Below are 57,671 nucleotides of genomic sequence, written 5' to 3'. Positions count from 1 at the left end.
TGCTTAGAGTTGTCATAATGTTTGCCCCTCCCTTATGCAGCACGCACTTTCAGCATGGGTTAAGTTGCGCTGAACGCAGCCACCCTATATATATTACTCATTAGAGGTGATTCATTTCGTGAGATTTTTAGCATTTATACCAGAATTTATAAAAAATTCGTAATTCTGACTAGCCAATTAGATTTACAACGAAATTCCGTAGCACCTCTAACGTTTGTGGATTTATTTCATGCCCCATGTCAAATTCGTGATATTCCACCGCCACTCCTAGAGACTCTACAGCTTCTCGTGCCTTCAAAGCAGCTTTTAGGGGTACAACTTCATCATATCTCCCGTGGCTGATTAAAATCGGTGAAATCCCACTTTTAGCTGCTGTTAGGGCATCAGGATGTAAATACCCACTCATGACAGCTAAACCTGCTAGGGGTAATTTTGATCCGACATCTAAAGTCATTGCCCCACCTTGAGAAAATCCACATAAAATGGTGCGTGATAAAGGTACACCAGTGGTACTTTCTAAAGATTCCAAAAAATCTGTTAGAAGTTGCCGACTTTCTGCCAATCCTTCATACATATTCTCCACCCGCAGGTCATACCATGCCCTCCCTACAGGGGAATAGGGATAAGGATAAGGTGCATTGGGTAATACAAACTGGTAATCAGGTAAGTTGAGCAAGGGTAACAATGATGCTACATCCTCAGCATTAGCTCCCCAACCATGCAAAGTAACAATTAAACCTGCGGGGGGTTGAGAAGTGGCTCTAGGAACGGTAAAAACTTGTAAAGACAGAGGTTTACTCCTAAAATTTTACTCTTTTAATAAATCCTATCTCTTCAAGCAGACTTAGTATTTAGCTAATTTCCTGCTTGCCAAAGGAGGAGAATAGAAATGTAATTCTTCTTTATACTTCTGTTTCCAGAGAATACCACGTTCTTTTACAGGTCGCCGACGACTGCCTGTAACTCCATCATAATGATGATCATAAAAATAAAATTATCCCGATCTTTGGGATTCTAGCAAGGTAGTGATAAAGTATTTTTTACTACCTACTAATTGTTGTAAATTTAATTAATAGTCAGTTTTCCTACTTGTAATTTTGAACTTTTTATGTCTAAACTGCCGCCACTCAATACAGAAACAATTTGGGCAATTCTTGAAGAGAAATTTGATGATGCCACAGTTAATCAGTTGCTATGGCATTATTTAGGCTATCGCTATGACTTTGCAACTGCACAATGGGACGCTAGCCAAGTTTCGCCAGAATGGCAGAATGAGTACCCACAACCACCAAATTTTATTGAATCTCGCCCCGCAACAGTTAAGTTGACTCGTTCCATTCCTGCTGAAAATAAACAAATGTTAAAACAAAAACTGGGCTTCAAAGGTTATAAGATTGGTGAATTTGGGCCTCGGCAAACTCGTAGAGCAACAGCGGCGAATTGGTTATTAAGTTATCTGCAACAAACTAACGGCGAAATTGAGTAATCTGACCAGCAGATATGTGGCAAAAAATATCCTATTTTTAATGACTATATCAATCCAATTTGATTGGGTGAAAAACTCCAAGTCTATTATGTAGGGTTAAGGCTTCTGTAACGTACCACCCGAAGTTTTGGTGCGTAGCCTACGGTATAACACAACGCCAGTTGCCACACAGATAGCACAGCTTTAGCGAGTAATGGAGCGTCGGTAACTTCCGCAAAATACTGGCTCCCATTTGTGTATTTAAAAAATCAAATATGAACCTTATATCTACCATATTAGAGTTTAATAAAAAACTATTTATTTAGTTACTTAACTTTTACAATTATATGTAACAGGTGTTTAAGAATACTAGTTTTATAGGCAAAATATAAAATACAATAAATCTGTATTTTAGTCAATCAAGAAGTGTTGCAAACAGCCAAAATCAAAAAAACATAGTTAACTTTTATAAAGATTTTATCAATTATTCCTGAAGATAGAAGCACTGCTGATCTAATTATTTCTCTAGAGCGATTTGCAAATTCAATTGAGCATCAGAGAATATTCCTATCAACCCTTGATATTACAAACACTTCTATGGCAAAGCCAATTGAATTTAATTTATTTGCACCTTATAACAAAGGAGCCTCATTAATTGGTTCTTTTTCTGATTGGCAAGAAATTCCAATGGAAAAAGGTGATGATGGTTATTTTCGTACAAGTGTTGAACTAGAAGATGGCGATTATAAATATAAATTTCGCGTTCAATCAAATTCATGGTTTTTTGAACCAGAACAATGGGTTGAGGTTACAGACCCTTATGCAACTGATATAGATGAACTGAGTGGGAAAGATGATGGTGTTATCCACATCAAAGATGGGCAAAGGATTACTGATACATACGTTTGGCAACATGATGATAAACCTTTACCTGCTGACCACGAATTAGTAATTTATGAATTGCATGTTGGTGACTTTTCTGGTGGTGAGGATGATCCTTATGCACGAGGTAAGTACAAACATGTCATTGAAAAGTTAGATTATTTGTGTGAACTGGGAATCAACGCTATTGAGTTGATGCCGCTTAAAGAATATCCTGGTGATTATAGCTGGGGTTATAATCCACGTCATTTCTTTGCAACAGAATCAAGTTATGGTTCTACTGCTGGGTTGAAAAAATTGATTGACGAGTGTCATGGAAGAGGCATTCGTGTAATTATTGACGGTATTTATAACCACTCAGAAGCATCTGCTCCCTTAACACAAATTGACCACGATTATTGGTATCATCATGAACCTCGTGATCCTGATAATAACTGGGGACCTGAGTTTAATTATGAACATTATGACGAAAAATTAGAGATTCATCCAGCGCGGGAATTTATTGGTAATACAATTCGTTTCTGGATTGAGGAATATCATCTTGATGGTATTCGCTATGATGCAGCGAGGCAAATTTCTAACTACGACTTCATGTACTGGATTGTTCAGGAAGCCAAAAAAACTGCTGGTGCAAAACCTTTTTATAATGTTGCTGAACACATTCCTGAAACTACCAGCATTACTAATGTAGATGGCCCAATGGATGGTTGCTGGCATGACAGTTTTTATCACTGCATTCTAGAACATATCTGCGGTGATACATTTGATTTAGAGCGTCTCAAAGATGTTATTGACTGCAAGCGCCAAGGCTTCTTGGGTGCTACCAATGTAGTAAATTACCTCACCAATCATGACCATAACCATGTGATGGTTGAATTAGGAAACCGTGAGATTTTTAACGAAGAAGCCTTTAGGCGGGCTAAATTAGGAGTAGCCATCCTCATGACTGCTGTTGGCGTACCTTTGATTTGGATGGGAGAAGAATTTGGCGAGTACAAACCTAAACAACCTGAATCATCAAAAATCGATTGGACACTGTTAGGTAATGACCTCAATCGTAGTTTATTTGAATCATACAAAGGCTTAACCAACCTTCGTAAAAGTAATCATGCACTTTACACAGAAAATATTGACTTTATCCACGAAAATGCCGATGCAAAAGTATTAGCTTATACTCGTTGGAATGATGAAGGTTCTCGTGTAGTTGTAATAGCAAATTTCTCAGAAAACTTCCTCGCTGGCTATCATGTTCCTAACTTTCCTAGTGCTGGTACATGGCATGAATGGACAGGCAATTATGATGTCGAATCTGGTGATGATGGAATCATAACTGACTTGGGGCCATACGAAGCTAAAGTATTTGTATGGCAGTAAAAATATACACTACAACTCAATCAGTAGTCCAATAGCAAATAAAAAAGGGGAAAATATTTCCCCTTTTTCATTTATTATCTTAATCGTCTACAGTCTAATTAGAAATTTGTCAAGCATAAAAAAGGCTATTTAAAAAAAACATGAGTTTGTGTTACAATTCTGATTTGAAGTGCGTATATAAAGTTGCAAAATCATCCCATGCACAACACATTATTTAATAGTAATATCGACAACGCGAACATTGAGAACGATCGCATTTTATTAACTCCCAATGAAGTCAAATCAAAATTCCCTTTAACCCAATTAGCAGAACAAAGAGTTTTAGCATATAGACAAGAAATAGAACATATCCTAGATTTTCAGGATCGCAGAAAATTTATAGTAGTTGGCCCATGCTCAATCCATGATCCAAAAGCAGCGCTCGAATATTCTGAGAGGTTGAAAATATTGTCCGAGCGAGTCCAGGATAATCTGCTACTAATTATGCGAGTCTATTTTGAAAAACCAAGAACAACCGTAGGCTGGAAAGGATTAATTAACGATCCAGATATGGATGATTCTTTCCATGTAGAGAATGGGTTATTAATTGCACGGGAGCTATTATTAAAAATTACAGAGTTGGGATTACCTGCTGGCACAGAAGCACTAGATCCGATCATCCCCCAATATATTAGTGAACTGATTACATGGTCTGCCATTGGAGCACGCACCACCGAATCACAAACTCACCGCGAAATGGCAAGTGGACTTTCGATGCCTGTGGGTTTTAAAAACGGTACTGACGGCAATATTCAAGTAGCTTTGAATGCTCTCCAATCAGCCGGAAATCCGCATAATTTTCTGGGAATTAATCAAAACGGACAGGTGAGCGTATTTCAAACTAAAGGTAATGGTTATGGTCACGTAATTTTAAGAGGTGGTAGTCAACCCAACTTTGATGCAGCAAATGTAAAAGTGGTAGAAGAGAAATTAAAACAGGCAAATTTACCACCGAGAATTGTTATTGACTGTAGCCACGGCAATACCAATAAAGATTACAAATTACAAGGTGCTGTCTTAGAAAATATTATTCAGCAAATAGTGGATGGTAATACATCAATAGTTGGCATGATGCTGGAATCACATTTATATGAAGGTAGTCAACCAATTACTGCTAGGGAAGAATTAAAATACGGTATTTCTGTAACTGATAAATGTATTGGCTGGGAAGAAACCGAAAAAATCATTTTGGCTGCTCACGAAAAACTTAAATAAACACCAAATGATGTTTTGCCCCGGAAGATACTCTCTGCTTGTGGCGACCCCTTAAAAAAGAAGGGCTATTTTATCCACAAGGGCAAAAAGTTTGTCAATCTGGAGTTTAGAGGTTGTTTGAAAAGTCTAAATTATTACTTGCCGGGGCTACACATACAAAACCCGCCTACGCGGGTTATAAAACAATACGGTTCATTTAAGGGCTAATTGTACAAAATTGTGGGTTTTTGAGACGCGATAAATCGCCGTCTCTACAAGTTTTTTGGTCTTATCTGAACTGTATTGGGTTATAAAACTCGATTTTCTGCTAGTCCACGCAGGTGGACTTAGCTTGTGTAGTAGCGAATTATATTCGCTCAAAACTTTTCAAACATCCTCTTAGACTAAAGGTAGGCGATCGCTAACAAAAAAATGTACGTCTAGTTATGATACATTCAATCCAAAGGAGAATCGCTATAGGTTAAGCAGTTACGCGATCGCACTTCCTTATGTAAATGCATTTTACCACTACAGGCGATATCTATTATTTTTACTTACTAACTTGTGAGTTAAATCACACAAGCCATCTAAGCACTGAAATAAAATTATATTTATGCATAAAATGTTACGGACAAAATGATGGAGTTACTTGAACTAATTTTGGTGCTAGCTACAGTAGTTGGTATTGCAGACGGGAACACAATTTTGGTTAAAGATAATACAGGACAAACAACCACAATAAAGCTAGCGTGCATTAATGCGCCAGAGGCAAATGGTCAGCCATCTGCTTTAGCAGCAACACAAAAACTAAAACAGCTACTACCACCTCAAACTCCTGTCGTAATTAGAAACACAGAACAACTCAAAAACGGTCACGCCGCAGGTGAAGTGTTTGTGAATAATCGGTCAGTAAATCTCCTTTTGGTAGAGTCAGGTAATGCTGTAGTTGACCGAGAATCTTTACAAAATTGCTACGAGAGCAAAACCCAATTTTTAATTGCAGAAGCTAATGCTCAAAATAAGCGCTTGGGATTGTGGCAGCAACCAAAAGTGCGGTTGAAGTTTAATACTAAGTAAGCACTTGTACTGTCAGTTATCACTAGTTGCATTTACTTAACTTAGTCCAGCTTTAAGATTCCTATACTTGTTTCACTATTTTCGATTTTTTATATTTATCGAACAGAATTCAGGAGTCAGGAGCGGAGCCGGAGACGCTCCGCCTCCGGTCAGAATTCTTCTTCAATTGTTCTCAATAGTTGCGTTTTTAATATCACCAATCAATTCATCAATCCTTGATTGAGTAGTGTTCCAAGAACACATAAAACGTACTCCTCCCACACCAATAAATGTATAAAACTGCCAGTTCTTGGCTTTCAAGCTGTGAATGACTTCTTCAGGTAATTTCACAAACACGGCGTTGGCTTCTCTAGGAAACATTAAATCCACGCCTTCTATGTTTAATAGTTGATTTTCTAAGTATTCAGCACATTGATTGGCGTGTCTGGCATTTTTTAGCCAAGCACCAGTTTCCAATAAACCCAACCAGGGGGCGGAAATAAACCGCATTTTTGAAGCTAGCTGGCCTGCTTGCTTGCATCGATAGTCAAAATCCTCTGCTAGCGCTTTGTTGAAGAAAAGAATGGCTTCACCTAATGCCATGCCATTCTTAGTACCACAAAAACACAATACATCGATTCCAGCTTTCCAAGTAATTTCAGCAGGGCTTTGATTCATGGCGGCAACTGCATTTGCAAAACGAGCGCCATCCATGTGAATCTTTAAATTATGCTTTTTTGCAACTTCTTTAATACTTAAAAGTTCTTCAATAGAATATAAAGTTCCTAATTCAGTTGATTGTGTAATACTAATAACTTTAGGTTTGGGATAATGAATATCAGTCCGCTTAGTAACAATTGACTCTATCGATTCTGATGTTAGTTTGCCATTTTTACCTTGAGCGAGTAACAGTTTAGAACCATTAGATGCAAATTCTGGTGCGCCACATTCATCTGTTTCTATGTGAGATGTTTCATGACAAATAACGCTGTGATATGACTGACAAAGAGCAGCTAAAGATAAAGAATTTGCTGCTGTACCGTTAAAGGTAAAAAATACCTCACAATCAATTTCAAAGAGTTCCCGAAAATAATCTGTGGCTTTTTGAGTCCATTCATCATTTCCATAAGCTGGAACACTACCATGATTTGCCCTAATCATATATTCCAGTGCTTCAGGACAAATACCAGAAGAATTATCACTTGCAAACTGTTCTAATTGGCTACTCATAATTTTTACTTTGATTTTTTAACAGTAATTTTTACAATACTAGTAAATATTTTTGGACTTTGCCAACTCCAAGATTGACAGATAACGCTATTAAACTCTCCAATCATCTATTGAAGAAGAATTCAGAAGTCAGAATGGGCTAAACGCCCCGCTATCGCTAACAGGAGTCAGAATAAATCAGTCGGGGATTCAGACCCGCGACTAATTGAATAACTTTGGATGGCAGTAAAATAAATTTTTCTATAGCTATACTTAATCATTCATGAAATAAGGTTTTGGACTTATATAAAAAGTTGAAAATCTGAAGATTTTTATTTTCACAAATTAAATTTGATTTTTATATCTGGTATAAACTTATTAATTAGATTTTTGTTGTCGGAGCTTTTCTCTTAGTAGTTATAACAAGGCTGAGTACATTTATACTAATAAGCAATTTTTCTGATGTCTACAGAAAATTAGAGTTTTAGTTTGCCATTACTGAGATGTTTAATTACTACGTGCCTTTGTCAGCCTTGCGTTGAGAGTATTTTGGGACGTGGAACATCGCAAATGACTAAATATTATGCTAAAAAAATAAAGTTTGCTAATCAGAATGCTAATCATATACTTATGATGTACTATACAATGCCCTACCAATAACTATGACATCACTATTGGGCATATTTGTCCTTTATTAGTTCTCGGTAGTCATTTGTTTATTTTCTACTGACCAATGACCAATGACCAATGACTAATAACTAATGACTGAACCATTGATTGAACTGAAAGGTGTTTCTAAGTCCTTTGGTAGCCATAAAGTTCTAGATAATGTAGACTTGACCATTTACCGGGGAGAAGCACTGGGGATTATTGGCCCATCGGGGACTGGTAAATCAACTATCTTACGAGTAATGGCGGGGTTACTTACTCCCGATGAAGGAGAAATTTATGTGCAAGGAGTGCGGCGAGACGGTTTGATTGAGGATGGTGGCCAGCAGGTTGGCATTGGTATGGTGTTTCAACAGGCGGCGCTATTTGATTCGCTGACAGTGGAAGAGAATGTAGGATTTTTACTTTATCAAAATTCAAAGCTGCCGCGATCGCGCATCCGAGATTTGGTAAAAGAAAAATTGGAGATGGTAGGTTTACCAGCAATAGGCCACCTCTACCCCGCCGAACTTTCCGGGGGAATGCGAAAACGGGTGAGTTTTGCCCGTGCGATTATGTCTAACCCCGATAATCCCAGCGAAGGCGCAGAAGTTCTACTATATGATGAACCAACAGCCGGACTTGATCCCATTGCCTCAACAGTAATCGAAGATTTAATCCGGTATTTGCAAAGTTCACAGGGAGTTTGTAGTACTTATGCTGTTGTTACCCACCAAGACAGCACTATCCGCCGTACAGCTGATAGACTTATATTTCTCTATGAAGGTAGAGTGCAGTGGCAGGGTACAGTTAGTGAAATATACAACACAGAAAATCCCTTGATCAGACAATTTATCAGTGGAAGTGTGAAAGGCCCGATTCAAGTCGCCGGCTAGAAACTCAAAAGTGAAGAGTGAGGAATGAGGAATTAAGAGTAAGAGTTAAAAATGAAAAGTTAGGAGTTAAATTCAACTATTAATTCCTAACTATTAATTCCTAACTATTAACTCCTAACTATTAACTCCTAACTCCTAATTGGTTGTTGATTGTTGGTGGAGGCAAAAAAATGCGAGGTCTTATGACAAGCCGCTTCGCGTCTGGGCGAACATTTAGAGAAGGTTCTGTGGGGTTATTACTCCTGCTAGGACTAGGGGTATTTGGATTACTCTTTCTTTGGTTAAATAGATTCAGTGCTGCTGGTCGTTCATACAAAGTTATTGTAGAATTTGCCAACGCTGGCGGAATGCAAAAGGGAGCAGCAGTTCGCTATCGTGGCTTTAAGGTAGGAACGATTTCCCAGGTTCAACCAAGGCCAAATGCTATTGATGTAGAGATTGAAATTGCCCAAACTGACCTAATTATGCCCCGAAATGTAGTAGTGGAAGCTAATCAAAGCGGGTTAATTAGCGAAAGTATTATCGACATCACACCAAGAACAGCCTTACCTGCTGGGGTTGTGATTGCTAAACCCTTAGATAAAAGTTGTGATACCAGTCTCATCGTCTGTAATGGCTCTCGGTTAAAAGGTCAGGTTGGTATCAGTGTTGATGCACTCATTCGCAGTTCAACTGAGTTAGCCGCTGTATACAATGACCCAAAATTTTATAGAAATGTCAATAGGGTTCTAGAAAGTACTACAGGCGCAGCATCCAGTTTTACTGAGCTAAGTCAGGATTTACAAGGTTTGACTAAAAGCTTACAACAACAACTTAATACCTTTTCAGCCACAGCTAATTCAGTGCAACGGGCGACAAACCAACTTAATACATCCGCGAATCAAACAGTAAATAAATTTGGTGCAACTGCAACTCAAGCAAACCGTTTGCTGAACAACCTGGATAATTTATTGACAACAAATCGTTCGGCGCTAGTTGGTGCGTTGAATAATATCACCGAAACCAGCAACCAATTGCGTGTTACAGTCAGTAGCTTATCACCATCTGTCAATCGATTGACTCAAGGTGAATTACTCAACAATTTAGAAGCTCTTTCAGCTAATGCAGCGCAAGCCTCAGCTAATTTACGCGATGCTTCTCAAACCTTAAATGATCCAAAGAATGCGGTGCTGCTGCAACAAACCTTAGATTCAGCACGAGTAACCTTTGAAAATACCCAAAAAATTACATCTGATTTAGATGAATTGACAGGTGATCCTAATTTTCGCCAAAATCTGCGGCAATTGGTGAATGGTTTAAGTGGTTTAGTCTCTTCTACACAACAGATGCAGCAACAAGTGCAAGTTGCTACCACTTTAGATTCGGTAAAAGCTGCTGTGAGCAAACCAAAGAATCTAATTCCTACCCCAGAACCAACCCAACAGGCGACGTTTAATGACAAGTCGCTACCCGTTTACGTGATTAATCCCTCACCTGCTAATTTTGGAAATATCGACACTAACCTTCAAGCAACCCCCAGTCCGTCTATTCCTAACTCGTCCCAAGAAAACCTATTGAAGCAGCTGCGGGAGTATGGCAAACAACGGGAGCAACTGGAGGCAGGGGAAGAGGCAATCCAAGTTGAACCTTCGGCTGCGCTCAGGATTAACAGTGAGCCAAGCCGAACTGTTGACAATTTTAAGTAAGATATTTTAGTGTAACGCAAGTGTGTTGCAGCTCATCGACACAACAGCACAATTGACTCAACAAGCATTACACGACCTGCAAGAGACACAATACAGTCTCGTGCAAAAAGAAAAAATGTCGGTACTGGGCAATCTTGTTACAGCCATTGCCCATGAGATTAAGGCACAGAATTAGCGATCGCCATTCCAGTAGGGAGTGCTGAGTTGGGAGTTAGGAGTTGGGAATAGGAAGGAATAACTAATGCCCATTCCCCATACCCCATTCCCCATCCCCCATTCCCCATTCCCCATCCCCCATAATTAATTCCAATCCTGTTCGTCTTTCTTACCACGACTTTTGTAAATTCCCCCCAAATCGTGAATTTGACGAGTTTTCTCAAAAAGCTCGGCTTCGCTCAAACCCCACTGCTGCAAGACTTTATCTAGGTCTTTCTGGATGTCTCTCGCCCCTGGAAACCCTTGATAACGCATTCGCAGTCTAGCCAATTCTGCTAAATTATAGTCTGTCGCCTCTTGAGCGAGTAAAATATCAATAAGGGGGCGATCTCGGTTATAAAGTGGATGTTGTTGATCTTTACCAGCCGTTGCTTCAGTCATTGTCAGTCCTGAGTGATAAGTTAGGAGTTAGGAGTTAGGAGTTAAAAGTTAGGAGTTAAAAGTTAAGAATGCTGAGTCTTGGTTTTTAAGTTTAGACGAGAGCAGAGGAGCAGAAAAGACAAAAGAAAATAATCTTCTGCACTTAGAATCTAGTTGTAAGATTGATAACTACTTACTTAGTCATTACTCCTAACTCCTAACTCATCACTCCTAACTCACATTAGACGGCAAGTACACCTGATGTCTTACGGCTCTCACCACTGCCACTTAACTTTAAATAAAGTTACATTAGTCCTTAAGAAAATACAAAAAACTTTAGATGAGGGTGAATTTTATATCACCCAAAGTCCAAGCAGCGAGGGAGCAATAACCCATTATGTTTGAACACTTCACTTCCGAAGCCATTAGAGTAATTATGTTAGCTCAGGAGGAAGCACGTCGCCTGGGACATAACTTCGTAGGAACTGAGCAAATTCTCCTGGGGTTGATGGGAGAAGGAACTGGGGTTGCTGCTAAAGTGCTGGCTGAATTAGGCGTTACCCTCAAAGATGCACGTCGCGAGGTAGAAAAAATTATTGGTAGGGGTTCTGGCTTTGTACCACCAGAAATTCCTTTTACTCCTAAAGTAAAAAGCCTCTTCGAGCAATCGTTTAAAGAAGCTCATAGTCTAGGACAGAATTACATCAACACTGAACACTTACTCTTAGGATTAACCGAGGCTGGTGAAGGTGTAGCCGCCAAAGTACTGCAAAATCTAGGGGTTGACTTCAAGAGTGTCCGCAGTGCTATAGTTCGCCGTTTGGGTGAAAATGCACCGGCTTTCGCTGGTAGTGGTAGTGGTAGTCAAAAGCGCACTCAACCGCTAACTATGGAAGAATTTGGCAGAAATTTGACCAAATTAGCCCAAGAAGGCAGACTCGACCCTGTAGTTGGTCGTGAGAAGGAAATTGAGCGGGCGATCCAAATTCTCGGTCGCCGCACCAAGAATAACCCAGTGTTGATTGGTGAACCAGGAGTTGGCAAAACTGCGATCGCAGAAGGTCTAGCTCAACGGATTGTCAACCAGGATGTTCCCGAAACCTTACAGGACAAGCAAGTTATCAGCCTCGATATGGGGTCATTGGTAGCTGGAACTCGTTTCCGTGGCGATTTTGAAGAACGCATCAAAAAAGTCGTAGAAGAAGTCCGCACTGTGGGCAATATCATCTTGGTGATTGACGAAATTCACACCTTGGTCGGCGCTGGTGGTACAGAAGGTGGCTTGGATGCAGCCAACATCCTTAAACCTGCCCTAGCACGGGGTGAACTCCAGTGCATCGGCGCAACTACCCTCGATGAGTATCGTAAACACATTGAGCGCGATGCCGCCCTAGAGCGTCGTTTCCAACCAATTAAGGTTGGGGAACCCTCAGTAGAGGAAACCGTACAAATTCTCTACGGCTTGCGCGGTGCTTATGAACAACACCACAAAGTCACAATTTTGGATGCGGCACTTGTTGCAGCAGCAGAATTATCAGATCGCTATATTAGCGATCGCTTCTTGCCCGACAAGGCAATAGACTTGATTGATGAAGCTGGTTCTCGCGTTCGTCTGCGGAACTCTCAAAGTTCTCCCAATAAAGAACTCAAGCGTGAACTCGCCGGCGTTACCAAAGAAAAAGAAGCAGCAGTCAGAGTCCAAGATTTTGACAAAGCGACACAACTGCGCGACCAAGAATTAAAACTCGCAGAACAACTGCAAGCAACCTTTACACCAACCGAGCAACCTGTCAACTCGACTGTAGTTGACGAAGAAGACATCGCCCAAATCGTTGCCTCTTGGACTGGTGTACCAGTCAACAAGCTAACTGAATCTGAGTCAGAGTTGCTCCTGCACCTAGAAGACACTCTGCATCAACGGCTCATCGGTCAAGAGCAAGCAGTCTCGGCTGTATCTCGTGGTATCCGTCGCGCCCGTGTCGGCTTGAAAAATCCCAATCGTCCCATTGCTAGCTTTATCTTCTCTGGCCCGACTGGAGTCGGTAAAACAGAATTGGCGAAGGCTCTAGCTTCCTACTTCTTCGGTGCGGAAGACTCGATGATTCGGCTAGATATGTCCGAATACATGGAAAGTCACACCGTCGCCAAGTTAATTGGTTCGCCTCCTGGTTATGTCGGATATGACGAAGGCGGACAACTTACAGAAGCCGTGCGCCGGAAACCATACTCAGTGCTGCTATTCGACGAAATCGAAAAAGCACACCCCGATGTATTCAATATGCTGCTGCAACTCTTGGATGACGGTCATCTTACCGATGCCAAAGGTCGGAAAGTGGACTTCAAGAACACGCTGATCATTTTGACTTCTAACATCGGTTCCAAGGTGATTGAAAAAGGTGGTAGTGGTTTAGGCTTTGACTTCGACACTCAAGCCGACGCTAGTTATAACCGCATCCGCACCTTGGTAAATGAAGAATTGAAAGCTTACTTCCGTCCAGAGTTCCTTAACCGTCTTGATGAAATTATCGTCTTCACCCAGCTTTCTAGGGATGAAGTGAAGCAAATCGCTGAGATTATGCTTAAAGAAGTTTCTAAGCGTTTGACAGAAAAGGGAATTATCTTAGAAGTTAGCGATCGCTTCAAAGAACTTGTAGTACAAGAAGGCTACAATCCCAGCTACGGTGCTAGGCCATTACGTCGGGCAATTATGCGCCTTTTAGAAGATTCTCTCGCTGAAGCAATGCTGTCTGGTGAAATTACAGATGGAGACACAGCGCTTGTCGATGTTGATGATGACTCTAAAGTGAGAGTGCAAAAATTAGAAAAACGAGAATTACTCTTAGCAAATGTTGGCTAATTTTATACCCGATCACTTTTTGTTGTAATATTTGAGAAATACTCTAGCCTCTCATCTAAGTAGAGGCACAAGCAGGGGCATCTCCGACAAACATAAAGTGAAATGGTATTATATCTTTCGCCCCTGGTAGAAATACCGGGGGCTTTTTTTATCAAGAAAGGCAGAGGGCAGGAGGCAGAAGGCAGAAAGGAATACTGCTTCCTGCTCACAAAGAGTGACCCAAGGAAACAAGGGTCTAAAACCCCGCCTCATTGTTCTTTCTGCCACCTGCCTTCTTCAAGCAATTTTTTTGGATACAACAACACACGGGGGCAATACAGTTAGTTCTCAAGACTCCTGTATTAACGTGCTATAAATTTAACCACCTATATACTTAGAATTACGCAAACAATAGCCAAAACCCTTATTTGACGGTAGGGGCAATTCATGAATTGCCCCTACCGCGTGTAGTTTTGCGTAAGTCCTAATACTGTCCGCCTAATTAGCTTAATGAAGTAATCTTTAGCCCTAATTTTAATCTCAAAAAATAAAATAATAGATTATTTAAACTTGCAATTGACCACTAATTTACAAAATATTTCCTTCTTTTCAAGATGTTAAAGTAAATATTTGTCGTTAAAACAAGATAGAAGTAAAGGATTCAAACCACCAGTAAATAGTCTTTTAGCGTCGTTTACCTATCTTTACTATACTTATGTTTATTCGTGCCCTCCTATTTATTTCGTGATAACTAGCTGCTTAAATGTCTTATCTGTCCTTGCATTTTCATCATAAATTTGAGAATATATTGAAGTTAAGCAAAATCCATCAACATCTATTGAGTAATAACTTCACCCACTTACCAGAGTTGACATAAATAAAGCCTAAACATAGATTTTTTGTTATTAAGTAAAATTTTTAACTAATAAAAATCCATGTGGTTTTTTGGGAAATAATTTTTACCATCTTGTCACCCTCTGTATGCATTGTCGTTTTACTTAATAGCTAAACACGCATTTAGTTTAGTCGATTTCTGCAAAATTTATTTGACTATTTTACTCTTTAAAAAGAAAAAAATGTGTTTAAAAACTAGTATAAAATGCTGCAAAAAATTTATTAAATAGTTCTGTTCTCTGTCTTTAGGCATAACTTTATATACCTATATTGACAGAAATAGCTTACTATACAAATATATGTAACATGGATGAAAATTTGATTGTGCTTACTAATCCATCGTTATAAATATCATCAGGTGTAGTCAGAAGTTTTTACAGATTAAGAAGTTTTTGAAACTTCGGAGTGAAAATTCTGGTACTTGGAGAAAAGTCAGCAGCTTTTCTTGCTTGCATAAGAGTGTTCGTGCAGCTATTAATGCAAAAGATCATTATTGTCTGATAGTGATCTTATTAAAAGCCCTACAGTTCTCATTATCAATCTTGGCTCTCGGCTAGTATTCAGTGGTGTATCGATCTCGGCTCTCGGCTAGTGTTCAGTGGTGTATCGATTTATAAGCTAACTGGAAAAACGTAATCATGTAAATTCGGATTGTGAAATGAATCAGGCGAATCAAATAACTGTGCGGTCATGATTTACTATTGTGGCTAAGTTGCCAACTAGTATATGTCCTACACAGAATATGCATCACCAAATAAGGTTGACGCACACTTTGTTTCCGAAAGAAATCAAAGGTTAAAAGACCTATTTACCTAAAGTCGAAATCATAACCTTTACCTTTACCTCATCCAAAATGGGAGTTCTGGTTAGTGAAACTTAACTTTAAGAAGGTGATAAGTAAAGGTGTGCGATCGCATCATATTTGAATTGTGGTCATTGTTGCTTCTAATTGTTAGCAGAAGCTACAACTGTCCATTTTTGTGATGCCGCATTATACCAAGTTGCCAAAGATATTTTTTTATAACTTCATTTACAACATTAAATGAAGGCAATGAAATCTCTGGTAAACATTAGGTGAGCCAGGAATATTATGTTGTCAACAAAATAATATCTCTGACAATTTCGTATTACCAAAAATACACAGCTATTAATGATTCACAAATGACATTGTGATTGTTCAAGCAATTCAAAGGATGTGATTTGCAGATGCCTAATCGTGTAGTTATGCAGTGTAAGTTTGATGATCTCTTCCAATATCTTCTCATCATTTCTTAATCGCCCCTCTCTCAAACTTGAGAGAGGGGGAAGTGATGAGAATTACAACAACTAACTTAGTTGTAAACAAGCCAAATACTTTTTTGAAACCCAAAAGCAAGGATTCATTTATGGCAATTAGAAATGGAACACCCGATTCCGATACCCTTCAAGGTACTAGTGCAGCTGACACGATTCGCGGCTTTGCTGGTGATGATCTGTTATTAGGATCAGGTGGTAATGACCTCATTCGAGGTGGGGAAGATAAAGATACTCTGTTTGGTGGAGCCGGTGCCGACAGACTATTTGGGGATGCTGGCGAGGACTCCCTCTTTGGTGAGGGCGGTAATGACACCCTCTATGGTGGGCAGAGTGAGGACGATATTCTTGATGAGAAAAACTTCCTCGATGGCGGCGCTGGTAATGACTTGCTCTTTGGTGGCTTCGAGGATACTCTGTTCGGCGGAGCTGGTAATGACACTCTGACAACTGCTAATAACAGTTTCGGTAAGAGCAATCTCAATGGTGGGGCAGGTGCAGACTCGCTGGTTGGCAGTGACAGCTTTATAGAGGGTGATACCCTTGATGGCGGCGCTGGCAATGATTTCCTCGATGGCTTAGGCGGTGATGATTTCCTGATCGGTGATGACACTTTGGGTGCGGCTGGCGCTGATACCCTTTTTGGTGGAGATGGTAACGACACTCTCCAAGGCGATGCTGATAGCTTAGGTGGTGGTGGCAATGACTACCTCGATGGCGGAACCGGCGATGACTTCCTCGATGGCTTAGGTGGTGATGACATCCTCTTAGGTGGGGATGGTTTTGACACCCTCGATGGTGGAGATGGCAATGACAGCCTCAATGGTGGTCTTGGTACTAGTACCCTTTTTGGGGGAGCTGGCAATGATACTCTCCAAGGCGGTGCTGAAGCTGACTTCTTAGAAGGTGGACCCGAAGAATTTGACGGCGACGACTCCCTTTTAGGTGGGGGTGGTTTTGACACCCTAGTGGGCGGTTCTGGCGATGATACCCTGTTGGGTCAAGGTGGTGATGACAATCTTGATGGTGGAACAGGAGTTGATAGCCTTGTAGGCGGTGCTGGCAATGACACCCTGTTCGGTGGACAAGACGCCGAGGAAGGTCAAACCGCACGCGACACCCTGACTGGCGGTGCGGGTACTGACATATTTGTGTTGGAAGAAGTAGGGTTTGAAGTACCAGATCCCGGCGAACCACCTGTACCTGCTCCTGTCGGCGACATTATCACTGACTTCCAGGATGGTATAGATTTCTTCCAGGTTGACTTACCGTTTGAGGAACTCACAATCAGCCGTGTTGTTATTAATGGTCAAGCTAGTAGTCGGATTTCCATTACTGAAACTGGCGAACTGTTAGCGACTGTAATTAACGTGGCTCCTGCACTGGTCACAGAATTCGATTTTCTATCGTAAGAAATGGGCAACCAGGCGGTGTACTTGGGTACCAGCCAAGTAGCACACACCTGATAGTACCCAGAAAATCAACAGAGCAGCCGCAGCGTCACGATAACGTACTGAGCCACTTTTGGCGTTGATTGTTTCAATTTTATCTCTCCTGCTGTCTTTATAGTTGAAGACGGCAGGAGACTAATAGTCTGCCAACCCAAAAATGCAGGGTGAAGATTGGGGAAAGGGATGAAACTAATTCGCAATTCGCAATTCGCAATGGGCTAACGCCCCGCTCCGCTAACGCAATTTGCAATAAAACACCTTTACCCGAATGGCACTAAGAAAAGCTAAAACCTCGTCAGGGCAGGGTGTGGGAAGTTAGGAAACTTTTTTTTATCTCCTCACTATCCCACACTCCTCACACTCAAAAAGCCAGTTATATCAGGGCTTTGTGATTAACTTAGTGCCATTTCACCTTTACCCGCCAAGTTCCCTTGGAGAACTACTAATAATCAAAGAGCAATGCGAATTTTATTTCTGCATCCAAATTTTCCTGCCCAATTTCGCCATGTAGCTGCTGCTTTAGCCAAAGACAAAGATAACCAAGTATTCTTTGGAACTACTCGTCAGGAAGATAATTTACCAGGCGTTAATAAGGTCATCTATAGCCCTACACGAGAAGCTCGTCCCGAAACTCATCACTATGTTAGACCTCTAGAAAATGCTGTCCTTCAGGGTCAAGGTGTTTATAGGCTGGCAGAAAAACTCAAAGCCCAAAGCTTTATTCCTGATGTAGTCTATGGTCATTCGGGTTGGGGGCCGACTTTATTCATCAAAGATATTTTTCCCGATGCCAAATTACTATGCTATTTCGAGTGGTTTTATCATGCTCATGGCTCTGATGCCGATTTCGATCGCAGCGAACCCTTAAGCGCTGACGATAAAGCCCGGATTCGGGTTAAAAATGCTCCGATTCTACAGGATTTATATAGTTGCGATCGCGGTCTTTCTCCCACTTATTGGCAGCGTCAGCAATTTCCCTCGGAATATCACAATAAAATCAATGTCCTTCATGATGGCATTGACACAGAATTCTTTTGCCCCAAACCGGGAGCAAAGTTAATTCTCCCACGCATCAATCTAGACCTTTCTCACGCCAAAGAAATCGTCACTTATGTAGCGCGGGGTATGGAGCCTTATCGAGGATTTCCTCAGTTTATCGAGGCGGTGGCTTTACTCCAACAACAACGTCCGCATTGCCATGTCGTAATTGTGGGAGAAAACCGTGTAGCTTACGGCAAACAACTACCTGATGGCAAAACCTACAAAGAGGTGATGCTGGAAAAATATGATCTTGATCTAAGCAGAGTTCACTTTACAGGTTGGCTACCTTATTCTGAATACCTGCAAGTTCTCCAAGCTTCTTCTGTCCATGTTTATCTCACCCGTCCCTTTGTCTTGTCTTGGTCAATGTTGGAGGCTTTATCTGTAGGTTGCTTGCTGGTAGCTGCCAAAACTGCTCCCGTAACTGAGGTGATCCAAGATGGTGTTAATGGTCTGTTGGTAGACTTTTTTTCACCCCAAGAAATTTGCGATCGCATTACAGAAGCACTCACCCATCCAGACAAAATGGCCTCAATTAGGGTCAAAGCCAGGGAAACAATCTTAGAGCGCTATAACTTGTCGCAGTTATTACCCCAACATCTGCAATGGATACAACAGCAAGAAAATCAGAGCAGTAATCTAATTTCTCTACATAAAAAAGCTCAGTTAGAACTGATTACCACGACTTTAGAGAATCACTCAAATTCATCAACAACACTCTTACAAGTGCATAACCAGACGGTAACAACTCAAGAGATTATCCCTCTCTTGAATCGATACCAATTACTTTCAAAGCTCCGGGAAGAACTTTTGATTGATGAAGCAATCACACCCTTTAGCTGCACACCAGAAGAAGAAGCCAAGTGTTACCAAGACTTGTGCAAACAGCATCAATTGACATTAGAAGCTCAACGTCAAAATTGGTTGCAGCAGCAGAACATAACTGAAACACAATTTTTAGATTTAGCAACCCGCAACCTGAGAATTGAAAAGTTTAAACAAGCCACTTGGGGTAGTAAATTAGACTCCCACTTTTACAAACTCAAGCCAAAGCTTGATCATGTTATCTACTCTTTAATTCGCCTTCGGGATGCGGCTGTTGCTCAAGAACTTTACTTCCGTCTTGTAGAAGGTGAACAGTCCTTTGCTGAAATTGCAAGGCAATACTCTCAAGGTGGAGAAGCTCAAGCTGGTGGCTTAGTGGGGCCAGTTGCATTGAGTACACCCCATCCCAAACTAGCCCGAATCCTCGCCATCAGCCAACCAGAGCAGGTATCGCTACCAACCCACATCGGAGATTGGTGGGTAATTGTGCGGCTGGAAAAGCTGATACCAGCCCAACTTAATGAACCTATGCAGCAACGGTTGCTCAACGAACTTTTCTCTTCCTGGTTACAAGAGCAACTGCAACAAGAGACTTCTCAACAACAAGTTGAAGTACAAAAACCAGCTTGATTCCTTAACTTTGAAACCGCTTATTTTTTTTTGAGGAGCATAATATGACAGCTTTCAACTTTAGTGAACAGAGCCTAGTCGGAAACAATTTTAACGGTCAAAACTTAAATGGCTCCAATTTTTTCAAAGCTACCCTCACAAATGTTCAATTCGTCAATACAGGGCTGCGAGGCACTAACTTTGAAGAAGCAAAGCTATTTAACGTAAATGCATCTGGTGCAATTTTTGCCCCTAATAACAGCTTTCCTCAACCAGCTAATTTGTTCAAGGCGACATTAGAAAATGTCAATTTCAGTGGAGCCAATTTGAGACAGGCTAATCTGTCGTTGATTAACACGAAATTCATCAATCTATCAAACGCAAACCTGACTAATGCTAATTTGCGGGAAGCTAATCTCAGTGGTGAACAATCTGAGCGCCCCAACCTGAGAGGTGCTAACTTCACGGGAGCCGATTTATTTAAGGCGAAGCTAAAAGCCGCTGACTTTACAGGTGCAACGCTCGTGAATGCCAGCTTTCTAGAGGCTGAGTTGGATAGTACTATTTTGGTCAACGTCGATGCAACGGGTGCTGACTTTCGTCTGACAAACTTGACCGATTTTACCTTACAAAACTCTATTTTTGATCTGGCTAATTTCAGTGATCTCTCCATCAGTGATGTAGAACTACTAAATCCAACACAGTCAGGTAATGTTAGTTTTCGTGGTGCGAATTTCAGCAACGTTTCCGCAGAAGATTTGATTTTAACTGGTGCTGATTTTAGTTCCTTTAGAGATGCCAATGGCAATGTTACAGTAACAAACTTGAGTGGGGCTGACTTTGCTGATACTGATTTGAGTGGAGCTAACTTTACCCAAGCCAACGCAGAAGGTCTTTTTTTTAATGGACTTGCCGTTGGTGCAAATTTCACGGATGCCAACTTGAGGAACGCTAATCTGTCTAAAGGGGACTTTACCGATGCCATTTTCGTGGGAGCGGATCTTACAGGTGCGATCGCAGATGATGCAATTGGTCTAGATATTGGAGATGAATTTAACAACACCCTCACCGGAACCAGCAGCAACGATAATCTCTTTGGCTTTGCTGGGAATGACACCTTAATTGGTAATGCAGGGAATGATTATCTAGACGGCGGTTTAGGCGCTGATTCTCTATTTGGTGGCGGTGGAAATGACACCTTGTTTGGTGGTGCTGGCGCTGACAATCTCACCGGTGGTGCAGGTAATGACTATCTCAATGGTGGCACTGGCAATGACACACTTACTGGAGGAAATGGCAGCGATACCATTCGCTATAACTTGGGTGATGGTCAAGACCGAATCAACGAATTTGTAACGGGAACAGGGGGAGATATCCTTTCTTTTGGTGGTATTGGTGCAATAGACGTGCGTATTGTCAACGGTAATAGTCAGTTCCTCTTAGGAGATGGCATCGCTAATAATGCAGGTTTTGGTACTGGACAGTTGTTATTGACCCTCTTTGGCACTACCTTTACCCAAGCTGACATTAGTACAAATATTGATCCAAACAACAGTTCTGTCTTCCAGTTATCGTAAGCTTATGGAAACCTGAGTCAATCTTTTATCGAACAGAATTCAGGAGTCAGGAGTCAAGATTGGAATCACCGTAGCTTTAAGCCCGGTGAGGATATCAAAGGACTTTAAATGAGTAATAAGTGGATGAGAAATGGGTATTTACTCATTACTCATTACTCATTACTCATTACTCATTACTCATTACTCATTACTCATTACTCCAGAATCACTCATGGCGAGATTGATTCTTCTGCCAACAATTCTGATGCTGCTTCACCATTAACAGCATTATCGGAATCACTAGATTTAGAAAACCCATCTGCTACATCTTTGATAAAACCAGCTACAGGAACCGCGATTAGCAAACCCAAGACTCCACCAACATTGGTTCCGATAAGCAAAGCAATTAACACCCATATTGGTCGAATACCAGTAATTTTACCTAAAAGACGTGGTGCGATCGCCTGATCAATTAACTGGTCAATGACAACAGCTACCGCAAAAACCTTTACTGCTAGCCAAAAGTTATGTGTGGCTATGATGAAAGTTATTACAACAAGACTGACGACATCACCAAAGGGAATTAAGCTCAAAAGCCCAACTCCCAAACCAAAGAGTAAAGCAAACTGGACTTGAAAAGCTAAAAATAATAATGTTATTGAAACACCCATCAGCAAAGCTAAAGTTCCCTGGCCAATCAAATAATTTTGGAAGTTTTGCTGAATAGACTGGCTTACCTGTTGAGCTATACTTCCAGGTAACTTCTTAAATATACCCTCCCAAATCCTTGGCCCATCTAACAATAGATAAAAAGTCAGAACTACAATGATTAACGCCTCAGAAATACTATCAATTGTATCTATGATAATGCTTAAAAGCTTGTCTGAAACAAACTCTAATTCATTGGGTAATTGCTCAGTAATTTTTGCTAATAACTGACTTAGATTCACATTTATTCTGTGTCTAAAAAACCATTCATTTACAATCTGAAGTTTTTCTTCGCTAGAATCAATCCATTGGGGAAAGACTTTAACCATCTCATTAAATTGCTCTAAAACAATGGGTAATAAAGTAATGCCCAGAGCAATGATAATTATCAATGCTGATATAAAAACTAACGCTACTGCATAGCCACGTTTAAGTCCTCGCTTTTGAATAATTGAAACAGGATAGTTTAAGACGAATGCCAGCAAGGTAGCCAAGACAAGAATTGTTACGACAGGTTGAAAATTTTTAACCAGTAAAAATACTAGCCAACCATTAAGAAAAGCTAGAGGAAATAGTAGCGTAAAAATTAACCATCTAAGTAGTTGATTCAGTGAAAAATTCATAGTTAATTTTAAAATCAAAATTATTCTAATTTCTACATTGAACTTGAGAATTAAATAGACTTAAGGGAAAATAGATAAGAAAAATATTTCCCCATTCCTTGCTCCCTACTATTCCAATTTTTAACTTTCAGCAAAAGCTAAAAATTGCTCCTCATTTATTCGCCCTGCTTGATACAAAGTATTAGTAATTTCTGAAATAGTTAAAACCGCATGACTACGATAGCCATTTTGTTGTAATCTATCTTTTACCCCTTGTTCATGGTCGATAAATACCACAATATCATTAACATTTAATCCTGCTGATTCTAACTTTCCTGCCCCTTCCATAACACTTTTACCACTGATGAGAATATCATCAACCACTACAACTGTTTCACCCGGATGAAAGTTACCCTCAATTACTCTCCGCGTTCCGTGTGCCTTAACCTCTTTACGAGGGAAAATCATTGGACAATGAAGGCGCAAAGCTAAACCAGTCGCAGTAGGTAAAGAACCATAGGGAATACCTGCTAACCTATCAAAATTCAGGTTTTTCAAAATGTCCTCATAAGCTGTGAGAACTTGATTAAAAACTTGAGGGTTGGAAATAATTTTGCGTAAGTCGATGTAATAAGGAAATATAGCTCCCGATGCTTGGACAAAGCTGCCAAACATAATGCAGTCAATATCATAAAGTTGTAAAATTAAATCCTGATGGGGATGCTGATTTAGCAAACAAACATCAGGAAACCACACAGAACACGTGGAATTTTCGTGAATAATTTCAGCTTTTATTTGATTAATTTCTGCGCGTAAAGACTGGATTTGCTCAGATAATTGTGTGTTTCCCAACATATCTTGAGGAACAGGAATCAGCAAACCATCACCGTTAGCATTCAAGCCTACTTCTAAAATTTGCTTCAGGTTTTGACCCTCCGCCCAGATGCTACGCGCCATAATAATTCGTTCCGGCGCGATCGCTCGGATCAGTGCTAAAACTTCAGGTTTTGTAGTTCCCACTTCCAAACCCAATTGTTCTGGAGTTCCCCAAGTTTTTGATTCTTTTACCACCTGTAAATAAAGAGGTGATTCGTTTGTAGGATATTGTTGTAAAGCTTCTGCACCTGGATTAGAAGTACAGCATAAAATAAACACCGCTTTACCCTGATAGACCAAAAAAGGTGCTACATGATCTTGTCCTGTATAGGGGCTAAGAGTGATTGCATCCACCTGCCATTCTGTAAACACAGTCCGGGCAAAAATAGTACTAGTATTTAAGTCACTGTGTTTGGCATCTAAAATAACTGGGATGTGGGCTGGAATAGCTGCTAAAGTTTTGTACAGCAGTTCTAAACCAGGAATACCTAACGCTTCGTAAAACCCAAGTGTTGGTTTATAAGCACAGACGAAATCAGCAGTTTCAGCAATAATGAATTGTAACCACTTCTCCAAACCAGTAATGAGTTCTTCAGATTCATAACGCACAGGCATCATCTCTGGATTTGGATCAAGTCCTACAAACAGTAAGCTTTGATTTTGCAAGATATTTCCATTCAATTTATCAAAAAAGTTCATATTTTTTAAAAAGAGTCATTTGTTATTTGTCATTTGTCATTGGTTATTAGTACCCGCGTTTATCTATCTCCATGACCAGAGTTTTTTTTACTAAAACATTGATTCTGTTAGTTGAGCGCCTCCAGCTTTCTGCCCTAATCGAGAGTGAATCACTGCAAATAAGATAACCAGCGGCACTGAGGCAAAGTGAACGATTCGCAATGCTTGCCAATTGCCAAAAAAATCCACTATCCAGGGAAACTGAGCAGGTTTATACATTCCTATTCCTGTAAATAATGCCAGCAACAAAATAGGAATAATTGCTGTATATGCAATCCGATGCCAAGCATAAATTAGACGCTTAGAATTTTGACTTTTTTGTAATGCTTTGAAGTCATTGACACCGACAAACCGATGTCGCCAACGCCGGGTAATTAAAATGTAAATTCCATACCATAAGAGATTTAGGGAGAATAGCCACATTGCTGCAAAATGCCAGTGTCTACCTCCTGCAAGCCAACCTCCTAAAGTAAATATCGGAGGAATGTGCAAACCTGCACGTCCACCAAAAACAGGGTTGGCGTTGTAAATTTGTAGTCCACTGGTGAGCATGATAAACAGACTAATGATGTTACACCAGTGGAAAATTTTGGCTCCTATTGCTTGGGTAGGTGGCTTTCGAGTTTGAGAAGGAATGGTCGAATTCATAAATTTTGATTGATAAAATTCGCTGTTTACCTGTCTTGGTTAAATAGCCTAGCCAGTTTGAGGATGGTTAACTTACCTTTATTTTCCCATCATTAGATCCAGTATTCTGACATTGATGCTCTACCATCTGCTGTTTTAACTGTCAGTTTAGGTATGACTAGGGTTGTTCTAAGCTAAATTTTCCCAATTGGGCGATGTCTTACAGCAGTCTGATCGTAATAACACGATAAATTGCATTCCATCACTTCGTCGCTCAAATGACTGCTGATGCTCGAATTTCAATTTCTGCCATACCCTGATCGCACGCTTGTTGAATGCTGCGATCGTTACCCGAAAAGCTTTTGGCTGAAATAAACTTTTGGCAAATTCCAATACGGCTTTGGCATACTCAGCACCCTTTCCTCGTCCGGTCAAGTCAGGGCGAATCCCCATACCAATATCCAACGCCTGCTCATTGTAATCACCACCAGTGACCTGTCCATCTTGTCCAAAAGAACAGTAAGCTACTAACTCGCTATTCTCATCCAGAATACTGTAAAAGGTGTTCTGGGGGTGCAGAATATGTTGTAGTAGATTAGCTTCTGGCTCTGAGTAGTTATATAAATCATAGGGTGGCTCATATCGCCAACTTAAGATAGCGCGTGCATTACTCTCATTAATTAGGTGAAACGTAAACATTACTTACTCTGCTGTTTGTACTACCCTAACCCTAACTTTGAGATGCGCTCAGTATAACTCGACGAAACGAATCCCCAATGGAAAAATGACATTATCTTTTCAGTTATTCAATGCTATTGAGGCTAACAAAAATATTTCTTTCCAAGAATATAGGAATCCGCTTTGATTTCTGAACTAATTTGCGTAGGCAGGCAATAGGCAATAGGCAATAGGCAATCTTGCTACAGTCAATAAGGCTTCTTAGTTGTACTGAGTTTTGTCAGAAATCAAATATGAGTCCTATATAAGAGATTGATAAGAACTAACTCAAAAATCTATCTTTGGAAAGATGTCGTTTGGATCTTTTGATTACAAAAGAGTATCTAAAGTAAGGTATATACCAATAAATAAACACATTAACTAAATTTAATGATATAAATTTCTTGTATAACATTTACAGCAATGTTTACAACAATAAAAAACAACAATAAATAATGAAATACAATGCCTAGACTCATAGGAAAACGCTCTAATTCTGGAGCAAATATAACTGTTTTAATCATCATTGTTGCCATATTTGGGGTATTACTCGAATACTTTGGCATGATTGATATCGTTCCCGGTTTTGGTAGAGAGGGACGATATTTTCAGCTTAAAGGTCAAGCAACTAACCAACAAGTAATTGAACAAGAAAATCAATATAGGAGGGATAGATAAATGCGTAAAGGTAGTGATGTTATAGATAAAGTTGTCGTCACCTACGACACAGGCGAGAAAGTTGTCCGAATTATAGATTTAATTTTTGACCAGAAACGCAATCAACTTTTGGGTTTTCTCGTTGCAGAAAAAGGACTGTTTCGAGACGCAAAAGTGATTCCTTTGGAAGAAGTGCAAGCGATTGGGTTGGATGCGATCGTAGTTAACTCGAAAGAATCTGTTGTTAAAGCACATCGTGTCCCTGCAATTAAAGAGATTCTGCACCAAAATATCGTGTTGAGAAAAAAGAGAATTCTGACTACTGAGGGACTTGACCTCGGTGGATTGGTCGATTTGTTCTTCGATGAGCATAGTGGACTGGTGGAAGGATACGAAGTTTCTGGCGGTGTATTTGCCGATGCTTATTCAGGGCGATCGTTCGTTCCTGCTCGTGAAGCCCTGAAAATTGGTTATGATGTTGCCTTTGTACCTCCAGAAACCTCTCAAATGATGGAAGAACAGGTGGGTGGTATCCGAGGAGTTGTTCAGGCAACTGGAGATAGATTACAAGAATCGGCTGAGACTACCAATCGCAGATTGCAAACAGCATCTCAAACCGTGAATGAGCAGATGCAAAGCTCAGTAGAGAGTATGAACCGTGTGCTACAGGAAGCAAGTCAGAATGCAGGTGAGCAATTGCAAGCTGTAACTGATGCTACTAGCAGCAAACTGCAAGACCTCAATCGAGATGCAACTGCTTCCCTAACAAACAATTTGGTTGATCCTGCCGAGCAAAAGGTATATGTGATTGGCAAGCATGTTGAGCGGGATGTGCTGACTCCAGACGGCAATGTACTGCTACTACAAGGGCAGGAAGTGACGCTAGTCGATGCAGAAGCAGCCGATCGCATGGGTATCCTTGATGAACTTTATCGAGCTACGGGTGGTAGCCTGACTGTCAATATCAGTCGCAATTTGCAAGCAGCAACAGAATCTACTAGCAATCGAATTGGGAGCCTAACTCACAGTAGCGCCGCTAATCTGCGTCACTCGGTTGATTCGCTGGTAGGACATGTGGCGATCCAGCAGGCAAAAGGGCGTAGAGTCGTACAAACAGTGCGTGCTAACGATGGCTTAATTATTGCGGCATCTGGGCAAATTGTGACGGAATCTCTTCTGGATCGGGCCCAGACTTACGGTAAAGAAGCAGAATTGCTGAACGCTGTCGGTCTAACTCTGGCAACCGCAGTCGGTTCTACCGCAAGTGACAGATGGTTAGAAAACAAAGTTCAACTGCGCGATGGGGCAAGTATTGCTCAAGAGAATCTCAACACTTTTTGGCAAGCCTTGAAAGTGAAGGCAGAAAACTTACAAGGACGCGGCACACGGGCAATGAAGAAGCAACGGATTGAACAAGCTCTGGGTCGTCCAGTTACCCGTGTCATTCTTGACCCAGAAGACAACGTGATTCTGAATGTAGGTGAATTGATTACACATCGCGCTGTTAGTCAAGCTGAAGAAAGTGGAGTTCTGAATATCTTACTGAGTTCGGTCTATACCAAGGAGCCAGAAATCTCTGATCAGGAGTTACGTGCTTCAGAATATGGAATGGCAGCCTTGGCGCATCATGGTAATGGGGTAAAATAAACAACCGATGCTGTTGGCAACACTTGTTTTTATGGATTTCTTGTTCTTGCTGGAGGCAGGAGGTAAAAGTATTACTATTCCTAGCCTTGGAGTTTTCAAAATGTCCTAACCTATGTGGCTACGGCTATAAATATTACCTAAAAGCTGGCGTGTTTTCTCATAGCGGCATAGTGTCTTGCTGTTGTATTCATTTCAATCACCAACTCTGTACCTTGACCTAATTGAGAATTACACTTCAGTTTACCTTGATGTTTTTCAACTATAATTTGCCGACTAATTGATAATCCTAATCCTTGACCTTTCCCTACTGGTTTGGTCGTAAAAAATGGTTCAAATATATGTCTCTGGATATGGGGAAGTATACCTTTGCCATTGTCAGAAATGCGAATTATAACTTTGTATTTTTTCCCTAGTTGTTTATCATTTGTCCAAGGTTCATTACTATTGACCAATGATAAATGACTGCTAACAACTTCTGTATTAATCAAAATTTTGGGACTAAAAGAATAATCATGTTTCATCCTCTCTTCTAAGGCATCAATAGCATTAGTTAAGATATTCATAAATACCTGATTTAATTCACCAGGATAACATTCGATTAAGGGTAATTCACCAAAGGTTTTAATTACTTCAATCCCGGCTCGATCAGATTTTTCTTTCAGACGATGCTGCAAAATTCTCAGAACACTATCAAGTCCTTTATGCAGGTCAACCTTTTTCATTTTACCTGCGTCGGAGCTTGAAAAATTCTGCAAGGCGAAAACGATTTCTTTGACGCGCTCAGAGCCGGCTCGCATTGACCACAACAATTTTAAAAAGTCTGTTTTCACAAAACTAAGGTCGAGACGTTGCAGATGTAAGGCAATGACTGGGCTGGGTGTGGGATAGTGATGTTGGTAAAGTTCTATGATTCTGATTAAGTCTTCAGCGTATTGACTGGCGGGATGGAGATTGCCGTAGATAAAGCTAACCGGGTTGTTAATTTCGTTAGCCATATCCGCCACCAGTTGGCCGAGATTAGCCATTTTCTGGTTTTGCAATAACTGCTTTTGGGTATATTTGAGTTCATCGACGGTAATTTCTAGCTGCTGTGATTTTTCCCGAATTTGGTCTTCGGTAGATTGGCGTTGGGCAATTTCTCTTTGGAGTTGTTCAAATTGTTGGTATTGTTGAGTAGCGTAGGCGCAGCCCGTCGTAGACATCGCCTTATCCTGAGTAATATCCTTGTGCGTCCCCGCCATCCGCACTGGTTTCCCGAATTTATCCCACTGAAATACTTTGCCACAAGTCAGAATCCACTTCCACTCTCCCGATTTGGTCAACATTCTCAATTCGACTTCAAACACTGGTGTGCATCCTTGGAGATAATCGTCCAATACCTGGCGAATTCTGGGTAAATCTTGTGGATGTGCAAGTTGCTCAAAGGATTTATAATCATTGTCGATTTCGTCTACTTCATATCCCAGAATGTGCTTCCACTGAGGATCATAATAGGTTTTGTCAGTTATGAGATTCCAATCCCACAACCCCAAGCCACTGGCGATTAATGCCATTTGTAAGGCGGCTTGTGAGTATTGACAAGCATCTAAATTTTCTTGAGATAAGTCTTCTGGTTCTGGCAAACTTGGGGAATCTTGTACTGAAAATGGAACTTCCGGTTCATGGGTAGTGGGTTCTTCGATATGCATAGCTGCTGGTACGATGAGGAAGATATCCTGTAGCTCTCTCTCTACGCTGTCTTAGCACCCTGACGATCCAGTTATGGACAAATCGTCTACTTGGTTTTATTGGGCTGTAACTTAGGTTCAGAGATATATCAGCCCATATCATCAACTGGGATGGAATTTAGAAAAAGGTAAACAGACGAATGTAACCTGTGTTGCGATCGCAATGGTAATTTTTTAGAAAAAAATAGCTACATTGTGTGCATCTACATTCTAAGATATGTCGAAAAAAAGTAGTTCAAATCACATAAAATTACCTAAAAACTCGGAAATTTTTGTAAAAAAAATTCTATGATTAAGTCACGTCAAATTTTTGAGGATACAAAAAATTGTCAGGGCTTATCTGTAGCTTTTTTGACCAAGACTGGCTGCTCTCTATACAAAGCAGGGTGCATTGAGTTGCAAAGTTTAATGGTGTGAGAAAATGTCATGCTGAATTAGAGTTAATGAGTAATGACTATAGATGAAATAGTATTGCTACTAAAAGCCAGTCAAGCAAACGGTTTAACGACACTCCAAGAGTTGATATTGCGTTCTTCGTGGGAAGGAAAAACCTATGCCAATATAGCGTGTGAAGCTGACTACGGCGAAGAACGGGTCAAGAAAGTTGCTGCTCATTTATGGCAATTATTAAGCTGTTTTTGCAAAGAACCGATAAATAAGTCCAATTTCCGCCAGACTCTAGAAAATCATCGTCTTAGCAAAGCGCATCAGCAGTTAGTTAAAGAATTCAACCGAGCAGCTACGGCGATATCCTTAGAATTTCCTAGTGGGCCAGTATCCCTTAATTCCAGATTTTACATCTCTCGCCCGCCAATTGAAGAAGTTGCTTACGCAGAAATGGCTGAAGCTGGGAGTGTCATTTGCATCAAAGCACCCAAGAAGATGGGGAAAAGCTCTCTGACTCTCCGGTTACTTGCACACGCTAAGAAACAAGGCTTTCACACCGTAACTTTGGACTTTCAACAAGCAGATAAAGCAGTTTTTGCCAGTTTGGATAAATTTTTGCGCTGGTTATGTGCAAACGTCAGTCGGGAGTTACAGCTAGAACCAAAACTCAATGATTATTGGCATGAAGATATGGGTAGCAAAGTCAGCTGCTCTATCTATTTCCAACAATATTTACTGCCTGCACTCTCAAGTCCCCTTGTTTTGGTATTAAATGAAGTGGATTGGGTGTTTGAGTATCAGGAAATTGCTGGAGAATTGCTACCATTAGTGCGATCGTGGCATGAACAAGCCAAAAGGGTAGAAATTTGGCAAAAGCTGCGTCTGGTTCTGGTTTATTCAGCGGAAATTCTGATTCCCATAAAACTGACTCAATCACCGTTTAATGTTGGTTTAACAATTAACTTACCTCCCTTTACGAAAGAGCAGGTGCAGGATTTAGCTCAACGTCACGGCTTGGATTGGAGAGATGGTAAAGATGCCGACAGTTTGATGGCAATGGTGGCAGGAAATCCTTATTTAGTGCGATTGGCATTATATCACTTTGTGGGTAAAGGTGGATTACAACGGGATTTAGGACAGCTATTGCAACAAGCAACCACAGAAGCCGGAATTTATCACGAGTATTTAAAGCAGTATGTGTTAGCACTACGAGATGAGCCAGAATTGGGAAATGCTTTTTATGAAGTGATTAATACTACAAGTAATGTGAAATTAGAGCCAGCATTGGCATATAAATTACAGAGTATAGGGTTAATTAATTTAGAAGGCGATTGCAGTACTCCTGCGTGTGAATTATATCGTTTATATTTCCGACAATATCTGAAAAAAAGTGAGCATTTCAACAATAGTCATATTGAACGGTTGAAACAAGAAAATCAACAGTTGCTTGTCCTCTCTAGCTTAGATGAACTAACTCAATTAGTTAATCGTCGCTACTTTCAAACCTACCTACAAATTGAGTGGCAAAGATCCGCTCGTCAAAGCACTCCCATATCACTGATTTTGTGCGATATTGACTATTTTAAAATTTATAATAAAACTTACGGTAATTCGGCAGGAGATGAGTGCTTACGGCAAATCGCTAATACTATCTGTAACTGCATCAAACACTCACCAAATAATAGTAGTTTTTCATACAGTAAGAGCATGATTTCTTCTACTGCTAGTGCTTTTGTGATTTCCCAGAGAGGAGATTTTAGAGAAGAAAGCAGTAGAGTATTAGTGGCTCGTTACGGTGGTGAAGAATTCGCCATTCTTGCTCAAGTAGAGATTACTGTTGCAATGGACATTGCCGAACATATTCGAGATCAAGTAAAAGCTTTGGGGATTAAGTGTGAGTATCCTAGCATTGGTGGTTTACCTGCTGCTGTTTTAACTGTGAGTTTAGGGGTGGCTAGTGTTATTCCGGCAATAGAAACTGAGCCTGCTACTTTGGTTAATGCTGCCGAGGAAGCACTCTATAAAGCAAAAAGAAAAGGACGCGATCGCGTTGTAGTTTAATGAAAGCGACGGGAAACTCCATCCCCTTATGGGTAGAGCAGGGATAGTTGCCCCGTCGCTTGGGGCATTGGGCATTGGGCATTTTTCAATTTAGTGGGGGTGCAAAAACGCCGATTATTCAGACGCGACTCGAAAATACTCACATCCCTACTCCCTACTCCCTACTCCCTCGTTAATGCTTGATAGCGACCTAAAGCTATTAAAGGAAAGTATTGTTGATACAGATGATACTTGAGATAAAAATGGCAAGGGAAGCCGGTACCTGTAAAGTCCGCCTCAAACCAAGTACCATCAGGCTTTTGAGTTGCCACCAGGTAGCTAATTCCCCGTTCAATCACCTCAAGAGCTAATTTTCCAGTAGCTTCACCTGCTGCGATCAACCCAATTAAGGCCCAAGCAGTTTGAGATGCAGTACTATTTCCTTTGCCTTTGAGACTGGGATCATCATAGCTACGACAAGTTTCACCCCAGCCACCGTCTGGGTTTTGACATCCAAGTAACCAAGTTGCTCCCCGTTCTATACTGAGTTTATGCCTTTGAGGATCAATTAAGGCTAAGGCTGACAAAACGCCACTAGTGCCGTAGATATAATTTACACCCCAACGACCAAACCAACAGCCTTCAGTTTCTTGTTCGCGCAGAAGATAAGTTAGCGATCGCTCTAAACTATCACTATCAATTGACAAATCACAAGCACCAAGCATTTCTAGTACTCTAGCCGTAACATCTGCGGTGTTTGGATCAATCATGGCTTTCAAGTCGCCATAAGGAATAGAGTTGAGCCAATCTTGATCGTTGTCCAAATCAAAAGCAGCCCACCCGCCTGGTTTACACTGCATAGATGCAATCCAGTTTAAAGCACGAGCGATCGCAGCCTGCTTGATTTTTTCATTGGGGAGTTTCGCTAAATGTAGCGCCATCACCACTACAGCCGAGTCGTCTACATCAGGATAAAAGCGATTGTCAAACTCAAAAGCCCAAGCCCCTGGTTTTCCCTGGCGATTTTTGACAGCCCAATCTCCGTAATCCAAAATTTGTTTTTGTAATAACCATTCTCCAGCCTTTACCACAGCCGGATGATCTGGTGCAAAGCCAGATTCTATCAAAGCACGCATCGCCCAAGCTGTATCCCAAACGGGTGAAACACAAGGCTGGACTCGATAGCTATCCTCTGTTTCAATAGCAAAGTTATCAATTGCTTGCAAACCTCGTTCCACAATAGGATCACTTCGGTCATAATCCAGACACCGCAAAGCTAGCATTGAATTCAGCATCGCTGGAATAATGCCGCCCCAGTCGCCTGTAGCTTCTTGGCGCTCTAAAATCCATTTTTCGGCGGCTTTGATGCCTTCTTGACGGAAGGGTACTAAATTCAGGCTTTCTGCCAACTTGAATCCCTGATCAAGGGTGAGGAATAAATCTGTCCAGTCGCCACTTTGGGGTAATTCCCACCGGACTCGATCAATACCTTCAACGTATAGCTCATCTAGGTTGATAGCTGAGTCAGAGAGAAAAACAGGTTTGCGATCGCATACAATCAGTAATGGTACTGTGCTGGAACGTGCCCAACTAGACATCTCGTAGATATTAACAGGGAAAGCTTCGGGCAACAGCATTATCCAAGGTGGTAGCGAGGGAATACCGCGCCAGTTATAGCAGCCAATCAAGGCTAAGTGCAACTTGGTAAAAATTCGAGTTTTGCTGATTCCACCGCGTTGGAGAATAAAACTTTTCGCCCGAATCATCGCCGGATCGCTTGCTGGTACACCTAGCAGCCGCAGTGCCATGTAGGCTTCAACGGAAGTGCTAAGTTCTCCGCCATCACCAAAAAAAAGTTCCCAGCCGCCATGCTCTCGTTGTTCTTGACGCAGATATGCTTCAACTTTGTGCAAAGGTCTGGCTTGGTCTGTTCCCCAAATCTTATGTAAAAGGACGACTTCAGCAGTGATGGTGACATTAGATTCCAACTCTGCCCACCAGTAACCTGCCGAATTTTGAATTGAAAGCAGATATTCTTGGCTAGCTGCGATCGCTTCTGCAATTTGGTTGACTTTTACCCTGTCTTGTGTTTGCATCAAATACTATTTAACCTCAACACCCAACACTAGTTTTGAATCCAGCAATCCGATAAAAAAAATTTTTCCTATATTCAGTAGACATAGTATTCTGTCTGAGTCGCTGAAAATTTGCAATAGGTCATGGATGTAATTGTATTAGGATTGATGCTCTTATCCTTGACAATTTGGTTAGGATTACTGTGTTTTTGGGGACAGTTTTGGCGAACAGACCAGCAATTAGAGATTGGAGAAACTCAGCTACAATCTTTACCTGTGGTTTGTGCGGTGGTTCCGGCGCGTAACGAAGCTGAATTGATACCAACTAGTTTGCGATCGCTCCTTCTCCAAGATTATCCTGGTTCTTTCAACGTGTTTTTGGTAGACGATCGCAGCACAGACCGGACAGCAAATTTTGCCGAAGGGGTGGCACACGCTGTAGGTAAACCTCAGCAATTGCATATTATCACTGGTGAATCACTGCCTCCTGGTTGGTCGGGTAAACTTTGGGCTGTTGAGCAAGGTATAAAGAGCGCTAGTAAATTTGCACCCGATTATTTTTTGCTAACTGACGCAGATATCGAACATGATCCTGGTAATCTTCGCCGACTGGTTGCTAAAGCTGTGCAAGAAGATTTAGACCTGGTTTCGGTAATGGTGCGACTCAGATGTGAGAGCTTTTGGGAAAAACTTTTGATTCCAGCTTTCGTCTTTTTCTTCCAGAAACTCTATCCTTTCCGCTGGGTAAATAATCCCAACAATCCCACAGCCGCCGCCGCCGGGGGATCTATTCTGATCGCCCGTGAAGCTTTAGAGCGAATCGGTGGTATTCAAGTGATTCGCCAAGCTCTAATTGATGATTGCGCCCTAGCTCAGGCTGTTAAGAGGAGTGGGGGAGTAGGGAGTAGGGAGTGGGGAGTGGGGGATAAGGGGACAAGCCCAATCTCCAGTCAAGGGCGTATCTGGTTAGGATTGAGTAGCTTGACTCGGAGTTTGCGTCCCTATGACTCGCTGGCGACGATTTGGGATATGGTTGCTCGTACTGCCTATACTCAACTGAATTATTCGCCATTACTACTATTGGGAACTTTAGTAGGAATGCTTCTGATTTATCTAGTTCCACCTGTGTGTTTAATTCTGGGTGCAGTTTGGGGCAATTGGGCGATGTCTGGCGACAAGACGCATTACGTCTACGCACTTACAGGTTTATTAGGATGGCTGTTAATGGCGTTGGCTTATTACCCAACGATCCGCTTTTATAAATGTTCTCCCTGGTTAGCTTTTAGCTTACCTGCGATCGCTTTTCTCTATACCCTGATGACTCTAGACTCAGCACTCCGTCACTGGCAAGGGCGCGGCGGCGCTTGGAAAGGAAGAGTTTATCCCAGTTCTGATAATTTATAATTTGGGCATTGCAGAATAGAAATATGAATTAGTGCGATCGTTATGGAATGTTCAAACAACACATTTTCTAGCTTTTGTCAATATTTCTGTTAATAAAGAAAAGATGTTTATAATGCATAGCTTATAAAGGAAAAAACTGGAATCAAAGTCCCCCAATTTATCAGGGCATTTAGGGGGAATGTAAAATTTTTGATACCGACAAGAGGACTTTTCAAACAACCTCTTAGAGTAAACTCAAGCATGTCAAATAATACTCAAGCCCTCAAGGGAAAAAACGAACTGAATAAGCAAATAAACCAAGTAGAAAAGGTTTTATGGGTAGGAATTGGCTGTAAACGGGGAACTTCATGGCAGTTGATTGATCGGGCAATTGAGGAAGTCTTTCGAGAAAATCAACTTTTTCCAAGTGCGATCGCAGGGATTGCTACCATTGACACAAAAGCCTCGGAAGTTGGCTTAGTAGAATTTTGCCATCTACGCAATCTGCCCCTAAAAACCTTTTCTGCGGAAATCCTTGGCTTTGTCTGTGTCCCTAACCCTGCCACAATTACCAACCTCAAAGTAGGTACACCTAGCGTAGCAGAGGCAGCTGCTATTCTTGCAGCCGCTCAACTCATATCGTTGACTATTTTTCCCTTCACAAAGATAGAGAAATTGTCGGTGAGATTCTTAGTTCCTAAACGAATTTTTCAGCAACAAGGGCAACCAGGAGCGATAACACTAGCTGTTGCCCAAGCTTTAAATATTTAGTAATACAGAATCCAATACTGCTCGGATAAGCATTTTGAACTCGGAATTGGGTTTGGGGAAAAGGTTAAAGGGTAAAAGTTAAAGGTTTTTTCTTTCCCCTTACCCCTTACCCTTTTCCCCAAAACCCGACAAGTATTGTTACAGAATCTCACTAATTTTCTAGGTAACAACTCTCAAAAAATAGTTAATTATGCTAGAAACAATTGCTAGCACAATTGAACCTAACAAAGCAGGTAAAAAGCCCTGAATCTCAAAACCAGTACCAGGAGTTAAGGCACTTGCCAGCCAAAGAGTTAAGGCGTTGATCACTAATGTAAATAAACCAAAGGTGAGTAAGGTAATTGGAAACGTCAAAATCCGCAAAATTGGTCTAATAAATGCATTAACCAGACCAATAATAAGGGCAGCGACCAAGGCAGTCACAAAATTCTTGATAAGGAATCCCGGAACGATATTAGCAGTAAGAAATAACGCCACCGCAGTACCGAGCCAAGTTAATAAAAAGTGTTGCATAAGTTTGTGTAGAGGAATTAGCAGTAAGTTTAATTAATTTCACTATTGCCAGTTGTGATCCATAACACTATCAGGTGTCGCTGTACTTGACTCCTAAAGTTGCCATTATTTTTTATCAGCCTAAAAGCAATTTGACTACTCCCCCGAATGAATTTGGGGGATTCTAAAAGGATGCTACGCGACGGGTTAAAACCACATCGCTCGGCTTCTTTTTAGCTGTCACCCAGATACAGATCCGGGTGGGGTGAGTCAAAGCACCCCTAGACACTCCACTTAAATCAAGTCCAAGTGTTGTGCTTACTTTGCGGATGATGTTGGCAGCACCATTACAATCTGCATTGATGTACCAGTTCATTGCTGTTCTAAACAGTCCACGCTTTATTCTGCGACCAGAAGATTTCCAGCTATCGGGTTTTTCACCGTGTTTTGGGAGTGTATCAGCATCTACAAACGATGCAGCAGAGGTGTTTGCTTCTTCTGTTTCTACAAACTCAATGCTGTACTGTTGGCATAGTTGCTCAATTCGCCCTTTGAGTCTAGCAGTTGGGATTTGAACAAATTGTTGATTGCGTTTCTTTCCTAAATTAATCTCTTGTTTGATACCTTGCCCCCATCCAAAAATAACTCTACCAATGCGATTATCTAGACAGTGGTTAATAACAATTCTTCCCACTTTATTGATAGCATCTCTGATTTGGCGGTTACGCTTCTCGGTGATGGTGGCAAGTTTATTAGACCAAAACCCTTGAGATTTATTTTCTTTAATCGTCGCTACTTGTTTGTTATACCAACGATTTAAGCTTTTAATGTGTTTGCCATCAACAATGAAACTTGTACCCACGTTAGAAAGGCAGGTTAACCAGTTGTTTAGTCCGTGGTCAATACCCAGTACATTGCTTTTATCCACATCTGGTTTTACCGTAGTAGTTTTGTAAACAAACTCCGCATAAAAACAACGGTTTTTAGGTAGAATTCTTACCTTTTTAATATCCTCAAATCTTAAATTTGACGGCATTGGTAGAGAGAAAGAATCTAGCTTAAACCAAGCTTTTACTTGAGAGCCGAGAGGTATTCTAACCTGTCCATCATTTAGCTTTAGTGCTTGTTTTGGATAACTAACTAGATTAAAACCATTCTTTCTGTACTTTGGTGGTCTAGGTTTATCTGCTAACTCACCACGATTGTACAAAGCATTAAGCTGTTTAAATGATGCAAAGGACTCATACACAGAATGACACAATTGTTGTGCTGCCTGAGAGTAGAGTGTTTGGAAATGACGATTTGATTTCATTTCGCTATCTAGCTCAAACTTGGTTATATAGCGTTTGGCCTTAAACCATATTTGACGAGCATAGTAGACGGCACAATTTGATAGTTTGTTTGCTTCAGAACAGATAAACTCTAAAATCGCTTTTAAGTCTTTATCCACATGAATCAAAACTTGTTGACAACCGTACAAATAAATCACCCCCTTAGTATTATTAATTATCTCATTGCTTGCACCTTTACAATGTTAAGATTACGTGGGAAATGCGGGATAAATCCCGCCGGGTCGCATTTCATCCCCGCATCTATTGCACGAAACACGCAACTGCGTTGCTGTTTCTCAGGGGCTTTCATGCTCTCGTTTAGTTTCTGGTAATTTTTCAGTGTTGCCAAGAGAGATACTTTTAATCAGTGTATCTTTATCGTATTGCAGGATGTACCGCAGTGAATTCATAAAAAATGGTGTGAATCCCAAAATCCCTACAGATGTTTCTCAGTTTAGAGAAACCTCTGTAGGGATTTCCAAAAAATAAATTATCCAGTTTTGTCCGATGGGCATCTTGCCCGTATCTTTAGTTACTAGTGAGTGAGATGCCAATACGGTTCGGTTAAGGCTTTTTGATGAAAATTTTAGATCACAAAAATTCGATAATTTATCACAAAGACGCGATAAATCGCCGTCTCTACAAAAGACCTATTATTGTAGAGACGGCGATTCATCGCGTCTTTTGCCTTAACCGAACCGTATTGAGTGAGATGCTACCTGTAGCAAGTAGGGATACGGTTAACGCCGCAAAAGAACCTCCCAGGTAGAGCCACCAACTACGCCGTCAGCTTCTAAACCATAGCGCTTTTGTGCAGCTTTTACAGCGGTTTCTGTTGTCACGCCAAAATCTCCATCGGCATCGCCTTTCAAGAAACCAAGCTTTTTCAGTTGTTGTTGCAACTTTACAACTTCAGAACCACGTAATCCTATACGCAAAATTGGCAATCCTTCGGAGGTGTATTGAATACCAGGGGTTCGCTTGGTAGTTGTGTTTGACTGAGTTCGAGTAGTTGATGTAGTACGATTTGGCGTTTTTTGTGTGCTTGAAGTTGTAGTTTTTCTTGGGGTGGCAGGTCTTGGTTCAGGGCTAGTTGTAGCTGGTCTTACAGCTTGTCTTGGGGTAGCAGGTCTTGGTTCAGGGCTAGTTGTAGCTGGTCTTACAGCTTGTCTTGGAGTCGCAGGTCTTGGTTCAGGGCTAGTCGCAACTTGTGTTACAGCTTGCCTAGGGGGATTGGGGTTAGGATTTGCAACATTGGTGAGGTTGCTAGCTTGGGTTGGGACAGGAAAATTTGTAGCTGAGTTAAATCTTGGCTGGGATGAAGGGACTGTTGATGTTACTACTGGTTCTCTAGGAAAAAGTCGTTGCCAAGTGCTGGCATCAACAATACCATCTGGATTCAAGCCCGCTGCTTGTTTAAACCGGGAAACAGCGCTGGCTGTATTCTCACTATATGTACCATCTACAGCACCAGAGTAAAAACCCAAAAGTTTTAGAGCTGCTTGAAGTTCAGCCACACGTTCGCCTTGACTGCCAACTTTGAGGCTAGGGCGGTTGATGCTATTTCCAGGATTTACTTGGGCAATTTTTTGTGGTGCTGCTATTGATACTAGAGTCGTTGAGGTAATAAGCAGAGGCGTAGCGGAGAACAAGAATATTTTAATGGCTGATAAAGATTTAGACCTCTTTGGCCACCAATCTTTTTGCCGTTTTTCCATTCTACAGCGGTTTACAGTTGGGTCTAGTAATTTTAAGTAACTCAAAATACTTGCTGTCAGGCTGCTTTGCATGGAATTTACTCCCAGAATATTCTCATGCTAATGGTACAGCCGCTTGGTCTAAAAAACAGCTGCTTCATTTTACAATGTCTCCGCTAGGCTACGCGCATAATCCCATAGGCTTGCTCTCTAACCTTTCTCAAAAAGCAGGGAATCAGAATTCAGGAGTCAGGAATCAGAATTCAGGAGTCAGAATTCAGAATTCAGAATTCAGTTGGGTATTCTGTACGAGTGGCAGATAGTGGCGGCGGCAAGTAAGTATTTTCAAGTCGCGTCTTTATTCTGACCGGAGCTAACGGAAACGTCTCCGGCTCCGCTCCTGAATTCTGACTCCTGAATTCTTCTTCAAGCGATCGCCTCATTAATTGCTTCTTCTTGACCAACTAAAGACAAGTAAGGCTCTTTTAAATATTTACAAGCTGCGGCGATCGCATCCTGGGCACTCACCGCCGCAATCAATTCTTGAAATCTGGTGTCAAAATCAATTCCTAATCCCAAAATTTCATACCAGCCGTATATTTGAGCAATTTGCCCGTTTGTTTGTTTCCCCAAGGCATATTGCCCCAGAATCTTATTTTTCGCAGCTTGCAGGGCACTTTCAGATATTTCATCGGTAGACAATAAATCTACTTCTGTACGTAGTCCCTCTAGGGCGATGCTGGTATTCTCTGGTGCTGTACCCATGTAAACTACAAATGAGGCTGGAAATAGCCTTGTGGAGTAAAAGGCGGATACTTCGTAAGCTAAACCGCGTTTTTCCCGTAATTCCACAAACAAGCGGCTAGAAAGCCCATTTCCCAAGTAGGTACACAGCAACTTCAGGGCGGCGTAGTCAACAGAATTCACCGATGTTCCCAAATAACCAAGCATCACGATTGATTGTTGTGTCTGTATTGGCTTTAGTTTTACCTGCGGTTCTATCTTAATCTCAGGTAAATTCAGTATTGGTAATGCCTGAGATGGGGATTGCCAATCACCAAAAACTTCTTCCACCAACGCTGTTGCATCTGTGGGTGTGACTCTACCAGCAATGCTAATTACTACATTATCTGGGCGGAAATAAGTTTGATGATACTCCACTAAATCTGCACGAGTTAAGCTACTCATGGTGGATTCATCTCCCAGTACCGACATAGAGTAGGGATGATTTTGGTACATTACATGCCGCATTTGTTCAAAGGCGACATTGAAGGGTTGCTCTTTTTGGGAACGAATATCTTGGAGTGCTAAACGCCGTTCTAGTTCCACTTGAGTTTCGGGAAAAGTTGGCGATCGCAAAATCCGCCCTGCCAATGCTAAAATTTCCGCAAAATCAGATGTTACGGTTTTGAAAGATAGCAAAAAATAATCAGTGCCAGCATCGGCACTCAAACTCGCCCCTACAGATTCCACTATTTCTGCAATTTCCAAGCTAGAAAGTCCATCGCATCCTTTTGTCATCACTGCCGATAACAAATGCGCCAACCCTGCTTGCTCCCGGTTTTCATTACAACTACCGGCACGCACAAAGATTCGCGCTGCAATAATGTCCGCAGCCGGATTTTCTGCCACCAGCACGACAATGCCATTGTTCAATACGGTGCGATGCATAGGCGATTTTTGCAGCAAGGTTGTCATTTATTATTTGTCCTTTGTCATTTGTCATTGGTCATTGGTCATTTGTCATTGGTCATTTGTCATTTGTCAAAAACTAATGCCCCATGCCCTATGCCCAATGCCCTATGCCCAATACTTAACACGGTTTAAGTACAGTAACCGCGAAATTCTCCGGCGAGAGATACTGTTTAGCTAATTTTTGCAGTTCTTTGGCATCAAAAGACTGAATCTGTTGGGGATATGTCACAGCTAATTCGGCTTGGGCGATGGTATTGTAATATCCATAAAGCCCTGTAAGTTGATTTGGCGTTTCGGTAGAAAAAGCATACTCGTTACATAGCAACCTGCGTGTGCGGGCAAGTTCTTGTTCGCTAATTCCTTTAGTCTGCAAATCATCCAAATGAGCGCAAATTAAAGACTCAACTTCCTCCAGATTTTCTGGTTCTAACCAGGCAGTAATTGTAAATAAACTTGATTCCCGTTGTAGAGAAAAACTACTGCAAATTCCCTGTACCAATTGCAAATCTTCGCGCAAATCGCGCACTAAACGCGAAGTCCGCCCTTCTGCCAATAATACCGACAACAAATCTAAACCATAGCCAGTACGTATATCTTCTACTCCTGGTACAAGCCACGCCATCAATAATCGCGCTTGCTCTATGCGTGGTAAACACAGTTCTTGACGGTGAATTCCTGTTATTACTGGCTTTGCCACTTTCTCAAACTGCGGACAATTTGAGCGTTCGGCAAAATCAGCAAATGAATGATTTACCATTTCCAAAGCTGGTTTTTGGGATATACCTCCAGCAATCACCACCGTCATGTTTTCAGGCTGATAGTGGGCGTGGTGAAAACAGCGCATTGCTTCTGGTGATTGCTGCATCAGTTCTTGCTCAGTACCCAGCACCGAACGTCCGTAAGGGTGATGGGGATAGATGCTTTGAATCAGCGCTTGAAATCCTATCCAGTCGGAATCGTCCTGACAAGAGCGAATTTCCTCTAGTACCACATCCCGTTCGCGGCTAAATTCATCTTCTGGAATTGCCGCATTCAGCAGGAGTTCTCCCAAGTAGGGCAGAGTATCTTTTAAATAAGGGGCGGCTGTGGTAAGTGAATAATGAGCATAATCATAGCTTGTTGCTGCATTACTCACGCCACCCCGGTTTTCCACTTTGGAATCAAACATCCCAGGGGGTAGTGTCGCCGTACCTTTAAAAATCATGTGTTCTAAAAAGTGCGCCATGCCAAACCACGGTTTTGGCTCTAGGCTGGCTCCAGCACGCACCCAAACATCTGCCACAACTACGGGAGTGGTGGGAATTTCTTGATGAATAAAAGTTAAACCACTCTCTAGTCGGAAGACTGAGGCTGGAAATACAGTATTAGTTAGTTGTTTTAACAATTTTTGTAGCTTTAACCACAATTCGACGCAATTGTGTCATCTTAACTCTGAACGATACCTAATTTAGAATCAAGTTATACAGATTTGGAAAATTATGCGATCGCTGTTCTCTGCACTACCGAAAAATTAGAAGTCTTATGCATTGAGACAAAAATCGCAAATTAGTTAAAATACTGGAATCTCAATGACAAATTCTGTTCCTTCACCAAGTACAGAATTGCAACTCAACCGCCCATTATGGGTTTCCTCGACAATCTGACGAGCGATCGCTAATCCTAATCCTGTTCCTTTCCCAACTTCTTTTGTTGTAAATAGGTGGTCAAATATCCGCGTTCTAACCTCTTCTGACATCCCCTGACCGTTATCTTTGATCCTAATTGCTACCATGTTTTGCTCACTGGATACTTCGGTCTGAATCAATATTTGGTGATGATTGTCTTGCGCTTGGGCAAAAGAAAGCCCTTCACAGGATGTATCTAAGGCATCAATGGCATTAGCGAGGATGTTCATAAATACTTGATTTAGCTGTCCTAAAAAGCACTTGACCAGTGGTAATTTTCCGTATTCGGTGATAACTTCAATTGCTGGACGTTTTTCGTTAGCTTTGAGGCGATACTTCAAAATTAACAGCGTACTCTCAATCCCTTCATGGAGGTTACAAGCAACTTTTTCGGTTGTATCGGCTCTGGAGAAGGTGCGGAGACTGATACTAATATCTTTGATCCTTTCTGAAGCCACCTTCATTGAGCCTACTAGCTTTGGTAAGTCTTCAGTCAAGAATTCTAGGTCAATTTCTTCGCCATGCTCAATGACTGCGATCGCCGGATTGGGATGATGTTGTTGGTAGGATTGGATATGAGCAAGCAAGTCTTGGATATAATCTTCGGCATTGTTGAGGCTGCCTTTGAGAAATCCAATCGGATTATTAATTTCATGTGCCACCCCAGCAACCAAATTACCCAAGGTTGCCATTTTTTCATTTTGCACCATTTGTAATTGGGCTTGTTGGAAATTTTGCAGCGCTTCTTCTAAATCCTGAGATTTTTGCCGTAAATCAGCTTCAGACTCTTTTAGTGCGACTTCAGCAAGTTTGCGTTCGCTAATATCTATGATTACGCCATCCCATATAATTGAGCCATCAGCTTGTCGCTCTGGTTGGGATGCACCTTGAAGCCATTTTACGGTTCCTGAAGATGTGATAATTCGCCATTCGTGTCGAAATGGTGTGATGTTTTCAGCAGAGTAGATTATTGCCTGTTGAATGCTGGCAAAATCATCTGGGTGTTCCATAGAACGAAGACTCTGCCTTCCTGTCATTATTTCCTCTGCTGTCACCTCATAAAGGTTGTAGCAGCCAGAACTGACGTAGGGCATTGAAACTGAACCGTCAGCATTTAAACATAGTTGGTAAATTGCCCCAGGAATATTATCAGCGAGTTTCTGGAAGCGGGCTTCGCTAGCACGAAGTTGAGTGAGCGATCGCTCTAACTCTTGGGCATAATTTTGAGATTCTTGATAAAGACGGGCATTTTCTAGAGAGATAGCAGCTTGAGTGCATAGCAGTTGGATTACTTCGGTGCGATCGCTTGTAAATGCACCAATTGTCAGGGGATTTTCGAGATATAGCAGCCCGATGAGTTTACCTTGATTTAACATCGGCGTACACAACACACTCTTAGGTTGTTGCTGTATGAAATATGAGTCGGCGATAAAATCAGTTTGTGCGGTTGCATCATCCAGCACAACAGTTTTTAAGCTGCGTTTGACATAGTTTAGCAGTGTAATGGGAATGCCTTCACTGGTTGACAATGGTGCAGATACCAGACTGACTCCTTCGTTGATGGTGGCTACAGCTTCAACCACTAAGTTGTTTTTTTGGAGTACAAGTAATGCAGCTTTTTGTGCCCCAGCATTTTCCATCACCACTTGCAAAAGGGTAGTGAGTAATTGCTCTAATTGAATTTCACTGGAAAGAACTTGTGCGGCTTTAAAGATGGTGGCAAAATCGAGGGCTTCCGAGATACTGCTGCTAGAAAGATTTGTGTGGATGGTTTGATGTGGAAATGATGATGCATCGACGGTTGAACTCAGTTGCAAGCGATGATGCTGCCCTTGTAAGATGGGAGCCAGGAGTCGAGGATAGCGTTTTTCTAAGTCTTCAGTTTTGGCTTTAGCGCCCCAACGAGCATAGCAGTAATAAGCTTCTTGCATATAAACTTGGGCGATTTTTTCTTTGCCCCAGTCGAGATAGAACTTGGCAGCTAGTTCATTGCTCAAGGCTTCTTCTTGGATATATTCGTTTTCTTTCGCTAGAGTTATGGCGCGATCGTACAATTCTATTGCTGCTATTTTTTCGCCCAAAACTCGATGGCGTTCTGCTTCCACCAAATCAAATTTGTGCTGGAAATTCATCGGTGCAAGTTTGGCTCGAAACTGCAATTTTTCTTGATTTTCGCCAACCTTCAAAAGTAATTGCTCCTGTTGAGATGGTTCAGCCGTTGGATAGATAGCCAACCGAGATAAAGAATCGTAATAGTAGAAAACAGTCACAGATAGCATTCCTGCGCCACCATTGAGGTATTGCTCTCCCTGATTTCCACTCTCAACTGCCGCCGAAAAATTCTCAAACAAATAACTGAGTGTTAACTTACTTAAGAAAAATATATGGAGTGTTAATTCATCCTTTTCTTGGAGGAGCGCAGATAAGAGTTCTTCTTGACAATCTTCACCAATCAGGGAGTCTGGATAGTCGCTATATTCAGTGAGATTTTTAATGGTTTGAGAAACGATATTAGACCAATTTAATAAGCGTTGATTTTGGACATAATTAGACTCGTAAGCTTTGATATCTGCTAAGATAATTTCCAAAACTTCTGTGCCACTTAAATAGACATAGAATAACTTAAAAATCATCGATGCCAGCACATGAAAAAAATCGCCTGTCTCTAATCCAAAAGTATGGGATTCCTGTAATAACCTAATTGAGGTGCGAATATGTTGTTGATTAAATTGATTCAATGCACCCACCTTAAATAGAGTCATGCTTTGAACAGATTTTGCTTGAAGTCTATCCACAAGCATTAAACCTAGCTGGCCAAATTCGTAGCCTGATTCGAGTTGGTTACAAATATTAAGTACAATTCCAAAATCTGCATATCCTGGTGCAGAAAGTGGTGCATTGCCGTATTTAAGAGATAAATTCACCTCTTCGCAAGCAATAATTGGGAACAGATAAGGGGCCGTTTGGTGGATGGCGGGAGCAATGCTAGCCATAATCCGCAAAGCAACCAAAGCTTTGGTATCATTCATCAATGGCAAATCAACTAAGCCCTCAATACTTCTGCCAGCCAAGGTAGAGAGGGTGTTGACTACAGATTGCTGAATGTCTGGAGGTGTTACTGATTCAGGTAATGTTACCCCAAGTTGAGCGAGAAGTTCACGCCCAATTGCGATCGCTTTGAATGATTGATTCCGCACCTGATAAGCTTGGAGTTGCACTTCATAAACTTTCACTCTATCCAGTAAGGTGGTTGTTTTTTCAATCACGACCTGAACAAGAGATTCCATTTGCTCAAATTCATTGTTGAGAAAAGCAGCTTCGGCAGCTTCTTGGTATAAACTTCGAGTCAATTCATAGGCGATTTCCCAACTATTAATCGGTAGCAGTTGCATTCCAGAATAGAAGTAATGAATTGCTGCACCATAAGCGGTAGCTTCTTTCGCTTTTCGACCGGCATTCAGATTTAACTGAGCTAATTGTTGACGTTCAGCCGGTTGGGTAATTAGCAGTATTCCTCGATTTAACTGACTGACAAGCTCAAAAATTCGCTCCTCTTGCTGAGACTCAGAGGTATTTTGCAAGAGTAATTGACCAATTTTAAGATGGGTAAATTGTTTCTCTGCATCTGGAATTAGAGAGTAAGCCGCTTGCTGCACGCGATCGTGTAAAAATTTGTAGATAGGGACTTGAAAATTAGAATTTAATGGGTTTGAGTCAGAGTTGTTATCACCATCTTGAAAAAATTTATAAACTTCACTAGTAGGTAAAACTAACCCTTCTTGTAAAGCTTTCCATAAAGATGCTGCCGTTTCGGTTTCCGATTGTTCAGAAACAATTGCTAAGGTTCGCAAATCAAACTGGTTGCCAATACATGCAGCTAATTTCAACACATTTTGCGTTGCTGCTGGCAACTTTTGCAACTGTAGCGCTAAGAATTCTACAACATCATCGGTAAGGGCAAGTGCTTTGACAGCAACAATATCACATTGCCAGTAACCTCGATCGCAATTAAAAGTAATCAGTCCATCTTCATATAATATTTTGAGAAAGTGTGTTGCAAAAAAGGGATTTCCTTGAGTTTTTTGATAGACGAGTTCCGTTAGAGGTTTGGCAATTTTATCTGAACAACTCAAGGTATCAACCAGCAATTGATTTAAACTAGCTTTACTAAACGGGGCTAAAGTAATGCTGTGAATCGTCGCATTGGCTTTGCGAATCTCCGCTAAAGTCAACATCAACTGATGCGCGGTAGATACTTCATTATCTCGATAAGCCCCAATTAAAAGTAAAGCTCCACTTCCTAACTCGCTCATCAACAACTGCATTAATTTCAGTGAAGCAGAATCAGCCCACTGCAAATCATCGAGAAAAATTACTAATGGATGTTCTTTGGTGGTAAATACCTGAATGAACTTTTGAAAGAGTAAATTGAAGCGATTCTGGGCTGCACTTGGTGAAAGTTCCGTTGCAGGTGGTTGTTGACCAATAATTTGTTCTAATTCGGGAATTACCTCAAGAATAACTTGCCCCTCATCCCCCAGCACTTGTAAAATTTTATTTTTCCAAGTTGACAATTGGACATCACTTTCACTTAGTAATTGTCCCATTAAGTCTCGAAACGCCAGCACAAAAGCGGAGAAGGGAATATTCCGATTAAATTGGTCAAATTTGCCTTTGATGAAGTAGCCCCGTTGCCGGACAATAGGTTTATGAACCTCGTTAACTAAAGCAGTTTTACCAATACCAGAAAAACCAGCCACCAGCATTAATTCTGTTTGGTTGTTGGTAACGCGGTCAAATGCTTTTAGCAGAGTTTCAACTTCATGCTCACGCCCATAGAGTTTTTCTGGGATAATAAAGCGATCGCACACATCCCGTTGAGCAATTGGGAAACTGACAATTTTCCCCGTCTCTTTGAGTTGATGTAAACAATTTTCTAAATCATATTTTAGCCCAAATGCGCTCTGATAGCGGTCTTCGGCATTTTTCGCCATCAATTTGCTAACAATAGATGAGAGTACAGGCGCAATTTGTGGATTAATCTCATGTACTAAAGGCGGAAGTTTGGCAATATGACAATGTATCAATTCCATCGATTCGTGCGATTGAAATGGTAATTGCCCTGTTAGTAATTCGTAAAAAGTTACACCCAGAGAATAAAAATCAGTCCGGTAATCAATCCCCCGATTCATTCGTCCAGTTTGCTCTGGAGACAAATAGCCAAGCGTCCCTTCAAGTACATTAGGACTCATGAGGCTTTGAGTTTCTCGTGGCAACAGAGATGCAATACTAAAATCTATTAACTTAACTTGTTTAGTTTCTGGATTAATTAAAATATTGGCAGGTTTAATATCTTTGTGAATGATCCGATGACGAATTAGAATATCTAATGTATTGCACAGTGCGATCGCAATTTGTAAAAACTCCATCAGAGATTCTACCCTTCCCCCCACTCCCCATTCTTTAAGAGAAATTCCCCCAAAGTCTTCCATCACTAACGCATAACCATTCTGATAGGGTTCCAGACTGTAGGTTTGGATGATTCCAGGTAGATTCAAATTTTTGGCGATGGTGAACTGATTGCGAAACTGTACCAATTCGCTGAAGCTGGGATAAGCAGTTTTCATCAGCTTAATCACCACAGATTTTTGGTCAGTTTCTCGATTAGCGCGATAAACCAAGGTTCGAGAACCGTTGTAGAGTTCTTTGCTAACGTGATATCCGGGAATGCTGACCATAGGGCTTAATTCTTGAAACCTCAGTATTTAGGTTTCCCAAAAACATGGTAATCTTTACTGTCAGTTCGCTTATTTGAAACTGATTTAATTGAAGAAGAATAGAGAATACAGAATTCAGAATTCAGAATAAAGACGCTACGCTCGAATACTTGCTCTAAGCGTTCGCGCAGCGTCTCCAAGAGTTGCCATGCCGAAGGCATTGCCTCTCATACTACGTAGAAAGCAAGCTACGCGTTAGCATCTCCGAAGGAGAAGAGAAGGCTTTACGCTGCGCTATCCGCTTTTTCGGTCAGAATAAATTCTGAATTCTGAATTCTGAATTCTGAATTCTGACTCCTGACTCCTGACTCCTGAATTCTGTTCCATTATTAAAGCTCCCAAATTCTAACTGATTTTGGGAGCAAATAATTTTAAGTTCACCGCGACGCCGTTTTACCTAAGTTTATGACCTGGGTTTATCCAGGTGGGAACCTAAATTCCTCGTTTAAAGTTTCCGGGTACATGCCCGGTATACTGCCACGAGAACAGTTGATTCCCTTGTCATTAAAGGCATAGATCAAAAAACTTGATGGCAGTCACCAACGTCGTAGTGCAACTCACTCATTATAGCTTTTCAAAAGATGTTGTGTGTTCAACATCGAAAGTTTCTGCTCAATTTACCTGGGATACCAGATAGATTCTATGCTGTGGGCGATGTCGTTGGCGTATGCAGTCGGCGATTCTTGATTTTTATTATCCAGCAAAACAGTTACATGTCCCAACTTTCGCCCAGGACGTGATTCTGTCTTCCCATACCAGTGAACGTGCGCCTGGGGAATTGCTGCTATTTGTTGGCGTTGGCTTTGGTAGTCGCTGTGAGAATTTTCATACCCCAACAGGTTAACCATTACAGCACCAGCGCACTGTAAAGATGGATTCCCTAAAGGTAAACCACAAACGGCTCTCAGGTGTTGCTCAAACTGAGAAGTTTCGCAAGCGTCAAGAGAAAAATGCCCAGAATTGTGGGTACGAGGGGCGATTTCATTTACCATAATTTTGCCATCAGCACTGAGAAATAGCTCAATTCCAAAAATTCCTACTACTTCTAGGCTATTTAATAGAGTATGTGCGATCGCTTGAATTTCTGCTACTTGATTGGGTGTAATCTCGGCTGGCGCAATCACCCGCCGACATACTTGTTGTTCTTGTTGGGTTTCCACTACTGGATAAGTGACAATTTCTCCCTCTACAGAACGAGCTGCAATTATTGCTAGTTCTCTTTCAAAGGGGACAAATTCTTCTAACAAAAAAAGTGAGTGATTGAAAGTTTTTGTTGTGCTTTCATCACTTAACTTTTGTTCTAAAGTAGCAAAATCCTGAATTATGAAAGTACCTTGACCATCATAACCATGACGGCGGGATTTCAAAACTACTGGGAAACCTAGATATTCTATTTTTGATTGGAGATTTTCTACCTCCTCAAGGGCGAAAAATTGAGGAACTGGTAAGCCCAAATCCCGTAAATAGCAACGCTGATGATATTTATCTAAAAGAGGAGCTAAAGCTTCTAATCTCGGACGGAAACAAACACCTTGCTGTCCTAAAATAGATAAAGCTTGCAGATTAACAAATTCGTTTTCAAAGGTGATAACATCGCATTTGTTAGCTAATATTTCCGTAGCACTTGCATCATCAACTGGCGCGAAAATAGTTTCCTGAGCGATTGACACGGCCGGGTCGTGAACGCTTGGAGTTTGTACTACTAATTCTACTCCTAGCTTTTGTGCTGCATCTGCCATCATCCAGGCTAGTTGTCCGCCACCAATTACACCAACACGTTTCATTGACATCCTAGAGAATCACGAGTTTGCACGCCTGTTTTGGAATTCACACCACTGGCTTTTTCGCACAGTTCTTTGATTTGTGCCCTATCCAAAATTGCATCTGTAAAATCTGCACCGTCTATATTTACATCATTAAAGATGGCGCGGAGCAAAAGAGCTTCTTTGAAAACTGCATCGCTCAAATCTGCCTTAGTCAAGTTTACCTGATCGACCATTGCATTCGTTAAATCCGCTCCGTGGAGATTTGCTTTTGTCATCACCGAAGCGCTCATGACTGCTCCTCGTAAGTCAGCGTTAGAAAAGTTAGCCAGTTCCATATTGGCGTTAGAAAACTCCGCTGCTTGCAAGCTTTCACCAGAAAAATCGCGTCTTGACAACTCTGCATTGCTAAATGAAAGGGGATGAGTCCAGTCTACTGCCAATGCGGGATCAGCCACGCACCAGATAATAATTCCGAGAAGGAACGCCAACCCTTGGCGCCAAAACATATCGAGAGCTAATTTGGTGTCTAATCGCTGCATTTTATTACCGCATTTGAATATTAGTAAGACTGGATCATCCTAATTGAGACTCGCAGCCTGACTACTGGACTTGGAGAACTTCTATTTCCGTTGCTTAATATTTTGTAACGCAAAAAGAGCATCAGCTTCTCACCTTGAGCAAAATTATCCCTGCTACTTGAGGTAGAGAGCGGCAATCTGCGATCGCACTAAAATTAAATATCACGACAATAGATCGCAATGACTAAGTATAAGTTACCTGTCACATCAAGCAAGTTTTAGCAAAACATAGACGGGGAGCATAATCTATCACTTTTGATGCAGATAAAATTTGAGATTCCTAACTCTAAAGGAATAGTTTAGCTGGATAAAGCAATCCTTATGACTAGCTATAGGACTCATATTTGATTTCTGAAAAAACTCAGTACAACTAAGAAGCCTTCTTGACTGTTGCCTGTTGCCTATTGCCTATTGCCTGTCTACGCAAATTCGTTCAGAAATCAAAGCGGATTCCTATATGTCTACAACTTGTTGATTTGTTCACAATTCTTCATTCTTAGATTTGAATTTCAGGATATAAAGAGTTTTATTGAGCAGTAATACTCACCAACTTATTTACGTTTCTTGACTTTCAATTTCTCAAGTAAAGTTTATTGTCTTTTAAATTCAACAGACCCGATCAACTGTTAGTCTTTTAATTAATGAAAGCAAGGTTTGAGCGTAATCATAAGCGTCTCAATTGCTTAACAAAGCTTAAAGGTTGGATAATTAGCGTTAATTTTATAGCGATTAATTAGTTCTTCAGGAATCTCCAAGAGTTTACATTCACCAAGTACACAACTTCCACAAACCAAACTCCGAAACCCGATGATGAATCATTACTCACTTCAATGGATTGAGGCATGGTGCCAAGAAAATGGCTGGACAGATTTATTTGTCGAACGACGTAACAACTTCTGGGCTTTCCCTCCGGGTGGGGTAATGCCAGAACCAATCCCAGTTCATGTTCTTAGATTGATTAAAGCCGAAAAAGGACTGACTATTGAAGAACGACTGTGGTCGATGTCAGCAGTAATTGGCACAATCCTAGCTATTCTTTTTACCTTTTGGTTTCAGTCGCCGATGCCATTAGTTTTAGCTTTCGCTTTGAACGCCGTTACGGTGGCTCAATTTGAACTTGAAGATGCCTAAATTATTATTTTTGGCTTTGCGATTAAAAACTGCTCTTGTCTAATTTTAGTAAGAGCAGTTTTTAATTTTTAAGAAGAAAGAATTCAGGAGTCAGGAGTCAGAATGGGCTAAAGGCCCCGCTACCGCTGCAAAGAAACAAGCTACGCGCTGCGCAAACGTAGAGAGCATCTGAATTCTGAATCCTAACTTCTGAATTCTGAATTCTGAATCCTGAATTCTTACTCAATGATTTGTATAGCAGCCTTCTAGTCTATTAGGACATAACAATTAGAAATAACTAACATCCATCTAAGAGCAGCTAGCAGGTAAAGCTACCTTGGCGTGTTTGTTAACGTAGTCCACAAATAATTCCTTCAATCGGGGACTAACGCCAGCATGTTCAAAGAATCCAAAGCCGAGATTTCTTGCTTTTGCTAAGGTTTCTTCTGGCGTTAATCCTTCCTGGATAGCGATACTCAACAACGCAATTCCAGTCGATCGCATCCCGGCGGCACAATGCACAACCGCTGGTTTCGGGATTTGTTCGAGTGTCGTGAGGATTTTGGTAATCACCTCTTCATTTAAATTTTTCAGATCCACCTTGAGTGGAACATTTTGATAATACAGCCCCAATGCTTCCGCGACTTTTTGCTCATCCTTAGAAAATCCTAGTTCATCAGGCGATCGCAAATTGAGAACAGACTTAAAACCCTCTTGGATAGCTTGCTCAAGCTGTTTTGGTATAACTTGTCCTGTTGTTGTCAAGTTTTCGTTAATTTGTATGGCGTTGATCACATTCACTCCTTCTAACTTTCTAATCTCTTCCAGCTTGGTAAATACTCTAAGGGAGCAAGCTTTGAGAAGATATTCAAATAAAAACGGCAAAATTAGCCAGATATCAAAAGATATTGCCTGATTACTTCAAAATCTGTCTTTTGAAGTAGGTTATTTTATTGCTTTATCCATAATATACGGTTTATCGATAGTATTAGTGGTGATTAGGACTTATTATACTTTTTGTCGATACAATTACCGTAGACTATATTTCAGGAGTTATACAATTAGGCGAGTTGGAGAAGCAAATAGAAGAAATTTCTTCTCTATCCATTGGTAATGCCAAGATGTAAGTTCATACAAAATTGGTATTAGCTCGTCTTCCGCTTTAGGCTTGCCGCATTCCCGCGCTATCATCTGAGAAAGATAAAACTGTTGTGATCATGGGGAGGTCTTTCTCACTTCAGGAGTTCCAACAACGAAATCATCCCGTAGGATAGACAGGCAAGAACCCTGCTTGTTGAAGAAAGCAGGAGGCAAAAGGCAGAGGGCAGAAGGTTCAATGTTTTGTAGGGGATTCAACACCGTACTTAATTGGGGCCACAAAACAAGAAAATTTGGTGGGGTCTTAAACCCAAGTTCGGTTTGGTCACGGGCAGAGAGCAGAAAACAGCATTCCTTCTGCCTCCTGCCTTCTGCCCTCTGCCTTTCTTGATAAAAATATGGGAAAATTTTTGGGAAATCCCTCAAAACTCAGGACTCGCTACTTATCTGCTCACTCAGGACTCAGGACTCTTTATGTTAGCAGGCACAATTTTGCAGGATGGAAAATATACCCTAATTCAAGAAATAGGGCGGGGTGGCTTTGGCATTACCTTTAAAGCTACGCATCACTACTTGGGTCAGGAGGTGGTGATGAAAACCATCAATGAACGGCTGCGACAACATCCTGATTTTGCGAAATTCGAGCGCCAATTCCAAGATGAAGCCAGACGATTAGCTACGTGTATTCACCCAAATATAGTCAGAGTTAGTGACTTTTTTGTAGAAGCTGGACTGCCTTATATGGTGATGGAATACATTCCTGGGGAAACCTTGGGAGACGCATTTGTATTACCAGGAATACCTTTGCCAGAAGCCACAGCAATTCATTACATCCGGCAAATTGGGGCAGCGTTGCAGGTAGTACACAACAATGGTTTGTTACATCGTGATGTCAAACCAGATAACATCATCCTTCGCCTAGGAACGCAGGAAGTAGTATTAATTGATTTTGGCATTGCCAGGGAATTTAATGGCGGTGTGAGGCAGACTCACACAGGTCTGGTTTCTGAAGGGTATTCTCCCATTGAGCAGTACTTGACGCAAGCGCCACGTACACCCGCCACAGATGTTTATGGTTTAGCTGCAACCTTATATGCACTGTTAACAGCCCAAGTTCCCATGCCAGCATTATTGCGCGATCGCGAGCAAATGCCTTCTCCCCGTGAACTGCAACCACATTTGAGCGCTGCTGTCAACCAGGCAGTAATGCGCGGTATGGCGGTAGAGTCTCGTTTTCGGCCAGCGACGGTTGCTGAGTGGCTGCAATTGCTACCTGGAAATGGGGTGAATGGGACACCGCAAGTTTTACCCACTTACGCAGTGCCAACTGTTAATTTATCTGCCCAGCAGGCAGCAACTATAATTGGGAAAACTAGTCAAAATCGTATTCATAGACCATCTGCGTTGGGGCAGTCGACCCCAGGCATCGCTAAGGAACCTGTACTGGCTAAAAAGCTGGGGTCATCTCAGGTATTTATTGGTATAGGTGTAGCCCTAGTTGCTGCTACAGCAGGTTTTGGAATCACGAGCATATTACCCAAATCTCAGCAGCAGCCAACTGCAAAGCCGCTTTTTGAACAGCCCACTCAACAACCAGACGCGAAAGTACCTGACTTCAATAGTACATCTTCATCTCCGGGTGAAAACACTAACACCACCTCCAAAACCGAATCAGCACCCGCCTCTAATTCCAAACAACGTCGGCGCAATCGTCGTTCTTCCCAAGAAGAATCTCCCCGCAGCATCCCTACAGAAGAATCACAAAGCGGCAATTCCGAAGAATCTACACCTTCACCTAGTGTTTCACCCACACCCTCGCTAGTGGAGAAACTACGGGCAATCCGCTCATCTCGGAATGCTTCTCCCGCACCCTTGCCCCAAAATAACTTACCCGCTTCTAATCAAGATTCTGTATCTCCTCAACCCGTGAGTCCGTCCAACTCTGTGGTTATACCACCATTGCCACCAAAGGAATCCAGACAATCAGATCCTTCTGCTGTAGTAGTACCAACACTGGAAAAGCAAAATACACCAACTAATAGTCAACCCCAGAACGTTCAAAAGTTTGAGGAAAAGCTACAAAATCAATAACTAGTCAATTTGGGATTTTGGTAAAGCAGCGCGATGAATCTAGCACAGTACTGGCTCCTCTTAACGAAATACGAAATACGTTAGCGCAGCGTTAGCGACGCAGGAGCGTCATTACGAATTACGAATTATTTTAAAGAGAGTTAGCGAGGAGCAAGCCTATTTTGTACAACAACTTCCCCTTTCTTATTAATCTTCACCGGATTCTTGGGAAAAGCTTGATTATTCAAATAACGCATAAGTTTAACAGTCCGAAAACTCTGATCAATCTGAGGGATTCCCTGTCTATCCATCCGAACAGGAATAATTTTACTTGATACCAAATCTCCTGCCGGGTTTAGTTTAACTTCTAAAATCATTGAGTCACCTGTTTGGGCATTTGTAGATAAAGTCCGATATCCTAAAAAGTTTCCTAAAGAATAGGCAATAATTTTTCCTTTATAAATTTCCATCGCTCTCGGAACGTGAGGCCCATGTCCTAGTACTAAGTCTGCTCCCGCATCAATCATGTTTCGAGCAAACTTGATCGAATTACCTCGGTTTTCTCCATAAAAAAACTCTGTCTGATTCTTAACGTGTAGCGCCCCCGTTCCCTCAGATCCAGCGTGCATCGAGACTACTACAATATTGGCTTTATTTTTGGCTTCTGCTATGAGTGCTTGGGCTGCTCCTAAATTATGAATGGAATTATACATTTCATAAGGAGAAAACCCAACCATAGCCACGGGGATATTGTTAGCTTCCAAATAAAGAATTTGATTTTTATGACCTAATGTTGCAATACCCACAGCCTCAAGATTTTTCTTTGTATCTTTGAATCCTACAGGGCCGAAGTCCATTGCATGGTTATTCGACATATTGAACACATTAAAACCAGCCTCAGCAAATAGCTTGGCGTATGCAGGTGGAGAGCGGAAAGCAAAGACTTGGCCTCGACTAATATCTTTGGCAGTATAGGGATGATTAGTTAGACTACTTTCAAAATTACCAAATAAAATATCAGATCCTTGCAAGTGAGTTCTCACTGATTTTGGTAATAATTGATCTCGAAAACGAGGTAATCTATGGTTGGGGAAATTAGTGCCGGGAATAATATCTCCAACGGCTTTGATGGTAATAGTATTTGGAAAGGTTTTTTGTTCTGTTGTTGATGGCGTAAGTTCAGGGATAGCTAATGGAAATTGCACCGGCTCAGTAGGTGTAGTAGCAGCGTTTAATCGCTGTGATTGCCCAAGCCGGATAATGACTCCTATACTAATACCCAGATATAAACAAATGCTGATAAAACTAAATGAGAGTACTCGCCCCAGACTGCGATCTACCATCGTTCACTCCTCACACGATGGCATTAGTTTATCCCAATTATCCCAAAAAACTGTATTGGCTGTGTATATTTTAGTGTTTTTTGGGAAATACTTGACTAAGTAAGCACTGAAACATCATCTCATCTCAGTTGCAAATAATGAACCAGTACAACACGGTTTGAATGTTTGAATCCAGATATAGGAATCCGCTTTGATTTCTGAACTAATTTGCGTAGGCAGGCAATAGGGAATAGGCAACAGGCAACAGTCAAGAAGGCTTCTTAGTTGTACTGAGTTTTTTCACCAAATCAAATATGAGTCCTATATCATCTCAATTAATTAGACAAGTAGGGGCAATTCATGAATCATTGGTGTCAACTTAAGCTAGAAATAGCTTCGCTGCGGGCTTCATAACCCGCCAGAGAATGAATTCTCTGGCTCATAGCTAAAGTCTACTGAAGTAGACTGAATATTTTTGGGGATATCTAGTCATCTGAAGATGACTTTCGCTATGATTCTTGGAACTTCAGTTCCTTGCGGGACATAGTTTTTGCGTTAAGTTGACACCAATGTTCATGAATTGCCCC

General features: G+C 41.3%; 39 protein-coding genes and 1 other RNA gene (1 of these 40 running past the window's edge). 18 read left to right on the top strand and 22 right to left on the bottom strand.

What is annotated here, in order from left to right; genetic code table 11:
• Nucleotides 1-16, bottom strand: the start of a protein-coding gene (locus A4S05_RS11870; protein WP_069070029.1) for a protein IsiD. 197 nt of this gene lie to the left of the window's left edge; 16 of the gene's 213 nt are visible here — the first part of the coding sequence; the start codon lies at nt 14-16; the stop codon falls past the left edge of the window.
• Nucleotides 17-169: 153 nt separating this feature from the next.
• Nucleotides 170-790, bottom strand: coding sequence for an alpha/beta hydrolase (locus A4S05_RS11865; RefSeq protein WP_069070028.1), 621 nt, complete (start codon nt 788-790; stop codon nt 170-172).
• A 318-nt stretch (nt 791-1,108) separates the two neighbouring features.
• On the opposite strand from A4S05_RS11865, the gene A4S05_RS11860 reads away from it, so the two are divergent.
• The 4 genes from A4S05_RS11860 (at nt 1,109) to A4S05_RS11845 (ending at nt 6,031) form a co-directional block, all read left to right on the top strand.
• The gene (locus tag A4S05_RS11860; RefSeq protein WP_069070027.1) at nt 1,109-1,486 is read left to right on the top strand and encodes a DUF1823 family protein; all 378 of its coding nucleotides are present in this window, start codon (nt 1,109-1,111) and stop codon (nt 1,484-1,486) included.
• 576 nt (nt 1,487-2,062) lie between these two features.
• On the top strand, nt 2,063-3,721 hold the full coding sequence (locus A4S05_RS11855; protein ID WP_069070026.1) for an alpha-amylase family glycosyl hydrolase: 1,659 nt from the start codon (nt 2,063-2,065) through the stop codon (nt 3,719-3,721).
• A gap of 198 nt (nt 3,722-3,919) precedes the next feature.
• On the top strand, nt 3,920-4,975 hold the full coding sequence (locus A4S05_RS11850; protein ID WP_069070025.1) for a 3-deoxy-7-phosphoheptulonate synthase: 1,056 nt from the start codon (nt 3,920-3,922) through the stop codon (nt 4,973-4,975).
• A 615-nt stretch (nt 4,976-5,590) separates the two neighbouring features.
• Nucleotides 5,591-6,031, top strand: a complete 441-nt coding sequence (locus A4S05_RS11845; protein WP_256090945.1) for a thermonuclease family protein — start codon at nt 5,591-5,593, stop codon at nt 6,029-6,031.
• A gap of 162 nt (nt 6,032-6,193) precedes the next feature.
• Here A4S05_RS11845 and A4S05_RS11840 read toward each other — a convergent pair whose 3' ends face one another.
• Entirely contained in the window at nt 6,194-7,240 is a 1,047-nt protein-coding gene (locus A4S05_RS11840; RefSeq protein WP_069070023.1) for a threonine aldolase family protein, read from the bottom strand.
• 740 nt (nt 7,241-7,980) lie between these two features.
• Here A4S05_RS11840 and A4S05_RS11835 point away from each other — a divergent pair.
• The 3 genes from A4S05_RS11835 (at nt 7,981) to A4S05_RS41540 (ending at nt 10,623) form a co-directional block, all read left to right on the top strand.
• Nucleotides 7,981-8,763 carry an ABC transporter ATP-binding protein gene (locus A4S05_RS11835; RefSeq protein WP_069070022.1) on the top strand — a complete coding sequence of 261 codons (783 nt, stop codon included), beginning with the start codon at nt 7,981-7,983 and terminating at the stop codon, nt 8,761-8,763.
• 170 nt (nt 8,764-8,933) lie between these two features.
• Nucleotides 8,934-10,448 (top strand): MlaD family protein, encoded by a 1,515-nt coding sequence (locus tag A4S05_RS11830; protein ID WP_256090944.1) that lies wholly within the window; start codon nt 8,934-8,936, stop codon nt 10,446-10,448.
• 22 nt (nt 10,449-10,470) lie between these two features.
• Entirely contained in the window at nt 10,471-10,623 is a 153-nt protein-coding gene (locus tag A4S05_RS41540; protein WP_176726985.1) for a hypothetical protein, read from the top strand.
• Here A4S05_RS41540 and A4S05_RS43245 read toward each other — a convergent pair.
• Both A4S05_RS43245 and A4S05_RS11825 read right to left on the bottom strand, forming a co-directional pair.
• Nucleotides 10,607-10,732 carry a hypothetical protein gene (locus A4S05_RS43245; RefSeq protein ID WP_256090943.1) on the bottom strand — a complete coding sequence of 42 codons (126 nt, stop codon included), beginning with the start codon at nt 10,730-10,732 and terminating at the stop codon, nt 10,607-10,609. The two genes, A4S05_RS41540 and A4S05_RS43245, sit on opposite strands and share 17 nt — an antisense overlap.
• Before the next feature lie 16 nt (nt 10,733-10,748).
• Nucleotides 10,749-11,045, bottom strand: coding sequence for a DUF3288 family protein (locus A4S05_RS11825; protein ID WP_069070021.1), 297 nt, complete (start codon nt 11,043-11,045; stop codon nt 10,749-10,751).
• A 376-nt stretch (nt 11,046-11,421) separates the two neighbouring features.
• Here A4S05_RS11825 and A4S05_RS11820 point away from each other — a divergent pair, with 376 nt between their 5' ends.
• The 4 genes from A4S05_RS11820 to A4S05_RS44090 all read left to right on the top strand — a co-directional run bounded on the left by A4S05_RS11820 (nt 11,422) and on the right by A4S05_RS44090 (nt 21,550).
• Complete coding sequence (locus A4S05_RS11820; protein ID WP_069070020.1) at nt 11,422-13,881, top strand: ATP-dependent Clp protease ATP-binding subunit; 2,460 nt, start codon at nt 11,422-11,424, stop codon at nt 13,879-13,881.
• 2,258 nt (nt 13,882-16,139) lie between these two features.
• Nucleotides 16,140-17,459, top strand: a complete 1,320-nt coding sequence (locus A4S05_RS11815; protein ID WP_069070050.1) for a calcium-binding protein — start codon at nt 16,140-16,142, stop codon at nt 17,457-17,459.
• Between the two features lie 498 nt (nt 17,460-17,957).
• Nucleotides 17,958-19,994: a glycosyltransferase gene (locus A4S05_RS11810; RefSeq protein WP_069070019.1), complete on the top strand. Its 2,037-nt coding sequence runs from the start codon at nt 17,958-17,960 to the stop codon at nt 19,992-19,994.
• Between the two features lie 44 nt (nt 19,995-20,038).
• A complete protein-coding gene (locus tag A4S05_RS44090) occupies nt 20,039-21,550 on the top strand; it encodes a pentapeptide repeat-containing protein (RefSeq protein WP_069070018.1) in 1,512 nt (503 codons plus the stop codon).
• 209 nt (nt 21,551-21,759) lie between these two features.
• Here A4S05_RS44090 and A4S05_RS11800 read toward each other — a convergent pair whose 3' ends face one another.
• The 4 genes from A4S05_RS11800 to A4S05_RS11785 form a co-directional block, all read right to left on the bottom strand.
• Nucleotides 21,760-22,860 (bottom strand): AI-2E family transporter, encoded by a 1,101-nt coding sequence (locus A4S05_RS11800; protein ID WP_069070017.1) that lies wholly within the window; start codon nt 22,858-22,860, stop codon nt 21,760-21,762.
• Between the two features lie 120 nt (nt 22,861-22,980).
• A complete protein-coding gene (locus A4S05_RS11795; protein ID WP_069070016.1) occupies nt 22,981-24,414 on the bottom strand; it encodes a bifunctional orotidine-5'-phosphate decarboxylase/orotate phosphoribosyltransferase in 1,434 nt (477 codons plus the stop codon).
• A 90-nt stretch (nt 24,415-24,504) separates the two neighbouring features.
• Nucleotides 24,505-25,101, bottom strand: coding sequence for a cytochrome b/b6 domain-containing protein (locus A4S05_RS11790; protein ID WP_069070015.1), 597 nt, complete (start codon nt 25,099-25,101; stop codon nt 24,505-24,507).
• A 168-nt stretch (nt 25,102-25,269) separates the two neighbouring features.
• The gene (locus A4S05_RS11785; RefSeq protein WP_069070014.1) at nt 25,270-25,779 is read right to left on the bottom strand and encodes a GNAT family N-acetyltransferase; all 510 of its coding nucleotides are present in this window, start codon (nt 25,777-25,779) and stop codon (nt 25,270-25,272) included.
• Between the two features lie 483 nt (nt 25,780-26,262).
• On the opposite strand from A4S05_RS11785, the gene A4S05_RS11780 reads away from it, so the two are divergent.
• Both A4S05_RS11780 and A4S05_RS11775 read left to right on the top strand, forming a co-directional pair.
• Nucleotides 26,263-26,475 (top strand): hypothetical protein, encoded by a 213-nt coding sequence (locus tag A4S05_RS11780; RefSeq protein WP_069070013.1) that lies wholly within the window; start codon nt 26,263-26,265, stop codon nt 26,473-26,475.
• Nucleotides 26,476-28,101, top strand: coding sequence for a PRC-barrel domain-containing protein (locus tag A4S05_RS11775; RefSeq protein ID WP_069070012.1), 1,626 nt, complete (start codon nt 26,476-26,478; stop codon nt 28,099-28,101).
• A 137-nt stretch (nt 28,102-28,238) separates the two neighbouring features.
• Here the strand turns inward: A4S05_RS11775 and A4S05_RS11770 are convergent, their stop codons facing one another.
• Entirely contained in the window at nt 28,239-29,789 is a 1,551-nt protein-coding gene (locus A4S05_RS11770) for a sensor histidine kinase (RefSeq protein WP_069070011.1), read from the bottom strand.
• Nucleotides 29,790-30,278: 489 nt separating this feature from the next.
• On the opposite strand from A4S05_RS11770, the gene A4S05_RS11765 reads away from it, so the two are divergent.
• Complete coding sequence (locus A4S05_RS11765) at nt 30,279-32,276, top strand: AAA-like domain-containing protein (RefSeq protein WP_069070010.1); 1,998 nt, start codon at nt 30,279-30,281, stop codon at nt 32,274-32,276.
• A gap of 161 nt (nt 32,277-32,437) precedes the next feature.
• Here the strand turns inward: A4S05_RS11765 and shc are convergent, their stop codons facing one another.
• Nucleotides 32,438-34,351, bottom strand: a complete 1,914-nt coding sequence (gene shc / locus A4S05_RS11760; RefSeq protein WP_069070009.1) for a squalene--hopene cyclase — start codon at nt 34,349-34,351, stop codon at nt 32,438-32,440.
• A 123-nt stretch (nt 34,352-34,474) separates the two neighbouring features.
• Here shc and A4S05_RS11755 point away from each other — a divergent pair, with 123 nt between their 5' ends.
• Both A4S05_RS11755 and A4S05_RS11750 read left to right on the top strand, forming a co-directional pair.
• Nucleotides 34,475-35,734 carry a glycosyltransferase gene (locus A4S05_RS11755; RefSeq protein ID WP_069070008.1) on the top strand — a complete coding sequence of 420 codons (1,260 nt, stop codon included), beginning with the start codon at nt 34,475-34,477 and terminating at the stop codon, nt 35,732-35,734.
• Nucleotides 35,735-35,974: 240 nt separating this feature from the next.
• Nucleotides 35,975-36,484, top strand: coding sequence for a cobalamin biosynthesis protein (locus A4S05_RS11750; protein ID WP_069070007.1), 510 nt, complete (start codon nt 35,975-35,977; stop codon nt 36,482-36,484).
• A 159-nt stretch (nt 36,485-36,643) separates the two neighbouring features.
• On the opposite strand, the gene A4S05_RS11745 is transcribed toward A4S05_RS11750, so the two are convergent.
• The 9 genes from A4S05_RS11745 to A4S05_RS11705 form a co-directional block, all read right to left on the bottom strand.
• Nucleotides 36,644-36,997 carry a phage holin family protein gene (locus A4S05_RS11745; protein WP_069070006.1) on the bottom strand — a complete coding sequence of 118 codons (354 nt, stop codon included), beginning with the start codon at nt 36,995-36,997 and terminating at the stop codon, nt 36,644-36,646.
• Between the two features lie 163 nt (nt 36,998-37,160).
• Nucleotides 37,161-38,465: an RNA-guided endonuclease InsQ/TnpB family protein gene (locus A4S05_RS11740; protein ID WP_069070005.1), complete on the bottom strand. Its 1,305-nt coding sequence runs from the start codon at nt 38,463-38,465 to the stop codon at nt 37,161-37,163.
• Between the two features lie 582 nt (nt 38,466-39,047).
• Nucleotides 39,048-40,097: a peptidoglycan-binding domain-containing protein gene (locus tag A4S05_RS11735; protein ID WP_084227086.1), complete on the bottom strand. Its 1,050-nt coding sequence runs from the start codon at nt 40,095-40,097 to the stop codon at nt 39,048-39,050.
• Between the two features lie 333 nt (nt 40,098-40,430).
• The gene (locus tag A4S05_RS11730; protein WP_069070004.1) at nt 40,431-41,702 is read right to left on the bottom strand and encodes a M16 family metallopeptidase; all 1,272 of its coding nucleotides are present in this window, start codon (nt 41,700-41,702) and stop codon (nt 40,431-40,433) included.
• A gap of 115 nt (nt 41,703-41,817) precedes the next feature.
• Nucleotides 41,818-43,083, bottom strand: a complete 1,266-nt coding sequence (locus tag A4S05_RS11725) for a M16 family metallopeptidase (protein ID WP_069070048.1) — start codon at nt 43,081-43,083, stop codon at nt 41,818-41,820.
• A gap of 165 nt (nt 43,084-43,248) precedes the next feature.
• Nucleotides 43,249-49,101, bottom strand: a complete 5,853-nt coding sequence (locus A4S05_RS11720) for an ATP-binding sensor histidine kinase (RefSeq protein WP_069070003.1) — start codon at nt 49,099-49,101, stop codon at nt 43,249-43,251.
• 412 nt (nt 49,102-49,513) lie between these two features.
• Nucleotides 49,514-49,697: non-coding RNA, 6S RNA (gene ssrS / locus A4S05_RS11715), on the bottom strand.
• A gap of 60 nt (nt 49,698-49,757) precedes the next feature.
• Complete coding sequence (locus tag A4S05_RS11710; RefSeq protein WP_069070002.1) at nt 49,758-50,924, bottom strand: 5-(carboxyamino)imidazole ribonucleotide synthase; 1,167 nt, start codon at nt 50,922-50,924, stop codon at nt 49,758-49,760.
• Complete coding sequence (locus A4S05_RS11705; RefSeq protein ID WP_069070047.1) at nt 50,921-51,412, bottom strand: pentapeptide repeat-containing protein; 492 nt, start codon at nt 51,410-51,412, stop codon at nt 50,921-50,923. The genes A4S05_RS11710 and A4S05_RS11705 overlap by 4 nt, the downstream gene beginning before the upstream one ends.
• Nucleotides 51,413-52,291: 879 nt before the next feature.
• Here A4S05_RS11705 and A4S05_RS11700 point away from each other — a divergent pair.
• Entirely contained in the window at nt 52,292-52,615 is a 324-nt protein-coding gene (locus A4S05_RS11700) for a slr1957 family protein (RefSeq protein ID WP_176726984.1), read from the top strand.
• Nucleotides 52,616-52,903: 288 nt separating this feature from the next.
• Here the strand turns inward: A4S05_RS11700 and A4S05_RS11695 are convergent, their stop codons facing one another.
• The gene (locus A4S05_RS11695) at nt 52,904-53,389 is read right to left on the bottom strand and encodes a protein tyrosine phosphatase family protein (RefSeq protein WP_069070046.1); all 486 of its coding nucleotides are present in this window, start codon (nt 53,387-53,389) and stop codon (nt 52,904-52,906) included.
• A 777-nt stretch (nt 53,390-54,166) separates the two neighbouring features.
• Between A4S05_RS11695 and A4S05_RS11690 the strand changes: the two genes are divergently transcribed.
• Complete coding sequence (locus A4S05_RS11690) at nt 54,167-55,783, top strand: serine/threonine protein kinase (RefSeq protein WP_069070000.1); 1,617 nt, start codon at nt 54,167-54,169, stop codon at nt 55,781-55,783.
• Nucleotides 55,784-55,923: 140 nt separating this feature from the next.
• Here the strand turns inward: A4S05_RS11690 and A4S05_RS11685 are convergent, their stop codons facing one another.
• Entirely contained in the window at nt 55,924-57,105 is a 1,182-nt protein-coding gene (locus A4S05_RS11685; protein ID WP_069069999.1) for a CapA family protein, read from the bottom strand.
• Between the last annotated feature and the right edge of the window lie 566 nt (nt 57,106-57,671).

The organism is Nostoc sp. KVJ20 (assembly GCF_001712795.1).
GTDB lineage: Bacteria > Cyanobacteriota > Cyanobacteriia > Cyanobacteriales > Nostocaceae > Nostoc.
Note: the sequence above shows the minus strand (reverse complement) of the source record. Positions and strands in the feature narration are given on the sequence as shown.

Excerpts from the sequence above, each read along its gene's own strand:
- A4S05_RS11860 (WP_069070027.1), top strand. The coding sequence starts at position 1,109 with ATGTCTAAACTGCCGCCACTCAATACAGAAACAATTTGGGCAATTCTT.
- A4S05_RS11855 (WP_069070026.1), top strand. The coding sequence starts at position 2,063 with ATGGCAAAGCCAATTGAATTTAATTTATTTGCACCTTATAACAAAGGA.
- A4S05_RS11850 (WP_069070025.1), top strand. The coding sequence starts at position 3,920 with ATGCACAACACATTATTTAATAGTAATATCGACAACGCGAACATTGAG.
- A4S05_RS11845 (WP_256090945.1), top strand. The coding sequence starts at position 5,591 with ATGATGGAGTTACTTGAACTAATTTTGGTGCTAGCTACAGTAGTTGGT.
- A4S05_RS11840 (WP_069070023.1), bottom strand. The coding sequence starts at position 7,240 with ATGAGTAGCCAATTAGAACAGTTTGCAAGTGATAATTCTTCTGGTATT.
- A4S05_RS11835 (WP_069070022.1), top strand. The coding sequence starts at position 7,981 with ATGACTGAACCATTGATTGAACTGAAAGGTGTTTCTAAGTCCTTTGGT.
- A4S05_RS11830 (WP_256090944.1), top strand. The coding sequence starts at position 8,934 with ATGCGAGGTCTTATGACAAGCCGCTTCGCGTCTGGGCGAACATTTAGA.
- A4S05_RS43245 (WP_256090943.1), bottom strand. The coding sequence starts at position 10,732 with ATGGGGAATGGGGGATGGGGAATGGGGTATGGGGAATGGGCATTAGTT.
- A4S05_RS11825 (WP_069070021.1), bottom strand. The coding sequence starts at position 11,045 with ATGACTGAAGCAACGGCTGGTAAAGATCAACAACATCCACTTTATAAC.
- A4S05_RS11820 (WP_069070020.1), top strand. The coding sequence starts at position 11,422 with ATGTTTGAACACTTCACTTCCGAAGCCATTAGAGTAATTATGTTAGCT.
- A4S05_RS11815 (WP_069070050.1), top strand. The coding sequence starts at position 16,140 with ATGGCAATTAGAAATGGAACACCCGATTCCGATACCCTTCAAGGTACT.
- A4S05_RS11810 (WP_069070019.1), top strand. The coding sequence starts at position 17,958 with ATGCGAATTTTATTTCTGCATCCAAATTTTCCTGCCCAATTTCGCCAT.
- A4S05_RS44090 (WP_069070018.1), top strand. The coding sequence starts at position 20,039 with ATGACAGCTTTCAACTTTAGTGAACAGAGCCTAGTCGGAAACAATTTT.
- A4S05_RS11800 (WP_069070017.1), bottom strand. The coding sequence starts at position 22,860 with ATGAATTTTTCACTGAATCAACTACTTAGATGGTTAATTTTTACGCTA.
- A4S05_RS11795 (WP_069070016.1), bottom strand. The coding sequence starts at position 24,414 with ATGAACTTTTTTGATAAATTGAATGGAAATATCTTGCAAAATCAAAGC.
- A4S05_RS11790 (WP_069070015.1), bottom strand. The coding sequence starts at position 25,101 with ATGAATTCGACCATTCCTTCTCAAACTCGAAAGCCACCTACCCAAGCA.
- A4S05_RS11785 (WP_069070014.1), bottom strand. The coding sequence starts at position 25,779 with ATGTTTACGTTTCACCTAATTAATGAGAGTAATGCACGCGCTATCTTA.
- A4S05_RS11780 (WP_069070013.1), top strand. The coding sequence starts at position 26,263 with ATGCCTAGACTCATAGGAAAACGCTCTAATTCTGGAGCAAATATAACT.
- A4S05_RS11775 (WP_069070012.1), top strand. The coding sequence starts at position 26,476 with ATGCGTAAAGGTAGTGATGTTATAGATAAAGTTGTCGTCACCTACGAC.
- A4S05_RS11770 (WP_069070011.1), bottom strand. The coding sequence starts at position 29,789 with ATGCATATCGAAGAACCCACTACCCATGAACCGGAAGTTCCATTTTCA.
- A4S05_RS11765 (WP_069070010.1), top strand. The coding sequence starts at position 30,279 with ATGACTATAGATGAAATAGTATTGCTACTAAAAGCCAGTCAAGCAAAC.
- shc (WP_069070009.1), bottom strand. The coding sequence starts at position 34,351 with ATGCAAACACAAGACAGGGTAAAAGTCAACCAAATTGCAGAAGCGATC.
- A4S05_RS11755 (WP_069070008.1), top strand. The coding sequence starts at position 34,475 with ATGGATGTAATTGTATTAGGATTGATGCTCTTATCCTTGACAATTTGG.
- A4S05_RS11750 (WP_069070007.1), top strand. The coding sequence starts at position 35,975 with ATGTCAAATAATACTCAAGCCCTCAAGGGAAAAAACGAACTGAATAAG.
- A4S05_RS11745 (WP_069070006.1), bottom strand. The coding sequence starts at position 36,997 with ATGCAACACTTTTTATTAACTTGGCTCGGTACTGCGGTGGCGTTATTT.
- A4S05_RS11735 (WP_084227086.1), bottom strand. The coding sequence starts at position 40,097 with ATGCAAAGCAGCCTGACAGCAAGTATTTTGAGTTACTTAAAATTACTA.
- A4S05_RS11730 (WP_069070004.1), bottom strand. The coding sequence starts at position 41,702 with ATGACAACCTTGCTGCAAAAATCGCCTATGCATCGCACCGTATTGAAC.
- A4S05_RS11720 (WP_069070003.1), bottom strand. The coding sequence starts at position 49,101 with ATGGTCAGCATTCCCGGATATCACGTTAGCAAAGAACTCTACAACGGT.
- A4S05_RS11710 (WP_069070002.1), bottom strand. The coding sequence starts at position 50,924 with ATGAAACGTGTTGGTGTAATTGGTGGCGGACAACTAGCCTGGATGATG.
- A4S05_RS11705 (WP_069070047.1), bottom strand. The coding sequence starts at position 51,412 with ATGTTTTGGCGCCAAGGGTTGGCGTTCCTTCTCGGAATTATTATCTGG.
- A4S05_RS11700 (WP_176726984.1), top strand. The coding sequence starts at position 52,292 with ATGATGAATCATTACTCACTTCAATGGATTGAGGCATGGTGCCAAGAA.
- A4S05_RS11690 (WP_069070000.1), top strand. The coding sequence starts at position 54,167 with ATGTTAGCAGGCACAATTTTGCAGGATGGAAAATATACCCTAATTCAA.
- A4S05_RS11685 (WP_069069999.1), bottom strand. The coding sequence starts at position 57,105 with ATGGTAGATCGCAGTCTGGGGCGAGTACTCTCATTTAGTTTTATCAGC.